At 67.3% G+C, this 57,671-nt stretch carries 44 protein-coding genes, 3 tRNA genes and 1 pseudogene (1 of these 48 running past the window's edge); 13 read left to right on the top strand and 35 right to left on the bottom strand.

Features of this window, described 5'->3' with window-relative positions; genetic code table 11:
* Positions 1 to 140: pseudogene (locus VGU65_RS13810) on the top strand (IS481 family transposase); the annotation flags it as partial.
* Here the strand turns inward: VGU65_RS13810 and VGU65_RS13815 are convergent.
* Entirely contained in the window at positions 137 to 895 is a 759-nt protein-coding gene (locus VGU65_RS13815; RefSeq protein ID WP_327476641.1) for an MBL fold metallo-hydrolase, read from the bottom strand. The pseudogene VGU65_RS13810 and the gene VGU65_RS13815 overlap by 4 nt on opposite strands.
* A complete protein-coding gene (locus tag VGU65_RS13820) occupies positions 892 to 1,620 on the bottom strand; it encodes a 3-deoxy-D-manno-octulosonic acid kinase (RefSeq protein WP_327476643.1) in 729 nt (242 codons plus the stop codon). Before VGU65_RS13820 ends, VGU65_RS13815 begins: the two co-directional genes overlap by 4 nt.
* Positions 1,621 to 1,641: 21 nt before the next feature.
* On the opposite strand from VGU65_RS13820, the gene VGU65_RS13825 reads away from it, so the two are divergent.
* The gene (locus VGU65_RS13825; RefSeq protein WP_414655827.1) at positions 1,642 to 2,712 is read left to right on the top strand and encodes a glycosyltransferase family 9 protein; all 1,071 of its coding nucleotides are present in this window, start codon (positions 1,642 to 1,644) and stop codon (positions 2,710 to 2,712) included.
* A gap of 146 nt (positions 2,713 to 2,858) precedes the next feature.
* Here VGU65_RS13825 and VGU65_RS13830 read toward each other — a convergent pair whose 3' ends face one another.
* The 3 genes from VGU65_RS13830 to hisS form a co-directional block, all read right to left on the bottom strand.
* On the bottom strand, positions 2,859 to 3,263 hold the full coding sequence (locus VGU65_RS13830) for a DUF6165 family protein (protein ID WP_327476645.1): 405 nt from the start codon (positions 3,261 to 3,263) through the stop codon (positions 2,859 to 2,861).
* Between the two features lie 38 nt (positions 3,264 to 3,301).
* Complete coding sequence (locus VGU65_RS13835; protein ID WP_327476647.1) at positions 3,302 to 5,215, bottom strand: HAL/PAL/TAL family ammonia-lyase; 1,914 nt, start codon at positions 5,213 to 5,215, stop codon at positions 3,302 to 3,304.
* A 91-nt stretch (positions 5,216 to 5,306) separates the two neighbouring features.
* Positions 5,307 to 6,683, bottom strand: a complete 1,377-nt coding sequence (hisS, locus tag VGU65_RS13840) for a histidine--tRNA ligase (protein WP_327476649.1) — start codon at positions 6,681 to 6,683, stop codon at positions 5,307 to 5,309.
* 158 nt (positions 6,684 to 6,841) lie between these two features.
* Here hisS and VGU65_RS13845 point away from each other — a divergent pair.
* Positions 6,842 to 6,918, top strand: a tRNA-Pro gene (locus tag VGU65_RS13845).
* A gap of 100 nt (positions 6,919 to 7,018) precedes the next feature.
* Here the strand turns inward: VGU65_RS13845 and VGU65_RS13850 are convergent.
* Entirely contained in the window at positions 7,019 to 7,822 is an 804-nt protein-coding gene (locus VGU65_RS13850) for a ferritin-like domain-containing protein (RefSeq protein WP_327476651.1), read from the bottom strand.
* 84 nt (positions 7,823 to 7,906) lie between these two features.
* Here VGU65_RS13850 and VGU65_RS13855 point away from each other — a divergent pair, with 84 nt between their 5' ends.
* Positions 7,907 to 8,284 carry a VOC family protein gene (locus VGU65_RS13855; RefSeq protein ID WP_327476652.1) on the top strand — a complete coding sequence of 126 codons (378 nt, stop codon included), beginning with the start codon at positions 7,907 to 7,909 and terminating at the stop codon, positions 8,282 to 8,284.
* Between the two features lie 6 nt (positions 8,285 to 8,290).
* Here VGU65_RS13855 and purF read toward each other — a convergent pair whose 3' ends face one another.
* The 7 genes from purF to VGU65_RS13890 form a co-directional block, all read right to left on the bottom strand.
* The gene (gene purF, locus VGU65_RS13860; RefSeq protein WP_327476654.1) at positions 8,291 to 9,766 is read right to left on the bottom strand and encodes an amidophosphoribosyltransferase; all 1,476 of its coding nucleotides are present in this window, start codon (positions 9,764 to 9,766) and stop codon (positions 8,291 to 8,293) included.
* A gap of 32 nt (positions 9,767 to 9,798) precedes the next feature.
* Complete coding sequence (locus tag VGU65_RS13865; RefSeq protein WP_327476656.1) at positions 9,799 to 10,398, bottom strand: CvpA family protein; 600 nt, start codon at positions 10,396 to 10,398, stop codon at positions 9,799 to 9,801.
* Positions 10,399 to 10,420: 22 nt separating this feature from the next.
* Positions 10,421 to 11,395, bottom strand: a complete 975-nt coding sequence (locus VGU65_RS13870) for an SPOR domain-containing protein (protein ID WP_327476658.1) — start codon at positions 11,393 to 11,395, stop codon at positions 10,421 to 10,423.
* A 72-nt stretch (positions 11,396 to 11,467) separates the two neighbouring features.
* Complete coding sequence (gene folC / locus VGU65_RS13875) at positions 11,468 to 12,757, bottom strand: bifunctional tetrahydrofolate synthase/dihydrofolate synthase (RefSeq protein WP_327476660.1); 1,290 nt, start codon at positions 12,755 to 12,757, stop codon at positions 11,468 to 11,470.
* 435 nt (positions 12,758 to 13,192) lie between these two features.
* A complete protein-coding gene (locus tag VGU65_RS13880; protein ID WP_327476662.1) occupies positions 13,193 to 15,508 on the bottom strand; it encodes a heavy metal translocating P-type ATPase in 2,316 nt (771 codons plus the stop codon).
* On the bottom strand, positions 15,505 to 15,930 hold the full coding sequence (locus VGU65_RS13885; protein ID WP_327476664.1) for a heavy metal-responsive transcriptional regulator: 426 nt from the start codon (positions 15,928 to 15,930) through the stop codon (positions 15,505 to 15,507). The genes VGU65_RS13880 and VGU65_RS13885 overlap by 4 nt, the downstream gene beginning before the upstream one ends.
* Positions 15,931 to 16,033: 103 nt before the next feature.
* A complete protein-coding gene (locus VGU65_RS13890; RefSeq protein ID WP_327476666.1) occupies positions 16,034 to 16,591 on the bottom strand; it encodes an NADPH-dependent FMN reductase in 558 nt (185 codons plus the stop codon).
* A gap of 417 nt (positions 16,592 to 17,008) precedes the next feature.
* Between VGU65_RS13890 and VGU65_RS13895 the strand changes: the two genes are divergently transcribed.
* A complete protein-coding gene (locus VGU65_RS13895; RefSeq protein ID WP_327476668.1) occupies positions 17,009 to 18,688 on the top strand; it encodes a GGDEF domain-containing protein in 1,680 nt (559 codons plus the stop codon).
* Positions 18,689 to 18,839: 151 nt separating this feature from the next.
* Here the strand turns inward: VGU65_RS13895 and VGU65_RS13900 are convergent, their stop codons facing one another.
* The 4 genes from VGU65_RS13900 to VGU65_RS13915 all read right to left on the bottom strand — a co-directional run bounded on the left by VGU65_RS13900 (position 18,840) and on the right by VGU65_RS13915 (position 23,520).
* The gene (locus VGU65_RS13900) at positions 18,840 to 21,107 is read right to left on the bottom strand and encodes a thiamine pyrophosphate-dependent enzyme (RefSeq protein ID WP_327476669.1); all 2,268 of its coding nucleotides are present in this window, start codon (positions 21,105 to 21,107) and stop codon (positions 18,840 to 18,842) included.
* A 39-nt stretch (positions 21,108 to 21,146) separates the two neighbouring features.
* The gene (locus VGU65_RS13905; RefSeq protein ID WP_327476671.1) at positions 21,147 to 21,653 is read right to left on the bottom strand and encodes a nucleotidyltransferase family protein; all 507 of its coding nucleotides are present in this window, start codon (positions 21,651 to 21,653) and stop codon (positions 21,147 to 21,149) included.
* A complete protein-coding gene (locus VGU65_RS13910; protein WP_327476673.1) occupies positions 21,650 to 22,192 on the bottom strand; it encodes a GNAT family N-acetyltransferase in 543 nt (180 codons plus the stop codon). The genes VGU65_RS13905 and VGU65_RS13910 overlap by 4 nt, the downstream gene beginning before the upstream one ends.
* A gap of 158 nt (positions 22,193 to 22,350) precedes the next feature.
* Complete coding sequence (locus tag VGU65_RS13915; protein WP_327476675.1) at positions 22,351 to 23,520, bottom strand: acyl-CoA dehydrogenase family protein; 1,170 nt, start codon at positions 23,518 to 23,520, stop codon at positions 22,351 to 22,353.
* A 123-nt stretch (positions 23,521 to 23,643) separates the two neighbouring features.
* Here VGU65_RS13915 and VGU65_RS13920 point away from each other — a divergent pair, with 123 nt between their 5' ends.
* The gene (locus VGU65_RS13920) at positions 23,644 to 24,519 is read left to right on the top strand and encodes a DMT family transporter (protein WP_327476677.1); all 876 of its coding nucleotides are present in this window, start codon (positions 23,644 to 23,646) and stop codon (positions 24,517 to 24,519) included.
* Between the two features lies 1 nt (position 24,520).
* Here the strand turns inward: VGU65_RS13920 and VGU65_RS13925 are convergent, their stop codons facing one another.
* The 6 genes from VGU65_RS13925 to VGU65_RS13950 form a co-directional block, all read right to left on the bottom strand.
* Entirely contained in the window at positions 24,521 to 24,676 is a 156-nt protein-coding gene (locus VGU65_RS13925; protein WP_327476679.1) for a hypothetical protein, read from the bottom strand.
* A gap of 97 nt (positions 24,677 to 24,773) precedes the next feature.
* Positions 24,774 to 25,697: a 5'-nucleotidase gene (locus tag VGU65_RS13930; RefSeq protein ID WP_327476681.1), complete on the bottom strand. Its 924-nt coding sequence runs from the start codon at positions 25,695 to 25,697 to the stop codon at positions 24,774 to 24,776.
* Positions 25,698 to 25,855: 158 nt separating this feature from the next.
* Positions 25,856 to 26,617 (bottom strand): NAD kinase, encoded by a 762-nt coding sequence (locus VGU65_RS13935; RefSeq protein ID WP_327476683.1) that lies wholly within the window; start codon positions 26,615 to 26,617, stop codon positions 25,856 to 25,858.
* A gap of 134 nt (positions 26,618 to 26,751) precedes the next feature.
* Complete coding sequence (locus tag VGU65_RS13940; protein WP_327476685.1) at positions 26,752 to 27,420, bottom strand: hypothetical protein; 669 nt, start codon at positions 27,418 to 27,420, stop codon at positions 26,752 to 26,754.
* Between the two features lie 208 nt (positions 27,421 to 27,628).
* On the bottom strand, positions 27,629 to 27,940 hold the full coding sequence (locus VGU65_RS13945) for a type IV secretory system conjugative DNA transfer family protein (protein WP_327476687.1): 312 nt from the start codon (positions 27,938 to 27,940) through the stop codon (positions 27,629 to 27,631).
* Positions 27,941 to 28,321: 381 nt separating this feature from the next.
* Positions 28,322 to 33,265, bottom strand: a complete 4,944-nt coding sequence (locus tag VGU65_RS13950; RefSeq protein ID WP_327476688.1) for an NAD-glutamate dehydrogenase — start codon at positions 33,263 to 33,265, stop codon at positions 28,322 to 28,324.
* Positions 33,266 to 33,690: 425 nt separating this feature from the next.
* Between VGU65_RS13950 and VGU65_RS13955 the strand changes: the two genes are divergently transcribed.
* Entirely contained in the window at positions 33,691 to 34,875 is a 1,185-nt protein-coding gene (locus VGU65_RS13955) for an efflux RND transporter periplasmic adaptor subunit (RefSeq protein WP_327476689.1), read from the top strand.
* 13 nt (positions 34,876 to 34,888) lie between these two features.
* Positions 34,889 to 38,065 carry a multidrug efflux RND transporter permease subunit gene (locus tag VGU65_RS13960; protein ID WP_327476691.1) on the top strand — a complete coding sequence of 1,059 codons (3,177 nt, stop codon included), beginning with the start codon at positions 34,889 to 34,891 and terminating at the stop codon, positions 38,063 to 38,065.
* A 217-nt stretch (positions 38,066 to 38,282) separates the two neighbouring features.
* On the opposite strand, the gene VGU65_RS13965 is transcribed toward VGU65_RS13960, so the two are convergent.
* On the bottom strand, positions 38,283 to 39,443 hold the full coding sequence (locus VGU65_RS13965; RefSeq protein ID WP_327476693.1) for an acyl-CoA dehydrogenase family protein: 1,161 nt from the start codon (positions 39,441 to 39,443) through the stop codon (positions 38,283 to 38,285).
* Between the two features lie 161 nt (positions 39,444 to 39,604).
* Between VGU65_RS13965 and VGU65_RS13970 the strand changes: the two genes are divergently transcribed.
* The 3 genes from VGU65_RS13970 to metH all read left to right on the top strand — a co-directional run bounded on the left by VGU65_RS13970 (position 39,605) and on the right by metH (position 44,462).
* Positions 39,605 to 40,531, top strand: a complete 927-nt coding sequence (locus VGU65_RS13970; RefSeq protein WP_327476695.1) for an ArsR/SmtB family transcription factor — start codon at positions 39,605 to 39,607, stop codon at positions 40,529 to 40,531.
* Positions 40,532 to 40,615: 84 nt separating this feature from the next.
* Complete coding sequence (locus tag VGU65_RS13975; protein WP_327476697.1) at positions 40,616 to 41,692, top strand: homocysteine S-methyltransferase family protein; 1,077 nt, start codon at positions 40,616 to 40,618, stop codon at positions 41,690 to 41,692.
* An 85-nt stretch (positions 41,693 to 41,777) separates the two neighbouring features.
* Positions 41,778 to 44,462 carry a methionine synthase gene (metH, locus tag VGU65_RS13980; protein ID WP_327476699.1) on the top strand — a complete coding sequence of 895 codons (2,685 nt, stop codon included), beginning with the start codon at positions 41,778 to 41,780 and terminating at the stop codon, positions 44,460 to 44,462.
* A gap of 117 nt (positions 44,463 to 44,579) precedes the next feature.
* On the opposite strand, the gene VGU65_RS13985 is transcribed toward metH, so the two are convergent.
* The gene (locus VGU65_RS13985; protein WP_327476701.1) at positions 44,580 to 44,906 is read right to left on the bottom strand and encodes a lipid-A-disaccharide synthase N-terminal domain-containing protein; all 327 of its coding nucleotides are present in this window, start codon (positions 44,904 to 44,906) and stop codon (positions 44,580 to 44,582) included.
* A gap of 105 nt (positions 44,907 to 45,011) precedes the next feature.
* On the opposite strand from VGU65_RS13985, the gene VGU65_RS13990 reads away from it, so the two are divergent.
* Positions 45,012 to 45,086, top strand: a tRNA-Val gene (locus tag VGU65_RS13990).
* Between the two features lie 95 nt (positions 45,087 to 45,181).
* Here VGU65_RS13990 and VGU65_RS13995 read toward each other — a convergent pair.
* From VGU65_RS13995 to VGU65_RS14025, 7 genes are all read right to left on the bottom strand, one after another.
* Positions 45,182 to 45,787 (bottom strand): GspH/FimT family pseudopilin, encoded by a 606-nt coding sequence (locus VGU65_RS13995; protein ID WP_327476703.1) that lies wholly within the window; start codon positions 45,785 to 45,787, stop codon positions 45,182 to 45,184.
* A gap of 7 nt (positions 45,788 to 45,794) precedes the next feature.
* Positions 45,795 to 46,220, bottom strand: coding sequence for a type IV pilin protein (locus tag VGU65_RS14000; RefSeq protein WP_327476705.1), 426 nt, complete (start codon positions 46,218 to 46,220; stop codon positions 45,795 to 45,797).
* Between the two features lie 13 nt (positions 46,221 to 46,233).
* Positions 46,234 to 49,968, bottom strand: coding sequence for a pilus assembly protein (locus tag VGU65_RS14005; protein ID WP_327476707.1), 3,735 nt, complete (start codon positions 49,966 to 49,968; stop codon positions 46,234 to 46,236).
* A 14-nt stretch (positions 49,969 to 49,982) separates the two neighbouring features.
* On the bottom strand, positions 49,983 to 50,660 hold the full coding sequence (locus VGU65_RS14010) for a pilus assembly PilX family protein (RefSeq protein WP_327476709.1): 678 nt from the start codon (positions 50,658 to 50,660) through the stop codon (positions 49,983 to 49,985).
* 56 nt (positions 50,661 to 50,716) lie between these two features.
* Positions 50,717 to 52,033, bottom strand: coding sequence for a PilW family protein (locus VGU65_RS14015; RefSeq protein WP_327476711.1), 1,317 nt, complete (start codon positions 52,031 to 52,033; stop codon positions 50,717 to 50,719).
* Positions 52,030 to 52,560 carry a type IV pilus modification protein PilV gene (gene pilV / locus VGU65_RS14020; protein ID WP_327476713.1) on the bottom strand — a complete coding sequence of 177 codons (531 nt, stop codon included), beginning with the start codon at positions 52,558 to 52,560 and terminating at the stop codon, positions 52,030 to 52,032. The genes VGU65_RS14015 and pilV overlap by 4 nt, the downstream gene beginning before the upstream one ends.
* 127 nt (positions 52,561 to 52,687) lie before the next feature.
* Entirely contained in the window at positions 52,688 to 54,610 is a 1,923-nt protein-coding gene (locus VGU65_RS14025; RefSeq protein WP_327476715.1) for a diguanylate cyclase, read from the bottom strand.
* A gap of 190 nt (positions 54,611 to 54,800) precedes the next feature.
* Between VGU65_RS14025 and VGU65_RS14030 the strand changes: the two genes are divergently transcribed.
* A tRNA-Thr gene (locus tag VGU65_RS14030) sits at positions 54,801 to 54,876 on the top strand.
* A gap of 52 nt (positions 54,877 to 54,928) precedes the next feature.
* Here the strand turns inward: VGU65_RS14030 and ispH are convergent.
* From ispH to ileS, 3 genes are all read right to left on the bottom strand, one after another.
* Positions 54,929 to 55,891 (bottom strand): 4-hydroxy-3-methylbut-2-enyl diphosphate reductase, encoded by a 963-nt coding sequence (gene ispH / locus VGU65_RS14035; RefSeq protein WP_327476717.1) that lies wholly within the window; start codon positions 55,889 to 55,891, stop codon positions 54,929 to 54,931.
* Between the two features lie 13 nt (positions 55,892 to 55,904).
* Positions 55,905 to 56,405, bottom strand: coding sequence for a signal peptidase II (lspA, locus tag VGU65_RS14040; RefSeq protein WP_327476719.1), 501 nt, complete (start codon positions 56,403 to 56,405; stop codon positions 55,905 to 55,907).
* Positions 56,406 to 56,528: 123 nt separating this feature from the next.
* Positions 56,529 to 57,671, bottom strand: partial view of an isoleucine--tRNA ligase gene (ileS, locus tag VGU65_RS14045; protein ID WP_327476720.1) — the 3' end only. The gene runs 1,719 nt beyond the window's last position; 1,143 of the gene's 2,862 nt are visible here — the last part of the coding sequence; its start codon lies off the right edge, out of view; it ends in the stop codon at positions 56,529 to 56,531.

Here is a 57,671-nt window from a genome sequence, read left to right on the forward strand (position 1 = left end):
ACGAGCACTCTGCCCAGCGCGCCGCCCATTGGCTGACCTGGCTACACCAGTACAACTGGCATCGGCCACACGCCAGCCTGGATTACCGGGCCCCAATCACCCGCATCACCATGAACAACCTGGTGGGTTTACACAGCTAGCCGGCGTCCGCTCGCTGTGGCGATGGCGCCAGCAGTTCGATTCGCTCGCCAGCCTCTGCGATGGCGTAGCCACGCGCCCGTAGTTGCTCGCCGTCGGCCGCACTGCCGTAGTGGTACAGCACCAGTTGCCGGCGCAGCGGCTCGTCGTACTCGCGCTCCAGGTCGTCCACGCCACTGTGCGAAGGATTGCCAATCAGCCCGCAATCGTGCAGCACGCGCTCGCCCGCCGCCGCGTAGCGCGCCAGCATCTCCGGCACCGGCCGCGTGTCGCCGGTGAAGACGAAGCTGCCGTGCAGCGCCAGGCCGAACGAGGTGTCGGGGCGATGGTGGCGGGTGGGAAACACGTCGAACCACCGGCCGTCCAGCCAGAAGCCGCGGCTGCACGGTACCAGCCGGAAGGCTTCCCAGTAGTTGACGCCGCCCTCGGCCAGCACACCGGGGTAGTCGGCCACGCGCGCCTGCAGCCACGGCACCAGCGCAGCATGGACGAACACGCGCACGCTGCCGCGCAGCGCCTCGTCGAACCATAGCTGCGTGAACAGCCGCTCCATGCCGCCGACGTGATCCAGGTGCGTGTGGGTGATGTAGATGGCGCGCGGCAGCCCGCCATAGGCGGCGCGATAGCGGTCCAGCGTGTCGGGCCCGCAATCGATCAGCAGCAGGGGCTCGCCATTGCGCTCGAGCACGGCGGCGGACGAACCCAGTTGCACCGCATGGGCGGCGCCCACGCCCAGGAAATGTAGCGACCAGTTCATGCGCCCAGCGTCCGTTCGTAGCCGTAGAGCAGCGGCTCCCAGACCGCCGCCTGGAAACCGGGAATCCGCGTGGCGGCGCCGAGCTTGAGCAGCGAACGGCGCAGCCGCGCCAGGTTGGCCAGCCGCCAGCCTTCGGCCGGCGTGCGCAGTTCGCCGCGGTCGAAGTCGATCAGGTACAGCGCCCCGCCGCTCACCAGCACGTTGTGCGCGTTGAGGTCGGCATGCCAGATGCCCGCGCGGTGGAAGCGCGCGACCAGCGCGCCGGTCTCCCGGGCGAGATCCGCATCCAGCCGGTCGGCGGCCAGGCATTGCGCCAGGGTCTGGGCGTCTTCGATGCGGCGGGTGATCAGGTCGGCCGTGTAGAAGAGCCCATGGCGCACGTAGCGTGCCGCGATGGGTCGCGGCGCGGGCAGGCCCAGCGCCGCGGCATGCGCGAGCAGGCGAAACTCGGCGAAGCTGCGTGTACGGTCGGCGCCGGCCCAGAGATAGCGATCGCGGTTGAACCGGGCGACCAGGCCGCCGCGGTGGTAATGGCGCAGAACGCCGACGCCCGCTGGCGTATCGATCACCGCCACCCCTCCACGCCCGCCGCCGAGCACGTGCACGGCGCCGCCTTGTTGCCAATACGCCGGATCGAACCAGCGCGCATCGGCCGCAGGCGCGAGCGAGGCGTCGCAAACCACCGCGCCGCCGGCTTCCGCGTGGATCTGCTCCTGCATCATCATGGGCGGCCGAAGGAGAGGTTCATGTCCCGCGATTCTAGCCCAAGCTCCCTGCCCGCCCCCGCTGCACTGTGCCTGCTGCGCACCTCGGCGATCGGCGACGTCACGCACGTGGTGCCGCTGGTGCGCACGCTGCAGCAGGCCTGGCCGCAGACGGCGCTGACCTGGATCGTGGGCAAGCTGGAGCGCAAGCTGGTTGGCGACATCGGGGGCGTGCAGTTCGTGACGTTCGACAAGGCCGCAGGTTGGCGCGGCATGCGCGAAGTACACGCGGCGCTGCGCGGGCACCGCTTCGACGCCTTGCTGCAGATGCAGGTGGCGCTGCGTTCGAATCTCCTGAGCCTGGGCGTTCGGGCGCACCGACGTATCGGTTACGACCACGCCCGGTCGAAGGACCTGCACGGGCTGGTCATCAACGAGCGCATTCCCGCTCGCAGCGGCGAGCACGTGCTGGACGCGCTCGGCAGCTTTTGCGAACCGCTGGGCCTGAAGCAGACGCAGGTGCGCTGGGATATCCCGGTGCCCGAGGAGGCGCACGCCTGGGCCGAACAGCAACTGCCGGGCGACACGCCCACCCTGCTGGTCAGCCCTACGTCGAGCCATGCCCTGCGCAACTGGCGACCGGAACGCTACGCGGCGGTGATCGACCACGTGCTGTCGCGCGGCTGGCGAGTGGCCTTGGTCGGCGGCCCTTCTCGCGGCGAGCGGGCGATGGCCGACGCGGTGCTGGGCGCCTGCAGACGCCGGCCGCTGGACATCACCGGCAAGGACACGCTCAAGCGGATGCTCGCCATGTGCACTCGCGCGCAGTTGCTGCTGACGCCGGACTCCGGGCCGATGCACATGGCCAACGCGATGGGCACCAAGGTGTTGGGACTGCACGCGGCGAGCAATCCGAACCGCTCCGGGCCCTACTCCGACCGCAGGTGGTGCGTCGACAAATACGACGAGGCGGCGCTGCGTTTTCTGGGCAAGCCGGCGAGCGAGCTGGCGTGGGGGACGAAGATCGAGCGGCAGGGCGTGATGGACCTGATCGGCGTCGACGACGTGGTCGAGCGATTCGAGGCGTTTGCCTCGTCGCGCGCACTTGCCTGACCTCACCCTCTCCCGGCGGGAGCGAGATTCGGGATTGAAGGCTGAGGCAAGCCTTTCGACTTCGCCCTGCGGGCTACGCCGGGGCGGACGGTTCCGGTAATCGTTCGCCCAGCGCGTAGGCTCGCAACGCAAAAGCCGAAGGGGACTTACGCGCCCGGCGGCCGATAATCCTGGTACGACTTTTCCTCGACCAGCTGCGAGCCCAGCTTGAGGTTGATCTCGCGCTTGACCGCCGCGCGCTCGTCGTTGCGGAAGTACACCGAACGGGCCAGCTCGACGAATTCGCCGTCGAAGGCCTGCGCCTTCTCCTTCAGGCGGATGCGGTCCTCGATGTCCCACAGCGCCTCGTTGACGGCCAGCAGGCGCGCGCGCTCACTGCCGATGTCGGTTTGCGAGGCGGCGTCGCTGGCCCAGGTCGCATTGAGCAGGTCCAGCTCGTTGCGCACGTTGGCGAGCTTGGCCGGGTCGCTGATCTGGCGCGCCTTGATCTCCAGGATGGTGATCTTGTCGATCAGCTCGCCGTAGGAAACCGGGACTTGGATGAGGCTCATGGAAACTCCGGGGAATCGGGGGTGATCGGCGGCGTCCGCTATGAACGGGCCGCGGCGGCGAAGGCGCGTTGGTGCTGCAGTTCGCAGACGGTACGTACGTCGCCGTCCATCGCGCGGTCGCGGTGCATGAAGGCGATGCGCTCGCGCAGCAGCGCGTGCGCGGCCTGCACCGCGGTGCCGGCGTGGAACTCCTCGCTCTGCGCCAGCGCGGCCATCAGCTGGCGTACTTCCTGTTCGAACTGGGCATACTGCGGGTGGCCTTCGCGCGGCGCGTTGCCGATCTTCTCGGCCAGCGCGCGCCAGTCTCCGCGCGCGGCCAGCCGGCGCGCGGCATTGAGCATCTCGCGGCGATAATCCAGCGCCTGTGCCGCGGTGTAGAGCTCCAGCGCCAGCACGTGACCCAGGTCCTCCATCATCTCCAGCACGTGGCGCGCCTCGTTGGCGCCCATCGATACGTGGTCCTCGGCGTTCGCGCTGGTCGGGATCGAATACACGCTGGCCGGATGCGCGCGCGTGGCCAGGTCGTTGACCAGCGCGGCGGCGGTGTACTGCACGATCATGAAGCCCGAATCGGTGCCGTCCTCGTTGCCGGTGAGGAAGGCCGGCAGGCCGTCGTTGGTGGCCGGATCCACCAGCTTGTTGAGGCGTCGCTCGGAGATCGAGGCCAGCACCGGGATCGCGGCCTTGACGTAGCTCATCGCCAGCGCCAGCGGCATGCCGTGGAAGTGGCCGGCGGAGATCACCTGTTCCTCGATGAACTGCGCGCCCTCGGCGTCGGGGAAGATCAGCGGGTTGTCCGTCACCGAGTTGAGTTCGATGTCGATCACGCGGCAGGCCTGTGCCCAGGCGTCGCGCACCGCGCCGTGCACCTGTGGCATGCAGCGCAGGCAGTAGGCGTCTTGCGGCTGGTGCTTCTTGCCGCCCTTGAACGGCAGGAAGCGGTCGTAGAAGGCCTCGCGGCCGTGGCGCTGGTTGGCCGGGACCCAGTCCCAGCCGATGTCGAAGGACAGCGCCTGGTCTTCGGGGCGATCCCAGGCTTCGGCGTTCCACGGCTTGAAGCGCGGCACCAGGTGATAGGGAATGTCCAGCAGCGTGGAGCCGGACAGCAACTCGCGCACGTGCGCGGCGGTGTCGACCTGGCCCGGATGCGGGCGCAGCGCGTGCACTTCGGGCCGCAGCGCGCCGCTGCGGCCGGCAAAGGCGTCCAGCGTCGTCGCCGCGGCGAGGTCGGCCACGCCGAGCAGGTATTCCAGCTCGTCCAGTGCCAGCGCCGCGGTGGCGAGCATCTGCGCCGTGCCGTTGTTGAGCGCCAGGCCTTCCTTGAAGGAGAGGCGGATCGGCTCCAGCACCGCGCGCTTCAGGGCCTCGGCGCCCGGCAGGCGCTCGCCCTCGTAGAAGGCCTCGCCGCCGCCCAGCAGTACGATCGCAAGGTGCGAAAGTGGGGCGAGGTCGCCGCTGGCGCCCACCGAACCCTTCTCCGGCACCACCGGCACCACGCCGCGGTTGAGCATCGCGGTGAGCGCCTCGAGCGTGGCCACGCGGATGCCCGAGTGCCCCCGCATCAGCGTGTTGATGCGGATCGCCAGCATGGCCCGCACCACTTCCGGCGCGAACGGTTTGCCCACGCAGACCGCGTGGGTGACGATCAGGTTGTGCTGCAGCTCTTCCATCAGGCTGACGCCTTCCCGGGCCGGGTGGCGCGGGTCGGCCTGGTCCATCACCAGCTCGTCGCGCATGCGATGGCCGCCCAACAGCTTGTCGGCGTTGCTGCCGAAGCCGGTGGTGACGCCGTAGGTCGGTTCACCACAGCTGACCTTGTCGGCCAGAAAATCGGCCGCGTGCTGCACGCGCTCGAGCTGTTTGGGATCCAGCGCCACTGTCGCACCATGGCGCGCCACGGCGACCAGTTGCGCGCGCGTTAGGCTGCGGCCGTCCAGAATGATCGTTTCCATCGGTGCTCCGATTTGTTGTTTCTCGCTAGGCGCAAAGTAGATTCCCGCTTTCTCGGGAATGACGTCCGGCGGGAGCGTGGGCTACGTTGCCCTACTGCCCCATCGCCGCCGCTTGCTCCAGTTCCACGCGCAGCGCCTTGGCCAGCTCGCCGCGCGCCACCTCGAACTGGTCGCCACGGCGAAGGTCCTTGACCGTGACTACGCCCTTGGCCGCCTCGTCCTCGCCCAGCACCAGTGCGAAGCGGATGCCGGCGCGGTCGGCGTACTTGAACTGCTTGGCGAGCTTGCCCGTTTCCAGCACCACTTCGGTGGCGATGCCGGCCGCGCGCAGTTCGCTGGCGATCGCCAGGTACGCCGGCAACTGCGCCGGATCCATCTGGGTCACCAGCACGTCCACCGTGCTGCGTACGCTACCGAGCAGGCCGGCCTCGCGCAGTTGCCAGAACAGGCGGGTCAGGCCGATGGAGATGCCTACGCCGGGGAGTTTGGACTTGGTGTACTGGCTGGCGAGGTTCTCGTAGCGGCCGCCCGAGCAGATCGAGCCGATTTGCGGGTGGTCGTTGAGCGTGGTCTCGTAGACGGTGCCGGTGTAGTAGTCCAGGCCGCGGGCGATCGAGAGGTTCAGCGCGAAATGCGTTTCGGGCACGCCGAAATCGCGGATCAGGCCGAGCACTTCCTTCAGTTCCGCCCTGCCCTGCTCCAAGGCCTCCGGACCGTTGCCCAACGCGTCGAGCCTTGCGAACGCGTCGGCCAGCGAGGACGAACGCACCTGTACGAAATCCAGGATCTTGCCCACGGCCTCGGGGGAAAGACCGAAGCCTTCGCCGGTCAGCGTGTCGCGCACGTAATCGGCGCCGCGCTTGTCCAGCTTGTCCACCTCGCGCAGCACCAGCATCTGCTGCTCGGGGTCGGCCACGCCGAGGCTCTCGAAGTAGCCGCGCATCAGCTTGCGGTTGTTGAGCTGGATGGTGAAGGCGCCGATGTCCATCTCGCGGAACACGCTATAGATCACCGCGGGCAGCTCGGCGTCGTAGCGCGTGCTCAGGCTGTCCTTGCCGATCACGTCGATGTCGCACTGATAGAACTCGCGGAAGCGACCGCGTTGGGCACGCTCGCCACGGTACACGCGCTGCATCTGGTAGCGGCGGAACGGGAAGCTCAGGTCGTGCTCGTGCTCGGCCACGTAGCGGGCGAGCGGCACGGTGAGGTCGAAGCGCAGCGCCAGTTCCGGCGTGCCTTCCTTGGCCAGTGCACCGGTGGACTGTACGAAGTACACCTGCCGCTCGGTCTCGCCGCCGGTCTTGGTCAGCAGCACGTCGGAGAACTCGATCACCGGCGTTTCCACCGGCAGGAAGCCGAAGCGCTCGAAGTTGCGTCGGATGGTGTCGAGCATGCGCTGGAACGCGATCTGGTCCAGCGGCAGCAGCTCGAGCACGCCGGGCATGGTGCGGGCCGGTGTAAGCGCCATGGAATCCTCTGCTTGCGGGTAACGGACGCGCGACCAAGCCGCGCAACGGCAGCCGTCTAGGTTAGCAGATGGCCGTGCGCCACCCGGCGCGTGCTCGGGGAAAATTTGGCCGGGGATGTTGCCAAGCTTTCGCCGGCTCACTAAGATACGCGGCTCCACGGGGTGTAGCTCAGCCTGGTAGAGCGCTACGTTCGGGACGTAGAAGTCGCATGTTCGAATCATGTCACCCCGACCAAGGTTCGAGAAAAGGCCACCGCTAGCGGTGGCCTTTTTCTTTGCTCCTTCGGCGAAGCGGCGCCCTGCGCGGCAACAGGCCCGCTGGCCGTGCCCTACCTTCAGACGGCCAGCGCGGCGAGCTGGTCCATTTCCTCCGCGTCGAAGCCCGCAGCCAGCCGTGCGGAACGGTTGAAAGGCCCACGCACGCTGCCGCCCATGTACTCGCGCAGCAGCTGCACGAACGTCGCACGCGGCTCTACCCCGTCGCGCTCACAGCACCATCGGAACCAGCGCGTGCCGGCCGCCACGTGGGCAACCTCCTCGCGCAGGATCACTTGCAGGATGTCGATAGTGCGCCCGTCGCCCACGCCTTGCAGGCGTTCGATCATGCCGGGCGTGACGTCCAGGCCGCGAGCTTCCAGAACGCGCGGCACCAGCGCCATGCGGGCGAGATCGCTGTGGGACGTCTTCTGGGCCATCTCCCACAATCCGTTGTGGGCGTCGAAGTCGCCATAGGCGTGGCCGAACTCGGCCAAGCGCGCATCGAGCATGGCGAAATGGCGTGCCTCGTCGTGGGCGCAACTGGCCCAGTCGCGGTAGTAGTCGGCAGGGAGGCCGCGGAAGCGGTAGACCGCGTCCCAGGCCAGGTTGATCGCGTTGAATTCGATATGCGCGATGGCATGGACGAGCGCGGCGCGACCTTCGGGCGTGCCCAGGCCGCGCTGCGGCACCTGGCGCGCCTCGACCAGGCGCGGGCGTGGCGGGCGGCCAGGCGCTCCGATCGCCTCCGGTGGCGGCCCCAGCGGGCCCGGGCGCAGTTCGCCCGCCTGCAGGGCACGCCATGTGTCACCGGTCAGGCGGAGCTTTTCTTGCGGATCGCTGGCTTCGATGCAGCGCCGGGCAGCTTGGTGCAGGTCGTTCATGCGGCAAGTTTACGTCGCGGCTTGCGTTGCCTGGGCCAGCACCGCGGTTGCATAGTGGCGTCCCGCCGTTGCCTTGGAACCGACGTGCCCAACCTCCATGCGATCGAGATCAAGGCGTTCGTCCCGGCACGGGACTACGAGGTATCGCGGCGCTTCTACGCCGACATGGGTTTCCAGGAGCGATCGGAATTCGACGGCGTGGCCTACTTCGCCCTGGACGAATGCAGCTTCCTGCTGCAGCGCTTCTACGACCAGGCACATGCCGACAACTTCATGATGCACCTGCTGGTGGACGACGCCGACGCCTGGCACAGGCGCCTGGTCGAGCAGGACCTCATCGCCCGCTATCGCGAGCACAACGTGCGCATGACCGCACCGGCGGACCGTCCGTGGCGCATGCGCGACTTCCACCTGATCGATCCGTCGGGCGTGTTGTGGCACATCGGCCACAACCTCGGCTGACGGGATTCAGGCGCTGCGGCGCGCCGCCTTGGCGTCGTCCGAACGCAGCATCTCGATCTGCTGCAGGTAGTCGCGGTCCAGGCCGGTGACGTACTCGCCGGAGAAGCAGGAGGTATCGAACTGCTTCAGCTCCTCGTTGCCATCCTTCACCGCCCAGACGAGATCGGCCAGGTCCTGGTAGATCAGCCAGTCGGCGCCGAGCAACTGCTCGACTTCCTTCTCGCTCTTGCCGGCGGCGACCAGCTCGCTGGCCGAGGGCATGTCGATGCCGTACACGTTGGGATAGCGCACCGGCGGCGCGGCGGAGGCGAAATAGACCTTTTTCGCCCCTGCGTCGCGGGCCATCTGGATGATCTGCTTGGACGTCGTGCCGCGCACGATCGAGTCGTCGACCAGCAGCACGGTCTTGTTGCGGAACTCCAGGTCGATCGCGTTCAACTTGCGGCGCACCGACTTCACGCGGTCGCCCTGCCCCGGCATGATGAAGGTACGCCCGACGTAGCGGTTCTTGACGAAGCCCTCGCGGAACGGCACGCCCAGCACGTTGGCCAGCGAGCTGGCGGCGGTGCGCGCGGTGTCAGGGATCGGGATCACCGCGTCGATGCCGTGGTCCGGGCACTCGCGCATGATCTTTTGCGCCAGCTTCTCGCCCATGCGCAGGCGCGCCTTGTAGACCGAGACGTCCTCGATCATCGAGTCGGGCCGCGCCAGGTACACGTACTCGAAGATGCATGGCGCGTGCACCGCGCCCTCGGCGCAGCGGCGCGCATGCAGCTGGCCGTCGACGGTGATGTACACCGCCTCGCCCGGCGCCACGTCGCGCACGCGCTTGAAGCCCAACACGTCGAAGGCGACCGATTCGGACGCCACCGCGTACTCGCGCCCCGCCGGGGTCACGCGCTCGCCCAGCACCAGCGGACGGATGCCGTGCGGGTCGCGGAATGCCACCAGGCCGTAGCCCTGGATCAGCGCCAGGCACGCGTAGCCGCCACGCGCGCGCGCATGCACGCCGGCGACCGCCTTGAATATCTGGTCGGGCGTCAGCGCCATGCGGTCCTGGATCTGCAGCTCGTGCGCCAGCACGTTGAGCAGCACCTCGGAGTCCGAATCGGTGTTGATGTGGCGACGGTCGTCCTGGTACATCTCGCGGCGCAGCGCCTCGGTGTTGACCAGGTTGCCGTTGTGCGCGAAGGCGATGCCGTAGGGCGAGTTGACGTAGAACGGCTGCGCCTCGTCGGCGTTGTCGGAGCCCGCGGTCGGATAACGGCAATGGCCGATGCCGATGTGCCCGCGCAGCCGGCTCATCGCGCCCTGGCTGAAGACGTCGCGCACCAGGCCGTTGCCCTTGTGCAGGCGCAGGTGCGCGCCCTCGACGGTGACGATGCCGGCAGCGTCCTGGCCGCGGTGCTGCAGCACCGTAAGTCCGTCATAAAGCGCCGATGCCACTTCGGTGGTACCGACGATGCCGATGATTCCGCACATGTTTGATGCCTGCGTTTCGAGATGAACTTGGGTCAGGTAAGCGTGGCCTGCGCGGCCGAAAGCACAGACTGCGCCGGCGCAGGTGAACCGCCCGGAAGGATCGGCAGCGCCGGCAAGCCCGACGGCAGCCTGGGCAGCCCGGCCGGCGGATGCAGGTAGCGGCGCACGTTCGCCGGTACCCGCTCGCCCAGCCAGCCGGCGGCGACCTGGAATTGCGGCAGCAGCGTCGATTCCTGCCAGGCGCGCTCGCGCGGCAGCGCGGTAAAGCCGGCCAGGAACACCACCAGCGTCACCAGCAGCACGCCGCGCGCGAAGCCGAACAGCATGCCCAGCAGCCGGTCCAGGCCGCCCAGGCCGGTGCTCCATAGCAGCCGCCGTACGATGAACCGCAGCAGCGCCCCAAGCATCAGCACCGCCACGAAGCACAGCCCATAGCCGAGCAGGATGCGTCCCGCCGGCAAGGAAATGCTGTGCTCGAACTGCGCGGCGACCAGCGGCCCGAACACCCATGCCACCCAGAACGCGGCGATCCATGCCGCCAGCGAAAGCACCTCCGACATCAGCCCGCGCCATAGCCCGACCAGCACGGACAAGGCCAGCGCGACGAGGATGGCGTAGTCGATCCAGTTCATCGCTGCCCCTTGCGAGCGCGCCTTACGGCACGCTCACCACATTGCCGGCCAGGCCCAGCCGCGCCTTGATCTGGTCACGCACGCGCTCGGCATCGGCGCGCTGGGTCTGCGGCCCGGCACGCACGCGCCACAGCTGGCGACCGCCGGAGGTGACCGTGTCGACGAAGCCGTCGAAGCCCGCCGCACGCAACTTGTCGCGCAGCGCGCCGGCGTCGGCCTGGCTGCCCATTGCCGCCACCTGCACCGCGAAACCGCCTGCGCGCGCGGGGACGGCGGCGGTGGCGGGCGCCGCGGCGGCCACATCACCATGCTGGTCGCTGGCGCCGCTTTCAAGGTGCACCGGCGCGCCGGGAATGCTCTGGCCGATCTTCAGTCGCGCGGCCTCGGCGGCGGTGCGCGTCTGGAACGGGCCGGCGGTGACCAGGGTCAGCGCCCTGCCGCCCTGGCTGACCGGGCGGCCGGCCACCGGATAACCCAGCTCGCGCACCTTCTGCATCAGGCGCTGCGCGCCGGCGCTGGAATAGGCGCTCAAATTGAGCGTGTAGCTGCCGCGCGCGGCGGTCCCGGCGGTGTCCTCGGAGGAGCTGGCGGGCACCGGCTGGGCGGCCGGCTGCGGTGCGGGCGGCGCGACCTTGGCCGGGATCACGGGAGCCGCCGGCGATGTGGCCGCGTTCGGCTCCATTTCCACGTCGCGCGGACGGCGCGAGGCGATGTCGACGGTAGCCACACGGTCCGACGGCGCCGCCGCGGCCGACTGGGTGCCCGCCGGGATCACGGGCGCGGTGCCGGCAGGGCTGACGGCACTGGCGGCGCTGGCGGGCGCGTCGGGGTTGAGGCTCATCGTGCGCGTCTGCAGGTCGCGGTCCGGCGCCGGAGGAATGGCGAGGCTCACGGCCTGGTCACCGGCGGTGGTGGGCGGCGTGCTGGAAAAGAACATCGGCACGAACAGCACCATCAACGCGATCAGGACGAAGGCACCCAGCAGGCGTGTTTTCAAGACTGAAGCTCCAGGGCCGTACGACACTTAAGTAGCGGGATTATACCTGCCCGTGCCGGCGGCACGGTCCGCTCAGGCTGCCGGTTCAGCCAACACCGCGCTGGCGACGAAGAAGGAGCCGAACGCCAGGATGCATTCCCCGGGCTGCGCCCGCGTCCGCGCCGCGGCGAGCGCAGCGGGCACGTCCGCGTGCGCATCGGATACGGCCTGGGGCAAGGCCTGCCGCAACGCCTGGGCCAGTGCGCCGACCGGCAGCCCGCGTGGGGAAGCGCCATCCAGGCCGGCCAGGTGCCAGTGGTCGACCTGGGGTCCGAGCGCGACCAGCACGCCGGCCACGTCCTTGTCCGCCAGTGCGCCGTAGACCGCATGCACGCGCGGGAAATCACGGGCCTGGAGCCAGTCGGCCAGGGCCCGGGCCGCCTGCGGGTTGTGCCCCACGTCCACGACCAGCAGTGGATCGCCGCCGAGCGATTGCAGGCGCGCAGGCACCCGCACGGCGCGCAGGCCATCGGCGGCCGCCTGGCTCAGCGCCATCGGGGCAATGCGGCCACCGGTGCCCAGCGCGTGCAGCACGGCCACCGCAGTCGCCGCATTGGCGTACTGCACTGGCGCGGCGAGCGCCGGGTCGGGCAGATCGAACGAAGTACCGTCCCGATGCTGCCAACGCCAGCCCTGCCCCTGCCGCTGCGCGCTGAAATCCCGCCCCGCCCGCTGCACCTGCGCACCACTGGCGGCCAGCGCGTCGAGCAGGCCGGTCGGCGGGTCCAGTTCACCGACGATGGCCGGCCGGCCGCGCCGCGCGATGCCCGCCTTCTCGCGGCCGATGCTGTCGCGGTCGTTGCCCAGCCAATCCATGTGGTCCAGGTCGATGGTGGTGATCGCCACCGCATCGGCATCGACGATGTTGACCGCGTCCAAGCGGCCGCCGAGGCCGACTTCGAGCACGGCCACATCCAGCCCCGCGCGCGCGAAAAGATCCAGCGCCGCCAGCGTGCCGTACTCGAAATAGGTCAGCGGCACCGCATCGGCGCCCGTGCCGCGGGCCACCTCGATGCGCTCGAACGCGCCGGTCAACGCGTCGTCGGTCGCATCGCGGCCGTCGATGCGCACGCGCTCGTTGTAGCGCAGCAGGTGCGGCGAGGTGTAGCAGCCCACGCGCCGGCCGGCCGCATGCAGCATCGCTTCCAACAGGGCGACGGTCGAACCCTTGCCGTTGGTTCCGCCCACGGTCACCACGCAGGGTGCCGGCGCGGGTGCGCCCATCCGCCGCCAGACCGTGCGCACGCGTTCGAGCCCGAGCTCGATGCTGTGCGGGTTGACGTGTTCCTGGTAGGCCAGCCATTCGGCGAGCGTGCGGGGCATTGGGGTTCCCTTGGGGCGCGGGCGCGCGCAGCTTAAGGCATCGAGGTCGAGGGCGCTGCGCTTGAGCTTCCTCGGGCTTCTTGGCGTGGCCTCTGCGCGACTTGGCTCGCCTGCGGCGGGCTTCCGATCGCCTGTCGGCGCTCGGGGGTTGAGGCAAGAGAGGTATGCCGCAGGCTTGGGAGTGTCGGCCCTAGCGTTCCCGTTGAATGGATGCCGCAGGGGCGCACAACTGAGTTAGAGGCGAGCGGACTGAGACTACCTTTCAAGAAGCATCGTAGGGTGCACTTCAGCCCATCCAAGCAAACGTGGGTCGACGTACCTGAGTGCAACTACAACGGACCACGCACGACGGGTAACCTTCACTTGCCTCAGCTCCCGAGCGTCCGCGGTAAAGCGGCTGAAGCATCGGGCATATCCCCCGCAGACAAGGAAGGATCACAGGCGCGCGCCACGCAACCGCAAGGCATTGGTCACCACCGACACGGACGACAAGCTCATCGCCAGCGCCGCGATCATCGGCGAGAGCACCACCCCGAACAGCGGATACAGCACGCCGGCCGCCAAAGGCACGCCCACGGTGTTGTAGACGAAAGCGAAGAACAGGTTCTGGTGGATGTTGCGCACGGTCGCCTGCGAAAGCGCGCGGGCGCGGGCGATGGCGGACAGCTCGCCCTTGACCAGGGTGACCTGGGCGCTTTCCATCGCCACGTCGGTGCCGCTGCCCATGGCGATGCCCACGTCCGCGCCGGCGAGCGCCGGGGCGTCGTTGATGCCGTCACCGGCCATCGCCACCCGGTGGCCTTCGCGCCGAAGGCGCTCGACCACGGCAGCCTTGTCCGCCGGCGAGACCTCGGCATGCACCTCATCGATGCCAAGCTCTCGTGCGACCGCCTGCGCCGTGGTGGCGTGGTCGCCGCTGAGCATGACGATGCGCAGGCCCTCGCGGCGCAGGGTATCCAGCGCGGCGGGCGTATCGGGCTTGATGCGGTCGGCCACGGCGAGCAGGCCCGCCAGCCGGCCATCGATCGCCAGGAACACCACGGTGGCGCCGCCGGTGCGCAGCCGTTCGGCCTGCGCTGCGGCGGCCAGGTCCAATGCGACGTGGAGCTCATCCAGCAGGCGCGCATTGCCAAGCGCGACCTCGGCACCCTCGATGCGCCCGCACACGCCGCGGCCGGTGAGCGAACGGAAGCCGGCCGCGGACGGCACGCGACTGCCCGCGGCCTGCTCCCCGGCGACGATCGCGCGCGCCAGCGGATGCTCGCTGGCCTGCTCCAGCGCGGCCGCCATGGCCAGCAGCCGCTCCTGCGGCTGATCGCCCAGGGCGACCACCTCGCGCAGCGCGGGGCGGCCTTCGGTCAGCGTGCCGGTCTTGTCCACCACCAGCGTGTCCACGCCATGCAACGCCTCGATCGCGGCGGCATCGCGGAACAGCACGCCCGCCTGCGCGCCGCGCCCGCTGGCGACCATGATCGAGATCGGCGTGGCCAGGCCCAGCGCGCAGGGACAGGCGATGATCAGCACCGACACCGCCGCCACCAGCGCGTGCGCCAGCGCCGGCTCCGGCCCGAACGCCGCCCATGCGGCAAAGGCGAGCACCGCGGTGGCGACCACGGCGGGCACGAACCACGCAGCCACGCGATCGGCCACGCGCTGCAGCGGCGCACGGCTGCGCTGCGCCTGCGCCACCAGCGCGACGATCTGCGCCAGCAGGGTGTCGCCGCCTACCTTCTGCGCGCGCAACAGCAACGTGCCGTCCTGGTTGACCGTGCCGGCAGTGAGGCGGTCGCCCGCCGCCTTGGCCACCGGCATCGGCTCGCCGGTGAGCATGGACTCGTCCAGGTGGCTCTCGCCCGCGGTCGCCACCCCGTCGACCGGCACTTTTTCACCCGGGCGCACGCGCAGCAGGTCACCGACCTGCACCTGTTCCAGCGGCACGTCGCGCTCGCCGTCGTGCTCCACGCGGTGGGCCATCTTCGGCGCCAGTCCAAGCAAGGCCTTGAGCGCCTCGCCGGTACGCCGCCGCGCGCGCAGCTCCAGGACGTCACCCAGCTTGACCAGCGTGACGATCACTGCCGCCGACTCGAAGTACACGCCCACGCGGCCGTGCGTACGCAAGCCGACCGGGAACAGGCCCGGCAGCAGCAGCGCCACCACGCTGTAGCCCCAGGCCACGCCGGTGCCGAGCGCGATCAAGGTGTACATGTTGGGCGACCAGGGCCTGAGCGAACGCCAGCCGCGCCGGAAGAATGGCGCCCCGCCCCACAGCACCACCACGCTGGCCAGCAGCGCCTCGATGCCACCGAGCAGACCGATCCAGCGCGCCGGCCAGGGGTGACCGGCCAGGTGCGGCCCCATGGCCAGCACCACCACCGGCAGGGTCAGCACGGCCAGCCAGGCGAAGCGGCGCCACAGCGCGTGCAGTTCACCGCGATCGTCCGCTTCAGCGCTCGGCGCCAGCGGCTCCAGCGCCATGCCGCACTTGGGGCAATCGCCCGGACCGACCTGGCGCACTTCCGGGTGCATCGGGCAGGTATAGATGGCTCCGGCATCGACCGGCGGCGCCTGGTGCCCGCCCAGGAAGCGCTCCGGAATGGCGACGAAACGCTCGCGGCAACGCGCGCTGCAGAAATACCAGGTCTTCCCGGCATGTCCGGCACGGTGCTTGGTCGCAAGGGGATCGACGCTCATGCCGCAGACCGGATCCTTCACCGCCGCATGCACTGGGTGGGCCTGGCAGCAGCTGCTCATGGCCGGTCCTCCCCATCGAGCGCGCGCAGGATCGGGCACTGCTCGGGCTTGCCGTGGCCCGGACAGGCCTCGATCAATTGCGCCAGCCCGGCACGCACGCGCTGGAGCTCCTCGATGCGCGCCTCGATCTCGGCCAGGCGCTGCTGCGCGCGCCGCTTGACCGCCTTGACGCCGCGCTGCCGATCGGCCGAAAGCGCCAGCAGTTCGCGGATCTCCTCCAGCGTGAAGCCCAGGTTCTTGGCGCGCCGGATGAAGCGCAGCTGTGCCACCGTACCTTCGCCGTAGCTGCGATAGCCCGAAGGGCGACGCATCGGCTCGGGCAGGAGTCCTTGGCGTTCGTAGTAGCGGATGGTGTCGATGGCCACGCCGGCGCGCTTGGCGACGGCACCGATGGTTAGCGGGGCGGTGGTTTGCGGGTTCATGGCGCAAGCCTAGACCTTTGATCCAGGTCCAGAGTCAAGCGCCAAGATCATCGCACCCGGCCCGCCGCGGCCGGAACGGATAGGTGTTGCGGGTCCGCGGGCTCTATCGCCGGAGGATGCGGTGCACCCACTCCACGTAGCGATCGACGAAACCCTGCAGGAACTTGCGCGTGCTGTCGACGGTGATTTCCCCGTTGGCGTCGATCGGACCGTCGTCCTTGAATTGCACGAAGACCTCCGGCTGGCCCAGCAGCGGCACGTCCAGGTAGGCCAGCGTATTGCGCAGGTGCTGCTGCGCCAGCGCGCTGCCGGTGGCGCCGATGGATGCGCCGATGACCGCGCCCGGCTTGCCCGCGAAGGCGTTGGTCCCGTAGGGGCGCGAGGCGATGTCGATCGCGTTCTTGAGCACGCCGGGCACCGAGCGGTTGTACTCCGGGGTAGCGAACAGCAGCGCGTCGGCCGCCTTGATCTGCGCCTTGAGCTGCTGGCACCGCGGCGGGTAGTCGGCGTCGAAGTCCTGGTCGTAGAGCGGCAAGTCGTCGATGCGCACCTGTTCGAAGGCCAGATCCTGCGGAGCCAGCTTTTCCACGGCACGGGCCAGGCGGCGGTTGTAGGAATCCTTGCGCAGGCTGCCGACCAGTACGGCTACTTTGATGCTCATGGGCTTCTCCGCTGATGGCCCGCAGGCGGGCATCGTGGGTGGCGAAGGGCGCGCCGTGACTGCTCGGTTGGGTCCATAGCTTCCCCACAGGGTCAGACACGGCCGCTATTCGGCGAGCATGCCGCTCGTGCTGCCAAGGAGCCGTGAGCGCTGGGGCGACCGGGTTTCCCCATTGGCACAGACCCTGCTAGACCACCCCTGGTTTGCCCCGCACAAAACCAGGCGGGCAGGCTGACGGTTCGGGTTAGGATCGTTAAAAGCCCGGGTATGCCGCTGTGCAACAGTCGGCTGGCCTGGCCGGGAAGTCGAATGCGGCCGACGGGAGTCGAGCAAGGCCGCCAGCGGGGTCGAGGGGGAATGCGAAGGCTTGCCGCAGCAAGGGTGTGGAACCAGTGCAGGCTCCCGGTTGCCGGGTGCGTGCTCGGTCTGCTGTGGCTGTGGCTCGGCGTGGTGCGGGCCGCGGTGCCGCTCGATGGCGGCTGGCGCGAGGTCCGCGAGGGAGACACTCCCGCCGCGGTGATCGAGCAGTTCCGCCAGGGCCAGTTGGCCGCGTTCGACCCGTCATTGCTGCACGGCTTCCCGCGCGCGGGAATGGGCACCTGGGTGGTGCTGCGCCCGCAACCGCCCTGGGTGGACGAGGAGCGGGTACTGACGATCTACCCGCCCGCGCTCGGGCGCATCACGATCTACGACCAGAAAGGGCCAGTCGCCAACCTCTCGCTGGACGAGTCCGGCGGCCCGCCGCTGGGCCACGGCCGGTTCGCCTACCGCTACCCGGCGAGCGTTCCGGCCGCCACCCTGATCCTGATCAGGCTCGAGCCGACCGAGGGGCTCGCCCCGCCGCTTAGCTTCCATCTGGAATCGCTGAGCTCCTTCCTCGCGCACGACGCGAACTGGCTGACGCTTTTCAGCGCCTGCTTCGCGGTCATGCTGACGATGGCGCTGATGGCGCTGTGCTTCGCGCTGATGCTCCACGACAACACCTTTTCCTGGTACGCCGGCTACATCTTCTGCTACGCGCTGATCCAGAGCGTGCAGACCGGGTTCCTGTTCCATCCGCTGGAATTGGGCTGGCTGGCGCCCTCGGCCGGCCTGCTTGAGTCCGCGGCGATCGCGCTGTCGGTGGCGTTCGCCGCGCTGTTCATGGCGCGCTTCTGCGAGCTGCAGCGCTTCGCGCCACTGCTGCGCGCGCCGGTACTGGCGCTGGCCATCGGCATGCCGATGCTGGTGCTCATGCGCAGCAGCTCGATCGGCCTGCTGGTGGACGTGGCGCAGGCATTGGTCGATCCGCTGCTGATTCTCGGCGCGATGCTGATGCTGCTCACCGCCATCGTGGCGGCCGCGCACGGTTCGCGGCATGCCTGGTTCTTCCTGGTCGGCTGGACGCCGCTGCTGGCGCTCACCGCCTTGTCCACCGCTCAGTTGAGCGGAGCCCTGCCCGGCATGGGCTGGATCAGCGACGCCAGCGTGGTCGCCGGCGCATTCGAGGCGATCGTGCTGTCGATCGGCCTGGGCGACCGCGCGCTGACCATGCGCCGCGACCGCGACATGGTGCGTGCGCTGGCCGACAACGACTCGCTCACCGGCGTGCTCAACCGACGCGCGTGGAACGAGGCGGCCGAGGCGATGCTGGCCGACAGCGCCGGGCGGCCGCTCGCGCTGCTGTTCCTGGACCTGGATCGCTTCAAGCTGCTCAACGACCAGCAGGGCCACCGCGCCGGCGACCGTGCGCTGATCGAGGTGGCCGAAGCGCTGCGCGCCGAACTGCGGCCGTCCGACCTGCTCGGCCGCTACGGCGGCGAGGAGTTCATCGCCATGCTCGACGGCGTGGTGCAGGAGCAGGCGATGCAGGTGGCCACCCGCCTGTGCCGGCGCGTGCACCGCCTGGAGATCCCGGTCAACCCGGAGTTCATGCTGAGCGTGAGCATCGGCGTGGCCATGCGCACCTTCAGTGACACCCTGGAGGCGCTGATCGAGCGCGCCGACCAGGCGATGTACCAGGCCAAGGTGAACGGCCGCAACCAGGCGCGCATGTACGACCGGCCGCGCGGCCTGGAGAACCAGCCTTGGCCGCAGGTGAGCGAAGTGGACGACTGAGCGTCGCCCTCGGGCCTTCGGACCCTACAGGGCAAAGCCCAAAGCTGAGGACCCGCAATCCTCGCCAGCGAGCCTTCCCCCCCGCCCGTGGGAAAGGCTCCGACAAACGCTGGATGAGGACTCGCCCCGAGCCAACCTCCCCGTCAGCGCATCAACCCGCGAGCTTGCGCGCCGCTGCCACCACGTCCGCCTCGCCCGGCAACACCAGGAACGCCGCGCCTGCCAACGGGGTGAACGTATCTGCGCCGACCACCCGCTCCAGCGGCGTGGCTCCCAGGCCCGCCTCGACGATGGCGGTGATCACGCCCTCGCCCACGCCGGCGCTCTTGCGGCCCTCGTCCAGTACCAGGATGCGCTTGGCGCTCTTCGCCTGCGCCGCGATGAAGGCGTCATTGAGTGGCGCCAGCCAGCGCAGGTCGATCACGCGGACTTTCCATTTCAGCTCGGCCTCGATGGTGCGCGCTGCGCGCAGCGCCATCGGCACGCCGTTGCCGAAGGTGAACACCACCAGATCGTTTGCCCCATCGCCGTAGACCCTGCCCTCGCCCAGCGCCATTGCCTCACCCGGTGGGGGATAGGCGAACTGCCACTGGCCGTCGCCGGCTTCGTACAGATCCTTGGTCATGTACAGCGCGATCGGCTCGAGGAAGGCGCACACGCGCCCGTCGACCTTGGCCAGCGCGGTCAGCGTGCGCAGCATCGTCGCGGCATCGTCGCCGCGGCTTGGGCAGCCGACGACGAGGCCCGGAATGTCGCGCAGCGCCGCGATCGAGTTGTCGTTGTGGAAGTGGCCGCCGAAGCCGCGCTGGTAGCCCAGCGAGGCCACGCGCATCACTAGCGGGTTGCGGTACTGGTCGTTGGAGAAGAACTGCAGGCTGGCCGCCTCGCCGCGGATCTGGTCGCCGGCGTTGTGGAAGTAGGCCAGGTACTGGATCTCCGGGATCGGCAGGAGCCCCATGTTGGCGTAGCCCTGGGCCAGGCCCAGAATCACCGTCTCGTCCAGCAGCGTGTTGAACACGCGGGTGTTCTTGAACGCCTTGTGCAGGCCCTTGGTGACCGTGTAGACGCCGCCCTTCTGCGCCACGTCCTCGCCGAACAGCAGCGACTCGGGGTACTTGGCCATGATGTCGTGCAGCGCCTGGCCGATCTGGATGGCCAGATGGCGCGGCGGCTGGTTCTCGGGCAGCTTCTCCTCGCTGCCGAAGGCCTTGACGCGCGCGTCGGTGTAGTCGGCGCGCTCGGCCTCGGCCTTCACCTTGGCCGGCGTGTAGGGCGCGAGCGGCGCCATCACGTCCTCCAGGCGCTCGAGCTTGGGCCGGCGGTCGGCCTCCTCGGCAGCGGCGAAGCAGCGCTTGCGGGTGGCTTCGTACAGCTCCAGCAGCGCGTCCTTCGAATACAGGCCCGACTCCAGCGCGATCGCGGCCGAGCGCAGCAGCGGATCGGTGGCCTCCACCGCGCAAAGCTCCTCGATGCTGCGCCATTCGATCTCGAAGTCCGTACCGGCGTGGCCCATCACGCGGGTGGTTTTCAAATGCAGGAAGGTCGGCCGGCGCGTGCTGCGGCAATGCTCCACTGCGCGCTGTACCTGCGCGTAGCCTTCGGCGAGGTCCAGGCCGTCGGCGAAGAAATAGTCGAGGTTGGAGCGCGACTGGAAATTGCTGGCCACCCAGCCGGTCGGCGTCTTCACCGAAATGCCGATGCCGTTGTCCTCGCACACGAACAGCACCGGCGCGGGCAGCTTCTGGTAAGCCGTCCACGCCGCCGCATTGAACGCGGTCTGCGCGGTGGCGTGGTTGCTCGATGCATCGCCGAAGGAGCAGATCGCGATGGAATCCTCCGGCACCGGCAGCGTGTGGCCGATGCGACGCGCGTGGTCGATGGCGACGGCGGTGCCCAGCGCCTTGGGCAGGTGCGAGGCGATGGTCGAGGTCTGCGGCAGCACCCACAGCGGCTTGGAGCCCCATACCTTGTGGCGGCCGCCGGAGGCCGGGTCGTCCTTGCTGGCGGCGAAGGACAGCGCCGAATCCATCACCGGGTCCATCCCAGGCAGCTTGCGGAAGCGCTCGGCCATGAAGCCGCCGGAGCGGTAGTGCAGGAAGGCCGGATCGGTGTGGCGGGTGAGCCGCGCCACCATCGCGTTGCCTTCGTGGCCGGACGAACCGATCGTGTAGAACACCTTGTTCTGCACGCGCAGCACGCGCGCCATCAGGTCCAGGTGGCGGCTGATCAGCTGCGACTCCAGCAGTTCGCGGAAGCCGCGCGCGTCCAGCGCGCTGCCCGGCAGTACCGGCGCATCATCGCGCGGCGCCGCGCGCACCTTGCCCTGCCAAAGCTTCACGAACTCGGTGAAGTTCTGGTCGACGATCTCGGCGCGGTTGAAGCCTTTGTGGCGGGCGGTGATGGGAAGCGCAGTGGTCATGATGGACTCGTACCGGTACGGGGGCGGCCGAAGCGGCCGTCAGGAAGAGGAAACGATGGGCAGCACGGACGCCGGCTGGCGCAGCCGCCGCAGGGCGGCGGCGCGAACGCGGTCCTTGTCGCGGCCGAAGGATTCGAAGATGCGGATCTGCTCGTCCAGCGAAGGCACCGGCACCGCCAGGCCTTCCAGGCCGACCAGCACCAGACGCCCTGGCGTCACCGCCTGCCAGCCCTCGCCCGCGTCGTGCTCCAGCCCGCCCATCACTTCCACCGGCATGCCGGGGAAGCGGAAGCGGGCGAAAAGCGAGCGGAAACGGCCGCCGTCGGCGGGGGCGTAGCAGGGGTCGCGGCGATCGGCCCAGCGCGAGGCCAGCACCTCGGCATCGGCGCGCGACACCAGCACGTCGACGTCCGCCACGCCCACTTCGGCGCCGAGCAGCCGCGCGGCGGCGCTGCCGACCAGGCACCACGGCTCGGCACAATGCACGTGCAGTTCCGGCACCGCTTCGGCGAGCGCGACGAACAGCGCGGGCGGGATATGGCTCATGCGCGGCGACGCATCCAGGCCTCGCGGCTCTGGCCCCACACCTCGACGACGAGCTCCTGGAACGGCTCGGGCAGTCGGCCCGGCCCCTGCAGGCTCGAGCCCAGCCGCCGGGCGACCTGCTGCGAGGCGAGGTTGTCCGGCGCGATGGTGTGGATCACCTCGGTCCAGCCAAGATGCTCGAACGTCCAGTCGATGGCCGCGGCCGCGCCCTCGGTGGCGTAGCCCTTGCCCCAGGCCTCGCGCAGCAGGCCCCAGCCCACCTCGGTACCGGGCCAGCCTTCCGGGCACCAAGGGCCGAGCCGGCCGATCCAGCGTCCGCTGGCCTTCTCGATCACCGAGAACATGCCGTAGCCTTGGATCGCCCATGCCCCGGCCATGGAGAGAAACCCGCGCCAGGCCACCGGGCGCGGCTGCGGCCCGCCAATGTGGCGCGAGTTGTCCTCATCGCCCATCAGCGTGGCCCAACCCTCGAAATCTGCCGGCCCGGTCGGGCGCAGGATCAGGCGGTCGGTTTCGATGCGGATATCCGGAACGTGCAAGGCCTCATCTCCCGAAAGCTTTGCTGGCGACACAAGCCCAACTTCCTTGCCGTCATTCCCGCGAAAGCGGGAATCCATGTTGACGTTGCATCCTGAGCCTGAGGTGGATTACCGCTTGGCGAGAATGACGTTCCAGGACGGGATCGCCGGCCCCGGGATCAGAATGCGTTGATGCCGGTGAGCTCGCGACCGACCACCAGCTGGTGCACCGTCTCGGTGCCCTCGTAGGTGATCACCGATTCCAGGTTCAGCGCATGGCGGATCGCCGAATGCTCGGTGGTGATGCCGGCGCCGCCCAGGATGTCGCGGCAGTCGCGCGCGATGTCCAGCGCCATGCGCACGTTGTTCCACTTGGCCAGCGAGACCTGGGTCGGCTGCATGGCGCCGGCGTCCTTCAGGCGCCCCAGCTGCAGCGAGAGCAGCTGCGCCGTGGTGATGCGCCGGGCCATGTCGGCGAGCTTGAGCTGGATCGCCTGGTTCGAGGCGAGCGGGCGGCCGAACAGGATGCGCTCGGCGGTGTAGTCGAGCACTTCCTTCAGGCAGGCCTGCGCGGCGCCGATCGGGCCCCAGGTGATGCCGTAGCGGGCCTGGGTCAGGCAGCCCAGCGGGCCCTTGAGACCCTTCACGCTGGGCAGGCGGTTGGCGTCGGGAACGCGCACGTTGTCGAAGAACAGCGCGGAGGTGACCGAGGCGCGCAGGCTCATCTTCTTGTGCACTTCCTGCGCGGCGAAGCCCTTCGAATCGGTCGGCACGATGAAGCCCTGGATGCCGTCCTCGGTCTGCGCCCAGACGATCGCGATGTGGGCGATGTTGCCGTTGGTGATCCACATCTTGGCGCCGTTGATGAGCCAGTCGCCACCGTCCTTCCTGGCATTGGTCTTCATGTTGGCCGGGTTCGAACCGCCGTGCGGCTCGGTCAGGCCGAAGCAGCCGATCACCTCGCCCGCCGCCATCCCGGGCAGGTAGTGCATCTTCTGCTCTTCGCTGCCGTAGGCGTAGATCGGGTACATGCACAGCGAACTCTGCACCGAGGCGAAGCTGCGCAGGCCCGAGTCGCCGCGCTCCAGCTCCTGGCAGATCAGGCCGTAGCTCACGCCGTTCATACCCGCGCAGCCGTACTTTTCTGGGATCGTCGCACCCAGCAGACCCAGGCTGGCGATCTCGGGGATCAGTTCCTTGGGAAAGCGGCCCTGGTCGAAGCAGTCGCCGATGATCGGCAGGACCTTCTCGTCGACGAAGCGGCCGACAGTGTCCTGCACCATGCGCTCCTCGTCTGTAAGCAGCGAGCGGATGTCGTACAGGTCGAGCGGGTCGAGGCGGGCGGCCATGCTTCGCTTCCAGTGGTTGGGACAAGCCCGGCATTCTAGCGCCGCCAGCGGGTGTGGTCATGCCATTGGGGTGCCGGTCGGGCCGCATTTGCGCCAACCTGTGCGTCGTTGTCGGGAGAACGCATGTTCAAGGGTGTATTGCTCGGTTTCGCCTGCTACGCGGCCTACGCGGTCAGCGACGCCTTCGTCAAGTCGCTGCGCGGCTCGCTGCCCGTCTTCGAGGCGGTGTTCTTCGGCGCGTTGCTGGGCCTGGTCGCCATCCCCTTCATCCGCAAGCCGGGCGACCGCTGGCACGAGGTGTTCATCGCCAACCGGCCTTCGCTCTGGTGGATCCGCGCGGTCACCGGTGCGGCCAGCAACCTGTCCGCCGTGGTCGCTTTCACGCACCTGCCGATGGCCGAGACCTTCGCGCTGATCTTCCTGATGCCAATCTTCGTGACCGTGCTGTCGGTGATCTTTCTCAAGGAACACGTGGGCTGGCGGCGCTGGTCGGCGGTGTTCGCCGGCTTCGTCGGCGTGCTGGTGGTGCTGCGGCCGGGCTTTCGCCACCTGGGACTGGGCCACTTCGCCGCCATCGCCTGCGGCATGGCCGGCGCGGTCTCGGTGGTGGCGCTGCGCATGGCCGGTGCCCACGAGAAGCGCATCAGCCTGTACGGCGCCGGCGTGGTCGGCCCGCTGGCGGCCGGGGGGCTGCTGATGCTGCCCTCGTTCGTCTGGCCGACCTTGCACCAGTGGTGGCTGCTGGCCGGCTATGGCCTGCTTGCGGCGCTGGCCGGCGTGCTGCTGATGCTCGCCACCCAGGCTGCGCCTGCCAACCGCGTGGCGCCCACCCAGTACAGCCAGATGCTGTGGGCGATCGGCTTCGGCTACTGGTTGTTCGGGGACCGCCTGGACTGGCCGATGCTCGTCGGCATCGCGCTGATCCTCGGCGCCGGCCTGTTCACGCTGGTGCGCGAGGACCAGGTGAGCGGCTGGTGGCGGCGCATGAAGCTGGTCTGAGCTAGCGCAACGACGGTTGGAACAGCCCGAGCAGGAACCAGCCCGCGTGCAGCAGCCAGGGCAGCAGTACGTACAGCTTGATCTGCTCCTCGTTCCAGAAGAAGCCGGCGTGGATCCAGTCCAGGTGTACCGCCGGCGCGCCAGCCTTCCAGCCCATGCGGTGACGCCCAACCGCAGGACCCACAGGGCCAGCAGTGAGTCCGCGGCGAACAGCATGATCCAGCTGCCCATGCTCATCCCGTGCCCGGGCTCCCTCAGCGGTTGCTCACCCCATGCGGCACATGCCCGGTGGCGACGTGCTTGCGCGCCGATTCGACGTTGGCGGGCGAGTCGTCGAAGAAGATGTCGGCGCCGAAGGCATCCAGGAACGGGCCCTTGTCGCGGCCGCCAAGGAACAGTGCCTCGTCGATGCGCACGCCCCAGCGGCGCAAGGTGAGGATCACGCGCTTGTGCGCCGGGGCGGAGCGGGCGGTGACCAGCGCGGTGCGGATAGGCGAGTCTTCCGCCGGAAAGGCGGTCTGCAGGCGGTGCAACGCCGTGAGGAAGCCACGGAACGGACCTACCGACAGGGGCTCGGCGGCATGCTCGGTCTCGCGGCGATGAAAGGCTTCCAGGCCCTCCTCGCGCGACACCCGCTCGCCCTCGTCGCCGAAGATCACCGCATCGCCATCGAAGGCGATGCGCAGCTGCTCGCTGGCGCGGGGCGGCGCCGTGCTGGGAAGGATGGTGGCGGCGGCGACATCGGCGGCGAGCGCCCGACCCACATCCTCGGCGTTGGCCGAGAGGAACAGGTCGGCCTTGAACGGCGCGATGTAGTCCGAGGTAGGCGCGCCGCTGGTGAAGGCGGCGCGGCTGATCTCGAGTCCGTGGTGCTGGATGGCGTTGAAGATGCGCAGGCCGGTATCCCCGGAATTGCGCGACAGCAGGATCACTTCCACCGGCGGCACGTCGCCCGCGAGCTTGTTGAGGCCCAGCAGCTTCTGCACCAGCGGAAAGGCGACGCCGGGCGGGAGGATGTCGTCTTCGTGCTCGATCTGGAAGCGGCGGTAGGCGTCCAGCCCGTCGCGCTCGAACAAGGCGTGGCTGTCGCCCAGATCGAACAGCGCGCGCGAGGAGATGGCGACCACCAGGCGGTTGTCGGTGCTGGCGCCGGGGTCGTGGGCATCGGGTGCGATCATGCGTTCCAATCTAGCAAAGGCGAATGGCCGCTGGGGGACGAGGCGCCCGTTCGCCCCCTGGACACCTTCCCTAAGAGGCATGGGAAGCAAGGGTCACGGGAGGCTCAGGTTCGAGTACCGCGCGACGGTAGCAGGAGGTGCCCTGCTCGGGGACCGCCTTATTCCGCCGCGAACTGCTCGTCCAGGATGCGCTGTTCCAGGTTGTGTTCCGGATCGAACAGCAGCTTCACGCCGCGTTCCTGCGCCTGGCAGATGGTCACCGTGCGCACGTCGCGCACCTCAAGGAAATCGGCGGTGGCGCTTACCGGTCGCTTGCCGGGGTCGAGCACGCGCAGCGTCACCAGCGTTCGATGGGGCAGGATCGCACCCCGCCAGCGGCGTGGGCGGAACGGGCTGATCGGCGTCAGCGCCAGTACGTTGGCGTCCAGCGGGAGAATCGGGCCGTGCGCCGAGAGGTTGTACGCAGTGGAGCCGGCGGGCGTGGCCACCATGATGCCGTCGCAGACCAGCGCCGGGATCTTCACCGCCTCGTTGAGGCTCACTTCCAGGTGCGCCGCCTGGTTGGTCTGGCGCAGCAGCGACACCTCGTTGAAGGCCAGGGCCTGCTGTTCGTTGCCGTGCACATCGGTGGTGCGCATCTGCAATGGATAAAGCACGGCCGCGTGGGCGCGCTCGACACGCCCCGGGAGGTCGTCGAGCTGGTGCTTGTTCATCAGGAAGCCTACGCGTCCCAATTTCATGCCGTACACCGGCAGCTCCAGTGCACGATGGACATGCAGCGTGCGCAACATGAATCCGTCGCCACCCAGCGCCACGATCACCTCCGCGTCCAGCGGCGGCACGTCACCGTAGCGCTCGACCAGTTTGCGGCGGGCCTGCTGGGCGATGCCAGTCTCGCTGGCGACGAAGGCAAAGCGCATGGGCGTCCGGTGTGGCCGAAATGTCATGAGCTTAACGCAGCGGCCGGCACGGCGACGCAAGCGAGCCGCGGCGTAAAGCCATGCACCAGCCAGACGGGGCGGCCGCCATACAAGGAAACGGAAAACTTCCGCCGTCATCCCCCCGAGAGCGGGATCTGCCCGCCGGATCGATGAACCCGGGAACCACCCTGAAGTTCGAGTTCCTCCGCTGGAACCCATGCCTGGAAACAAACGATCGACGTTTGCAGGCAGCCCGCGGGGTTGGCTAAATCCGGATCGCGGCCCCACGTCATGACCGAATCCATCAAGGCGTCATTGTCGGACTCGGTTATCTTGCCCGGCTGGCACTTCATTTCGCTCGCCGCATAGGGCGCCTCGATGTTCTGGATGAGCACCCCTCCGGCCTGCGCTCCGGTTCCGGAGATCGAATAGACGACGTATTTATAGACGCCATCGGCGAACGAGTAAGCCATTCCGCCGGTCGACCTGCCATACACCAGGTGCGAGCTGAAAAAGGCATTCCTGGCGTCCGCGTTTCCATTCGGATAGAGGTATTCCGACGCCCCCGGACGTCCAAACGCGTAGTAAAAGCGGACGCTCTCCTGGCCCGATTCAGATGCGGCGCAGATCGATACAATCTTTCCTCCGCTCAACGGGCACGAGAAAACGATCTGGTCGGCTTTTTCGCACATCGTCCCGCCGGCTTCCGGCACGGACTCGGCTCTCGCCGAGGGCGAAATCACGGGCACGCACATGGATGAAAGGCCGAGCACAAACGCACCAATGATCGGTTGAGCTTTCATCTTTTCTCCCCCTCTCTCGGATCATCGCCGGACCCGGGAAGCGACGCTGTTCGCGGAAAACACTGAACAGGTTGGAAATGGGCTGCCTGGCTCCGCCTCGCCACAAGCCGCATCAGCGTGGTCGGCATCCCGTTGCTTTTCATCCGCGCACGTTCTCGGACTCATCCGGAGGCGGCGCCGCAATCGCTGCAAGTTCCACTGGCGGCAATTATCCTTTTCCTGAAGAACGCGCTCTTGAAGTACCGGTTCTTCCGACAGCGGATCGGCGTGCAACCCTCGTAGAAGATGATCTCCCCGTGGATGGGCAGAGCCTGAGTTCCTGCGGCAGCATCAGCGGGCGGCGTTCTTCGGCGTACGTGTAGGAGGTCGTGCCCTTGCTCACGGTACGGTTGCGCCGGCGCACGGTGGTGTCGCCGAGCATCTTGGAGCAGTTGTCCGCATCCTGTTGCTCGCGCGGGCTGAACACGATGCTGGCGGCATGGTTGGTGACGTAGGTCTGCGCCGCATCGGCGCCGGGCAAGCCTGATCCTGCCCACGCAGGGCACACCACCTGCGGCAGGTCGAGCGCCCGCAGGTACTGCCAATATAGGTAGCCGGTCCCAGCGGGATCGCGAGCTCCAGCAGCCACAGCGTCAGGAAGCCCGCCAGGTAGACGCCCACGACCAGCGGTCACGCCTGGTATGCCGACCGCAAGCGCCATGGCTCTGCCGCTCATGCCTGCCCCGTCCCTAGGAGAGGGCGCAGTCTAGCTCCGCGGCTTCCGGCTTTTGGGCGCCAGCTCGGAAGATCGGAAAAGCCTTACAGCCCGCCGCGCCAAGACGTGATGGCCCGCACTTGTGCGGCAGCACACCGCGACGGCACGGACCGGCCCCCGCCGTAACGGGGAACCGGTCCCGCGGCCTTATTGCACCGGCACCTGCGCCAGCTGGGCCAGGCGCCGCACCGCCACCGAGGCAATCGGATAGTCGGCGTTCTGGGTCAGGATCTCCGCCAGCATGCTGCGGGTGTACTTGAGCGTGGCATCGTCGCGATCAAGCCAGGCCTGCACCGGCGAGACGTCCTTGCGGCCACCAGCCAGGGCCAGCACCTGCTGGGCCAGTGCTCGATGCTGGTGGTTGAGTTCGTCCAGCAGCGAGCCACGCGCCTGCGCGTGCCAGTGACCTTCCACCGGCAGCGCCTCGATCTGGCCGCGCAGCCACTCGAGGTCGAGCCGTTCGCCCAGTTCGTAGAACACGCGGGCGACGGTGGCGATCGGCTGGCCGCTCTGTTGGGCGACTTCGCACATGTCCAGGACCGCGCGCAGCACCGAAATGCGGGCCAGCCGCACGGCCAGCTCCGCCGGCACGCCCAGGCCTTCCCACTTCTCGCAGCTGAGCTCGAAGTCGGCTTTGCCCGTTTGCGTGAGCGCGTCAGGCAGCGCTTTGCGCAGCGCGGTGACACCGTCCTGGTAGCGCTCCACGTTGGCGGCGATGTCCAATGTGCCGCCCGGGCGGTTGAGCAGCCAGCGGGTCATGTGACGCAGCTGCGACCAGATCTGCATGATCGCGTCGATCTGCGTGTCCTCCGCGACCTTGCTGTCCAGCGCCTCGATCTGCGCCCACAGCTCGCGGGCATCCAGGATCTCGCGCGCGGCGGTGTAGGCCTTGGCGATCGCCGCCGGGCCCTGACCCGTGTCCTCCTGCATGCGCATCATGAAGGTGGCGCCCATGCGGTTGATCGTGGAGTTGGTCACCGCGGTGGCGATGATCTCGCGCTTGAGGCGATGGCGCTGCATGTTGGCCGCGTACTTGCCGTGCAGCGGCTCTGGGAAGTAGCGCACCAGCTCCTTGGACAGGTACGGATCTTCCGGCACGTCCGACTCGAGCAGCTGCTGGAACAGCTTGATCTTGTCGTAGGACAAGAGCACCGCCAGCTCCGGCCGGGTCAGGCCCTGGTGGCGGGTCTTGCGCTCGGTCAGCTCCGCGTCGGAGGGCAGGTTCTCGACCTGGCGGTCGAGCAGGCCCTCGGCCTCCAGCTCGCGGATGAAGTGCGCCATCGAGCCCAGCCGCTTGACCGACTGGTGCTCCATCAGGGTGATCGCCTGGTTCTGGCGGTAGTTGTCCCACAGCACCAGTTGCGCGACCTCGTCGGTCATCGCGGCCAGCTGCTTGTTGCGGCCTTCCTCGGTCAGCTCGCCGCGGCGTACCGCGTCGTTGAGCAGGATCTTGATGTTGACCTCGTGGTCGGAGGTGTCCACGCCGGCCGAGTTGTCGATGAAGTCGGTGTTGAGCAGCACGCCATGCTGGGCGGCCTCGATGCGGCCCTTCTGGGTGAAGCCCAGGTTGCCGCCCTCGCCCACCACCTTGCAGCGCAGGTCGGCGCCGTTGATGCGCAAGGCGTTGTTGGCGCGGTCGCCGACATCGGCGTTGGTCTCGTGCGATGACTTCACGTAGGTGCCGATGCCGCCGTTCCACAGCAGGTCGACCGGCGCCTTGAGGATCGCGCTCATCAGTTCCGAGGGCGTCAGGTGGGTTGCCTCACCCTTGATGCCCAGCGCCTCGCGCACCTGCGGGGATACCGGAATCGACTTCAGGCTGCGGGCGTAGATGCCGCCGCCTTCGGAGATCAGCGACCTGTCGTAATCGTCCCAGCTCGAACGCGGCAGCTTGAACATGCGCTGGCGCTCGGCGAAGGATTTCGCCGCGTCCGGGTTGGGGTCCAGGAAGATGTGGCGGTGGTCGAACGCTGCCAGCAGGCGGATGTGTTCGGACAGCAGCATGCCGTTGCCGAACACGTCGCCGGACATATCGCCGATGCCCACGCAGCTGAAGTCCTGGGTCTGCGAGTCGCGGCCGAGCGCGCGGAAGTGGCGCTTGACCGATTCCCAGGCGCCCTTGGCGGTGATGCCCATGCCCTTGTGGTCATAGCCGTTCGAGCCGCCGGAGGCGAACGCGTCGCCCAGCCAGAAGTTGTGCTCGATCGAGATCGCATTGGCGATGTCGGAGAACGTCGCCGTGCCCTTGTCGGCCGCGACCACCAGGTACGGGTCGTCCAGGTCGTGGCGTACCACCTCGTGCGGCGGCACCACCTTGCCCTCGACCAGGTTGTCGGTGATGTCGAGCAGGCCGTTGATGAACATCTTGTAGCAGGCGATGCCCTCGGCCAGCTGCGCGTCGCGGTCGCCGGCGCCACCCGTCGGCATGGGCGGGCGCTTGACGAAAAAGCCACCCTTGGAACCGACCGGCACGATCACGGTGTTCTTGACCATCTGCGCCTTGACCAGGCCGAGCACTTCCGTGCGGAAGTCCTCGCGACGATCGGACCAGCGCAGGCCGCCGCGCGCCACTGCGCCGAAGCGCAGGTGGATGCCTTCCACGCGCGCGGCCGACACGAAGATCTCGCGGAAGGGCACCGGCTTGGGCAGGTCGGGCACTTTGTGCGAGTCGAACTTGTAGCTGATGTAGGGACGGTACGCGCCGTCCCACTGCTGGAAGAAGCTGGTGCGCAGGGTGGCGCGGATCACGCCCAGGAAGCTGCGCAGGATGCGGTCGTCGTCCAGGCTGGCGACGTTTTCCAGCAGCAGGCCGATGGCCTCCTCGATGGTCGACACCTGCTCCGCGCGCGAGCGCGAGAGCATCGACACCAGGCCATCGACCAGCCCCGGCTGCGCGGCCTGCACGTTGCCCGGGATCAGCAAGCGCATCTCGGCATCGAGCAGCTCCCTGGCGGTCTTGAGTTCGCCGGCGGAAAGGCTCTCGCGGCGCGGGTCGAACTTGGCGTTGAACAATTCCACGAACAGCCCGGCGATGGCCGGATAGCGGTTGAGCGCATCCTCCATGTAGGCCTGCGAGAACGACACGCCGGTCTGTAGCAGGTACTTGCAGTAGCCGCGCAGCATGGCGACCTGGCGCCAGTTGAGCTTGGCGCCGAGCACCAGCCGGTTGAAGCCGTCGTTCTCGGCATTGCCGCGCCAGATCTGCTCGAAGGCGTCCTCGAACAGCGTGCCGACCTGCTCCACGGTGAAGGTGAGGTGGCCGACCGGCTGCACCTCGAAATCCTGGATGAACAGCGGCGTGCCGCCGGTGTCGACGTCGTAGACGTGCTCGGTGAGCACGCGCAACCCCAGGTTTTCCAGCTGCGGCAGCACTTCGGACAGGGCAATGTCGCTGCCGGAGCGGTAGACCTTGAAACGCAGCTCGTCCGGCCGCTGCGGCGGATGGTAGAAGGACATGCGCACGGCATCGTCGCCCTCCAGCAGCGACAGCTCGTGGACGTCTTCGGCGGCCACCTCCGGGCTCACCTCGTCGGCGTAGCCGACCGGCAACGCCTTGGCATAGCGGTTGGCCAGAACCACACCCTCGTGGTCGCCGCGCGCGCGCACCAGCGCGTCGCGCACGTCGTCGTGCCAGTTGCGCACGATCGAGGCCACGGACTGCTCCAGTGCCGCCGTGTCGTATGCCGTGCGATCGCCGATCTTCGGGCGCACCACCACGTGCAGGCGCGCCAGCGCGGCCTCGCCCATCAGCACGGCCGAATCGACATGCTCGCCGTGCAGGGCATCGCGCAGCAGATGCTCGATGCGCTCGCGCACGGTGGTGTTGAAGCGCTCGCGCGGCACGTAGACCAGACAGGTATAGAAGCGGCCATAACGGTCGCGGCGCACGAACAGGCGCGTGCGCGCGCGCTGGCGCAGCTCGAGGATGCCGCTGGCGATGGAGAACAATTCCTCCTCGCTGCTCTGGAACAGCTCGTCGCGCGGCAGGGTCTCGAGGATGTGCCGCAGCGACTTGCCCGAATACGAATCGCGCTTCAGGCCGGAGCGGCACATGACCGCTTCGACCCGCTGGCGCACCAGCGGCACGTCCTGCGGACGGACCATGTAGGCATTGGAAGTGAACAGACCTAGAAAGCGCTGCTCGGCCACCGGCCTGCCAGCCGCGTCGAACTTGAGCACGCCCACGTAATCCATGTAGCCAGGGCGGTGCACGTGCGAGCGCGCGTTGGTCTTGGTCAGGATGATCGCATCGGTGGCGCCGGAGTGCGGCAACTCCGAGGCGACCAGGCTTCGCAGCGAGCGCGGCGCTACCGAGCGCTCGCTGCCGCGCAGGATGCCCAGGCCGGAGCTGTCGATGGCGCGCAACACGTCCTCGCCGTCGGCCTCGGTCACCTCGTACTCGCGGTAGCCTAGGAAGGTGAAGTTGTCATCGGCGAGCCAGCGCAGGAAATCGGCGGCTTCCCCAACCGAACGCTCGTCCATCGGCAGCTTGCGCTGCGGCAGCTCGGCGGCCACTGACAATGCCTTGTCGCGCATGGCCGACCAGTCGCCCACCGCGGCACGCACGTCTTCCAGCGCCGCTTCCACACGCGCCTGGAGCGCAGTCTGAGCGGCCTCGTCGGCGACGCGGTCGACTTCGAAATGCATCACCGACTCGGCCACGCCGGCCTCGTTGCCCAGGCGCTGGAGCTGGCCCTTGGCGTCGCGGCTGGCCTTGATCACCGGATGGATCACCGCGTGGATCTGCAGTTGTTCCGACACGATCATGCTGACCGTGTCGACCAGGAAGGGCATGTCGTCCGTGACCACTTCGACCACGCTACGGCCCGCGTGGCCGCGCCCGGGGTTGAGCACGCGCACCTTGGCACGGCCAGGCTCGCGCTGCTGGAGGAAATCGAGCAGGCCGGCAACGAGCGAGGCCCATTCCGCCGGCGTGTGCAGGTCCACGTCGCTGTGCGCCATCCGCGCGAAGAAGGCACCGATAAAAAATTGCGCCTCATCAAGGCGCTGGGTCGGAAAGCCGCTGTTCTTCAGTTCCTCGAAAACAGCCGGGGGAACCGCACTGTCGCTGGTCGCGCGAATGGCATTCATGGCATCTGCTTGTCAGTGGAAACGAAAGTACCCGCGCCGGGGATGCGCAAAGCCCGAAAAGGATACGCCGGGCGTCAGGGCGATTCCACCGACGGGGCCTGAAGTTGCAAGGACCCGAGCGCATTGCGAGCTTTTCGTCGAGGTTCATGTCGATCGCCGGTGCCGAGCTTCGTCGTGCTCCGGTGGCGACCGATGAGCAATCCCTTGCGACAGGTTTTGATTACGACGCCCGGTAACGCGCAAGTCTTGGCTTGCACGGTTCGCAAAATGTAAACTCGACGGTATAGTTGTGCATTTCCAGCCGGCGATGGCCCCGCCGTCGGCGCGCCGTGTCACGACCATTGGCACTGGTCGGCCACGGCTACGTTCGTATGCTCGCCGGCTTCCCGCCGCGTCCTGACACGCCTCATAAGAATGGAGTTCCCATGAAGTCCACCACAACGCGCACCTTGGCTCTGTGCCTCGGCCTGCTCACCCTGGCCGCTTGCGGCAAGGGCCAGCCGCAGGGGCAGCAGCAGATGCCGCCGCCGCAAGTGGGCGTGATCACCGTCAAGCCGCAGACCGTGCCGCTGACCAAGAACCTGGTCGGCCGTCTATCGGCCTTCCGCAGCGCGGACGTGCGGGCCCGCGTGCCCGGCGTGCTCGTCAAACGCACCTACGAGGAAGGCACCGACGTCAAGCAGGGGCGGTTGCTGTTCCAAATCGACCCGGCACCGCTGAAGGCAACGCTGGGCGCGGCGCAGGGCAACCTCGCACAGGCGCAGGCGAGCTACACCAACGCCAAGATCAATGCTCAGCGCGCCCGCGAGCTGGCACCCAAGGGCTATGTGTCCAAGGCCGACCTGGACAATGCACTGGCCGCCGAACGCAGCGCCGCGGCCGCCATGCAGCAGGCGCGCGCCAACGTGCAGTCGGCGCAGATCAACCTGGGCTATGCCGACGTGCGCTCGCCGATCGACGGCCGCGCCGGCCAGCAGCAGGTCACCGAGGGCGCGCTGGTCGGCCAGGGCGAGGCCACGCTGCTCACCACCGTCGACCAGATCGACCCGCTGTACGTGAACTTCACCATGAGCGTGGCCGAGCTGGAGCAGCTGCGCCAGGCGCAGGGCCAGGGCAACGTGTCACTGGCAGGCAACGCCAACGCCAGCGTGCGGGTGACGCTGCCCAACGGCAGCCCGTACGGCGAAACGGGCACGCTGGACTTCTCCTCCACCACGGTCGACCCGGCCACCGGTGCGGTGAAGCTGCGCGCACGCATTCCCAATCCGCAGCGCACCCTGTTGCCCGGCATGTACGTCACCATCGCCGCCTCGCTGGGCCAACGCCACAACGTGTTCCTGGTACCGCAGCCGGCCGTGCTGCGCGACACGGTGGGCGCCTTCGTCTTCACCGTCGGTGCCGACGGCAAGGTCGCCCGCCGCGACGTGACCACCAGCGCGATGGACGGCAACGACTGGGTCGTCACCGGCGGCCTCAAGGCGGACGAGAAGGTGATCGTCTCGGGCGTGCAGAACGTCAAGGAAGGGGCCCCCGCCAATGCCTCTCCGTGGCAGCCGCCGGCAGCGGCTGGCAAGGCCTCCGCGGCCTCCGCGACCGCGCGCGGCAAGTAACGGAGCCAAGACCATGCCGAGTTTTTTCATCGACCGCCCGATCTTCGCGTGGGTGGTGGCGATCCTCATCTCACTTGGCGGCGTGCTGGCCATCCTCAACCTGGGCGTGGAGTCCTACCCGAACATCGCGCCGCCTGCGGTGACGGTGAACGCCTCCTACCCCGGCGCCAGCGCCGAGACCACCGAGAAAACCGTCACCCAGGTGATCGAGCAGCAGCTGACCGGCATCGATCACCTGCTGTACTTCAGCTCCTCCTCCAGCTCCAGCGGCCGCGCCAGCATCACGCTGACCTTCGAAAGCGGCACCGACCCGGACATCGCGCAGGTGCAGGTGCAGAACAAGGTCGCATTGGCCACGCCGCGCCTGCCCTCGGAAGTGACCCAGCAAGGCGTGGTGGTGGCCAAGGCCAACGCCGGCTTCCTGATGGTCGTAGCGCTGAAGTCCGACAACCCGAACATCGACCGCGACCGGCTGAGCGACATCGTCGGCTCGCAGGTGCTCGACCAGATCTCGCGCGTACCCGGCGTGGGCAGCACCCAGCAGTTCGGATCCGAGTACGCCATGCGCATCTGGCTCAACCCGGACAAGCTGCAGGGCTACAGCCTGTCGGCCACCCAGGTGCTGAACGCGATCAAGGCGCAGAACGTGCAGTTCGCCGCCGGTTCGATCGGCGCAGATCCGGCCCTGCCCGGCCAGGGCTTCACGGCAACGGTATCGACCGAGGGCCGCTTCACCAGCCCCGACCAGTTCGCCGGCATCATCCTGCGCGCCAACCCGGACGGCACTACGGTCAAGCTCGGCGACGTGGCGCGTATCAGCTTCGGCCCAGGCAACTACGGCTTCGACACCACCGTCGACGGCAAGCCGATCGGCGCCTTCGCCATCCAGCTGCTGCCCGGCGCCAACGCGCTCAACGTGGCCACCGCGGTGCGCGGCAAGATGGACGAGCTCGCTCCCAGCTTTCCGCCGGGCGTGAGCTGGTTCAGCCCGTACGACAGCACCTCGTTCGTGAGGATCTCCATCGACGAGGTGGTGCACACGCTGATCGAGGCCATCATCCTGGTCTTCCTCGTGATGTGGCTGTTCCTGCAGAACATCCGCGCCACGATCATCCCGACGCTGGTCATCCCGGTGGCCCTGCTGGGCACGTTCTTAGGGATGCTGGTGCTCGGCTTCACGATCAACCAGCTGACCCTGTTCGGCATGGTGCTGGCCATCGGCATCGTGGTGGACGACGCGATCGTGGTGATCGAGAACGTCGAACGCATCATGACCGAAGAGAACCTCGCGCCGAAGGAAGCCACGCGCAAGGCGATGGGCCAGATCACCGGCGCCGTGGTGGCGATCACCGTGGTGCTGACGGCCGTGTTCGTGCCCTCGGCGCTGCAGCCGGGCGCCTCGGGCATCATCTACAAGCAGTTCGCGTTGACCATCGCGGTGTCGATGGCATTCTCGGCCTTCCTGGCGCTGTCCTTCACGCCGGCGCTGTGCGCGAGCTTCCTGCAGCCGGAACACCACAAGAAGAAGAACGTGGTCTTCCGCAAGTTCAATCAGTTCTTCGACTGGACCACGCGCACCTATACCGGCCACGTCGGGGGTGCCGTGCGGCACGCGCCGCGCTGGATGTTCGTGTTCGTGCTGGTTGCGGTGCTGGCGGGCTTTCTCTACACCCGCCTGCCCGGCAGCTTCCTGCCGGAGGAAGACCAGGGCTACGCGATGTCGGTGATCCAGTTGCCGCCGGGCGCCACCAAGCAGCGCACCGAAGAGGTGATGGGCCAGATGCTGAAGATCCTGAAGAAGGATCCCTCGGTCGATACCGTGCTGCAGGTGGCCGGCTTCAGCTTCATCGGTTCGGGCGAGAACGCGGGCATGGCGTTCATCAAGCTCAAGGATTGGGCCGACCGCAAGGACACCGCGGCTGAGTTCATCCAGCGCGCCAATGGTGAGCTGTTCCAGATCCATGACGCACGCATCTTCGTGGTGAACATCCCTACGGTGCAGGGCCTGGGCCAGTTCGGCGGTTTCGACATGTACCTGCAAGACCGTAGCGGCGCCGGCCGCGACGCGCTGACCCAGGCTCGCAACATGCTGCTGGGCAAGGCCAGCCAGGATTCGCTGCTGACCGGCGTGCGGCCCAATGCGCTGGAGGATTCGCCGCAGCTGCACCTGGACGTGGACCGCGTGCAGGCGCAGTCGATGGGCCTGTCGGTGGGCGACATCTACAACGCGATCGGACTGATGCTGGCGCCCGTTTATGTCAACGACTTCACCTACGGCGGCCGCGTCAAGCGCGTGATCATGCAGGCCGACGCCTCCTACCGCATGAGCCCGGATGCGCTGCAGCACTTCTTCACGCCTAGCAGCACGCAGACCACCAGTGCCGGCACACCCGACATGATCCCGCTGTCGAACGTGGTGCATGCGGACTGGCGGATGGGTTCGCCTTCGCTGACCCGATACAACGGCTACGCCGCGGTGGAGATCGTCGGCTCGCCCGCCCCCGGGCACGCCTCGGGCGAGGCGATGAACGAGATGGAGAAGATCGTCACCAACGATCTGCCCAAGGGCTACGGCTTCGACTGGACCGGCCAGTCCTACCAGGAGATCCTTTCGGGCAACGCCGCCACGCTGCTGATGGTGCTGTCGATCGTGATCGTGTTCCTGGCGCTGGCCGCGCTCTACGAGAGCTGGTCGATTCCTGTGTCGGTGCTGCTGGTGCTGCCGCTGGGCCTGCTCGGCGCGGTGGTGTTCACCCTGCTGCGCGGGCTGCCCAACGACATCTACTTCAAGGTCGGTCTGATCACGGTGATCGGCCTGGCGGCGAAGAACGCGATCCTGATCGTGGAGTTCGCGGTGGAGCAGCAGGCCCATGGCCAGACGCTGCGTGCCGGCGTGATCGAAGCGGCGCGCCTGCGACTGCGGCCGATCCTGATGACCTCGCTGGCATTCATCCTGGGCGTGTTTCCGCTGTTCATTTCATCCGGCGCTGGCGCCAACGCCCGCCATGCGATCGGTACCGGCGTGATCGGCGGCATGCTGTTCGCCACTTTCCTGGGCGTGCTGCTGATCCCGGTCTTCTACGTGGTGGTGCGCCGCCTGCTGGGCGACAAGCTCGACGGCGACGGCCCGGCCAGGCCCGGCCTCGAAGGTCCGCACACCTTCGACTCCGATCCGCGTCGCGGGCACTAGCCGACAACGCTTCCTGTCCCCCGTTACTTATCAAGGATCGGGGTGAAGGGCCGGGGCTCGCCCCGCACCACAAAGCAAAAGCCCGGGCGATGGCCCGGGCTTTTGCTTGTGTCCTTGACAAGGCGTGCAACTGACCTTCGTTCCGGCGAAAGCGGGGATCACGGCCTAATGGCGTGCCCTCCCGCGAACCTCCGCCCCTCCAAAAGCAAGCAGGAGATCAACGCAAACCCGTCTCGTTGCGGGCGATCACGATGCGCTGGATCTCGCTGGTGCCTTCGTAGATCTCGGTGATCTTGGCATCGCGGAAGTAGCGCTCCAGCGGCATCTCCTTGGAGTAGCCCATGCCGCCATGGATCTGCACGGCCTGGTGGCTGATCCACATCGCCGCCTCCGACGCGGTCAGCTTGGCGATCGCCGCCTCGGTGCCGAAGCGCCCGCCGTTCTTCTCCGCCTCGCCCTTGGCCCATGCGGCGCGCAGGGTCAGCAGGGTGGCCGCATCGAGCTTGCACTTCATGTCGGCGATCTTGGCCTGGGTCATCTGGAACGTGCCGATCGGCGAACCGAACGCCTTGCGGTCGCGCGACCACTGCAGCGTGGCCTCGTAGGCCGCGCGGGCGATGCCAACCGCCTGCGATGCGATGCCGATGCGACCGGCGTCCAGCACGCCCATGGCGATGGCGAAGCCCTTGCCCTCCTGCCCGAGCATGTTCTCCTTCGGACAGACGTAGTCGTTGAATTCGATCTCGCAGGTAGCGGATGCGCGAATACCGAGTTTCGGCTCGGTCTTGCCGGCATGGAAGCCCGGGCGCTTGGTGTCGATGATGAACGCCGACACGCCCCTGGCGCCGATGCCCGGCGTGGTGATCGCGAACAGCACGATGTAGCGCGCTACGGGACCTGAGGTGATCCAGCTCTTCTTGCCGTTGATCACCCAGTCGCCGTCGGCGTTCTTCACCGCGCGGGTGTGCATGTTGGAGGCGTCGGAGCCGGACTGCGGCTCGGTCAGCGCATAGGCGCCGATGGCCTCGCCCGAGGCGATCGCGCGCACGTAGGTCTGCTTCTGCTCCTCGGTGCCGTGCTTGAGGATGCCGTTGCAGAACAGCGAATTGTTGACCGACATGATGGTCGAGGTAGCGGCGTCCGCCGCGGCGATCTCGATCATCGCCAGCACGTAGGCGATCGGGTCCATGCCGGCACCGCCGTACTCGGTCGGCACCTCGATGCCCATCAGGCCGAGCTGGCCCATTTCCTGGATGTTCTCGAGCGGGAACTGGCCCTTGGCGTCCAGCTCGGCCGCCACCGGCGCGATGCGCTTTTGCGCGAAATCGCGGGCGATGGACTGGATCGAGAGCTGGTCTTCGGTAAAACGGAAATCCATGGGCGGCTCCAAGGCTGGGCGAAGCCCGCTAGTTTAGCGGATCGGCATGCGCCCCCGTAGGGCGGAACGGACTCGCGCTCCCGCGCCATGAGCGCCACCCTTGACGACCATGGCATCGCCGCCTAGCCTATCCATCTTCGCATCGCGATAAAAGGATGGAAATGGATCTGGCGACCGCCTCCGGCGTCCTGCGCCTGCTGGCCGATCCGACCCGCGTGCGCCTGCTCGCCTTGCTGGAACACGAGGAACTGACCGTGGCCGAACTGGCGCAGGTGCTGCACCTGGCGCAGCCGCGCGTGTCCACGCACCTGGCCAAGCTCAAGGAGGCCGAGTTGGTGCGCGACCGTCGCGCCGGTGTGTCCGCCTATTACCGCGCCAACAACGAGGGCGATTCGCACCAGCACGCGCTGCTGCACTCGCTACGCGAAAGCATCGACGACGCGCTGCTGCGCGAGGATGCCGCACGACTGCCGGCGGTGCTCGCCAACCGCGCCCGCGAGGAAGGCTGGGCCGACACCGTCGCCGGCGACATGGAGCGCCACTACTCGCCCGGCCGCACCTGGGAAACCCTCGCCCGCTCCCTGCTGCAGTTGCTCGAAACGGGCGACGTACTGGACATCGCCTCGGGCGATGGCGTCACCGCCGAGCTATTGGCGCCCCATGCGCGCTCGATCGTCTGCGTCGACTCCAGCGAACGCGTGGCCGCCGCTGCCGCCCAGCGCCTGAAAGCCTTCGGCAACGTCGAAGTGCGCCAGGGCGACATGCATGCGCTGGACCTGGGCAGGCGCCGCTTCGACCTGGTGCTGATGCTGCACGCGCTGACCTACGCCGAGCACCCTGCCCAGGCCGTGGCCGAGGCCGCGCGCCTGTTGCGCAGCGGCGGCCGGCTGCTGGCGGTGACGCTGGGCAAGCACGCCCACCGCGCGGTCGTCGAGCCGTTCGATCATCGCAATCTCGGCTTCGCCGCGGACGAACTCTCCCGCTTCGCCACCGACGCCGGGTTGACCGTATCCAGTTGCGTCCGCCTGAGCCGCGAGCGCAAGGCGCCGCACTTCGAAGTCATCAGCCTGCTCGCCCGAAAGCCCTGAACCCGAATCCTCTCCCCTGCGGGAGAAAGTGTCCGAAGGGCCGATGGGCAAGCCGCCCCACGCCCGAACCGTTGGAAGAACGACATGACCACCCTGCCCTGGCTCCATCCCGACCGCGTCGCCCAGCTCGAACGGGCACTGCGCGAGCGCATCCTGATCCTCGACGGCGCCATGGGCACCATGCTGCAAGGGCACGCGCTGGACGAAGCAGGCTTTCGCGGCGAGCGCTTCACCCACGGCCACGACAGCCAGCACGACCACGCCCATCCCGGCGGCTGCGACCTCAAGGGCAACAACGACCTGCTAACGCTCACCCGACCGGAGCTGATCGGCGGCGTGCACGAGGCCTATCTCGAGGCCGGCGCCGACCTGGTCGAAACCAATACCTTCAACTCCACCCGCATCAGCCAGGCCGACTACCACCTCCAGCACCTGGCCTACGAGCTGAACCGGGAAGGCGCCCGGCTGGCGCGCCTGGCCTGCGACGCCTACACGGCGAAAACGCCGGACAAGCCGCGATTCGCCATCGGCGTCCTCGGCCCGACCAGCCGCACGGCCTCGCTGTCGCCGGACGTCAACGATCCGGGCTTTCGCAACGTCACCTTCGAGGAACTGGCGGCGAACTACGCCGAGTCGGCCGCCGGCCTGGTCGATGGCGGCGCGGACGTGGTGATGGTGGAGACCATATTCGACACGCTCAACGCGAAGGCCGCCCTGTTCGCGCTGTCCGAGCTGTTCCGCCAGCGCGGCGCGCGCGTGCCGGTGATGATCTCCGGCACCATCACCGATCGTTCCGGCCGCACGCTCTCGGGCCAGACGGCCGAAGCCTTCTACTACTCGGTCAGCCATGCCCGGCCGCTGGCCGTGGGCCTCAACTGTGCGCTCGGCGCGGCCGACCTGCGGCCGCACGTGCAGACCCTGGCCGAGATCGCCGACTGCTACGTCAGCACCCATCCCAACGCGGGCCTGCCCAACGCCTTCGCCGAGTACGACGAGACGCCAGCGCAGATGGCCGCGGTGATCGGCGGGTTCGCCCGCGATGGCCTGCTGAACCTGGTCGGCGGCTGCTGCGGCACGACACCGGCACATATCGCGGCGATCGCTGAAGCGGTGCGTGGCTGTGCGCCTCGTCGGTTGCCTTCGGTCGCGCACGCTGCATGAGCATTCTCATACCCGCACGCCTGAGCCCTCTCCCCCCGGCCCTGCCCGGGGGAGAGGGAGCCTTCATCACCAAGTTTCGTTGCCCATGACCACCATCCGCCATACCCGCCTCGCCGGCCTCGAGCCGCTGGTCATCACCCCGGACCTGTTGTTCGTCAACGTCGGCGAGCGCACCAACGTCACCGGCTCGGCGCAGTTCAAGAAGCTGATCAAGGAAGATCGCTACGAGGAAGCCGTGGAAGTGGCGCGCCAGCAGGTCGCCAACGGCGCGCAGATCATCGACGTCAACATGGACGAAGGCCTGATCGATTCGGAAGCGGCCATGGTGCGCTTCCTCAACCTGATCGCTGCCGAACCGGACATCGCCCGCGTGCCGGTGATGGTCGACTCCTCCAAGTGGAGCGTGATCGAGGCCGGCCTGCGCTGTCTGCAGGGCAAGGGCATCGTCAACTCGATCTCGATGAAGGAAGGCGAGGAAGCGTTTCTTGAGCACGCGCGCAAGGTGCGCCAGTACGGCGCCGCCGCCGTAGTGATGGCCTTCGACGAAGAAGGCCAGGCCGACACCGCCGAGCGCAAGATCGAGATCTGCTCGCGCGCCTACAGGTTGCTTACCGAACAGCTCGACTTTCCGCCCGAAGACATCATCTTCGATCCCAATATCTTCGCCATCGCCACCGGCATCGAGGAGCACAACAACTACGCGGTGGACTTCATCGAGGCCACCCTCGAACTGAAGAAGCGCTTCCCGGCCAGCCATGTCTCCGGCGGTGTCTCCAACGTGTCGTTCTCCTTCCGCGGCAACGACACGGTGCGCGAGGCGATCCATTCGGTGTTCCTCTATCACGCCATCAAGGCGGGCATGGACATGGGCATCGTCAACGCTGGCGCGCTGGCGATCTACGACGACCTCGACCCCACGCTGCGTGAACGCGTGGAGGACGTGGTGCTCAACCGCCGTCCCGATGCCACCGAGCGCCTGCTCGAGATAGCCGACAACTACAAGAAGAAGAAGGGCGAGGCCGTCACCGAGAACCTCGCCTGGCGCGAGAAGCCCGTGCGCGAGAGGCTCAGCCACGCGCTGGTCCACGGCATCGACCAGTTCGTGGTCGAGGACACCGAGGAAGCGCGCCAGCAATGCGCGCGTCCGCTCGATGTCATCGAGGGTCCCCTGATGGACGGCATGAACGTCGTCGGCGATCTGTTCGGCGCCGGCAAGATGTTCCTGCCGCAGGTGGTCAAGTCCGCGCGCGTGATGAAGAAGGCGGTGGCCTACCTGCTGCCCTACATCGAGGCCGAAAAGGCGCGCACCGGCGACGTCGGCAAGAACAACGGCAAGATCGTGATGGCCACGGTCAAGGGCGACGTGCACGACATCGGCAAGAACATCGTCGGGGTGGTGCTCCGCTGCAACAATTTCGAGGTGGTCGATCTGGGCGTGATGGTGCCCGCGCAGAAGATCCTGGAGACCGCCATCGCCGAGCAGGCCGACATGATCGGCCTGTCCGGGCTGATCACGCCCTCGCTGGAGGAAATGGGCCACGTCGCCCGCGAGATGCAGCGCCAGGGGTTCACCGTGCCGCTGCTGATCGGCGGCGCCACCACCTCGCGTGCGCACACCGCGCTCAAGATCGAGCCGCACTACAAGTCGCCCTGCGTATGGGTGAAGGACGCCTCGCGTGCGGTCGGCGTGGCGCAATCGCTGGTCAGCAAGGAGCTGGTCGACGGCTTCATGGCGAAGATCCGCGCCGAGTATGCGGAGATTCGCGAGCGCCACCGACACCGTGGCCCCGGCAAACAGCTGGTGCCGATGGACAAGGCCCGCGCACACCGCTTCACCTGCGACTGGACGAACTACGAGCCACCGCAGCCGGCCAAGCCGGGCCTCACCGTGTTCGACGACTACGACCTGGGGGAACTGCGCCGCTACATCGACTGGACGCCGTTCTTCCAGGCCTGGGAACTGGCCGGCCACTACCCGGCAATCCTCGCCGACGAAGTGGTCGGCCCCCAGGCGAGCGAGCTCTTCGCAGACGCCCAGGCGATGCTGGATCGCATCGTCGCAGAAAAATGGCTTACCGCCCGCGCCGTGATCGGCTTCTGGCCTGCTGCCAACGTAATGGACGATGTCGAAATCCAGGCCGATGGCGGTACGGTTAGGCTCCATCACCTGCGCCAGCAGGCCGACAAGCCCATCGAACGACCCAACCTCTGCCTGGCCGACTTCGTCGCGCCGAAGGAATACGGCAAGCGCGACTGGATCGGTGGCTTCGCCGTCACCGCAGGCCTGGGGATAGAGCCGCATCTGGAACGCTTCCGCGCCGACCACGACGACTATTCGTCGATCATCCTCAAAGCCCTGGCCGATCGCCTTGCCGAAGCTTTCGCCGAGCGCATGCACGAACGCGTGCGCCGCGAGTTCTGGGGCTACGTGCCGAATGAAACCTTGGACAACGAAGCGCTCATCGCGGAGAAGTACCAGGGCATCCGCCCCGCCCCCGGCTACCCTGCCTGCCCCGACCACACCGAGAAGACCACCCTCTTCCGCCTGCTCGATGCCACCGCCAACGCCGGCATCGAACTCACCGAGGGTTTCTCGATGTATCCGGCGGCGGCAGTCTCGGGCTGGTATTTCTCGCACCCGGACAGCCAGTATTTCGTGGTCGGTCGCCTCACCCGCGAACAGGTCGACGATTACGCCAGCCGCAAGGGCTGGAGCCGCGCCGAAGCCGAGCGCTGGCTCGCCTCCAATTTGGACTACGACCCGGACTGAACGACCGGCTGCATATCAAGATGTCGTGCCCGCAAGGCTGGGCGCCGCAGATCGGGAAACCGGCGTGGGCTCCCCGCTTGTGCGGAATATGCCCAGGGAAGGCAAGGTACAGGGCGGTCAGACTTCGTCGCCGGTCGCGCTGTCCCTGCGATGACGCAGGTGCACGATGAGGTTGTAGACCGACACGAACACCGGGAAAAAGTTGGAAAGGATGCCCACCGAATCGTTCTTGCCCACGACGAAGTAGGCCAGCAACAGCGCGCTGCCGAACACCGACAGCCACCAGAACGATAGTGGCATCACCACCCGCTTGTGCTTGCGCGTGTAGTACAGCTGCACGAACCAGCGGCTGGTGAACATGAAGGTGCCGGCAAACCCCACCAGTTTCCATGGCGTGAGCTGGAAACGCTGGATGGATTCGATGATGTGCGGAAAGATGCCCATGGGATTGGCCGTGCCGGGAAGGCGCGCATTCTACTCAACGGCATGTGTCACCGCCGCACCCATTGACCTTCCGCCACCGCCTCCGTATAGTTGCGCGCTCCCGGCGGGCGATTAGCTCAGCGGTAGAGCACTGCCTTCACACGGCAGGTGTCGCAAGTTCGATCCTTGCATCGCCCACCACGCATATAAAAAAAACGGCTTCGGCCGTTTTTTTTGCCTGCGCAGCGCTAAGCATCTGCCCGCTACATGCCTGGCGCCTGCCTCTACGTCCTCAATCAGGGCGAGCAACTGGCGCTATTCCCCAGCGGCGTGCTGCTGACGCTGCCCGAGCCGCCAAGGGAAAGGAGCACACCCGGTATGGCCGCCGTGCTCTGGCCCGTGCTGTCGGTTTCCTTGGCAAGCGAGCACACCGCAAATCGCGTGCTCGTCCGCGCAGCCGTCCCGCTACCCGAGCTCTTGAATTGGCCTTGAGGGCCGAGGCTGACGGCCTTGGCATCCGCGGCCAGGATCGATACACCCGCACGCGCGGTCGTGTACCTCAGCAGGGAGTTGTCGGTCGACGCACTGTCGTACGCCGTGTCGGCCTTGCCCTTGCCAGGCTTGTAGGCATAGATCATCCAGCCCGACTTGTAGGCCGTATTGCTGTCGCAATGGATGCCATCCGTACTTGGGCACACCGACACGATCGTGCCGCGCGTCACAGCCTCGCTGCGGGCATATGACAAGTCAGCCAGCAGAGCATTGCTCGCCGCGCTGACCTGGTTGCGTTTGATCACACCACGGTAACTGGGCACGGCAACGGCCAGCAGTACGGCCAGCACACCGACCGCGACCATCAACTCTACCAGGGTGACACCACGGACGCGCCTGGAAGTGATCATGGCCGCATCACCAGCACTTGCCGTTGGCGTTTTTGGAGGCGTCGGTCGACGGCGGCTTTTTCGTGCCGGTGTTGTCGATCGACAGGTCACCACATGCGTCCTTGGCCTGCGCCTCCATGGCCTTTGCCGTGACGATGAAGCTCTGCCAGTCGCCGCTGGCTCCCTGCGCCGCCGTAGCCTGGTAGTACTGCTTCTCCGAGTTGGCGGTCGCAGTGCCCGCGTAGCCGATGGTCTTCAGATCGCCGTAGGTGTTGTACGTGGAGTAGTAGCGCTCTTGTGCGTTGGCAATACGCAGCAGCAGTTCCTGTCCGTCGGCACGCCGCGCGCGGTACGCGTAGCGTCCATAGGCAGGTACGGCGATGGCAGCAATGATGGCAACGATGGCCACCACGACCATCAGTTCTATGAGGGTAAAGCCACGTTTGCGCGCCATGCAGCCACTCCTCCTAGTCATTGCTCAACTCCCGCCACGAGCGACGGCGCCAGATGGGAGCACCGGCGCTGAACGTGCTCCCGTCCTGCTGCAAGGTCACGCCAGGCAGGTAGATCTGGCCACCACCCACGGCGGATGCCACCGGGAGGAATCCGCCTGTGGGAGGATTCTTGACCAGAGCACCTGCCTGCTTGTAACCGTCCGGCCAGTTTGCGACCGCGCCGAAATTCACTCCGGGTGCTGCGCCGCCCGTGGCCGCGTCTATCACTATCACCGCCCCTCGAGGCGCAGGATCACACGGGTCGTTGTCCTGTGGGATCAGTGTGGTGATGATCGCGCGATTGGTATCGAACAATGCCGTGGCGTCAACGACAACGCGCTCGCCCTTGTTCGCCTGGCTGCTCCCGTTGTTAACGTAGAGGTTGAAATACCAGCCGCGGATGGCAGCGCCCTGGGCGTTTTTGAGCGGCACTGCATTGTTGGTCAGGCCGCGGATGGTGCCCGTTTCGGAAAGCGTTTGCTCGACCAGCGGTGTCGTGCCTTCCACCACCGGCGCCTGGCCAGCCTGTCCGTTGTCACGGATGCCATAGACCGCCTGTTGCTTGGTATTGCTGTCGATCACGTTATCGGTTCCGGCCAGGTACTTGCCGGTGCCGAAGACCACCACCAACCCGCCGCCGATCGGGTCGGGGAACAGCCTGGGCATCACTGTGACGGGCCGATCGCCGGGGTTGGACGAGCGGAAGAACAGTTCCGCCTTCCAGTTGCTTGAGTCGCCTGTGAGGTCAAACCGCCAGATGTTTCCTTGCAGGTCACCCGCAAAGGCTACGTCCTCGATCTGGTCACCCTGATAGTCGCCCATCACTGGCGTGGTCAAACCGTAGCTTTCGACGGTGCCCGCAATCCCGCTGGCCGTGGTCGGCGTCTTGATCTCCTTCAGCAGCGCTCCTGTCTGGGCATCGAGCACGAACAACGAGCTGAACTTGTTGCACACCGGATTGCCGCTGTTTGCCGACTTGGTGCAGTCCACGCTTTCCTCGTTGGGAAAATAGCCGCCGGGCACCAGGACGACCCATTGGCCGCTTGCGAGCCTGCCGATGTTTGGCCGCCCGTAGGTATATCCCAGGTTGGCGCCGCCCGTGCTGGTGTTATTGAACTCCCACAGCACCTTGCTATCCGGCGTGGACTGGCTGGCCGGCGCATCGGTGATGTCCAGCGCGTAGACGCCACGGCCACCGTAGCGCAAGCCACCGACCAGGAGGGTATGCCACTCGCTCTTGCCGTTAAGTCCGAAGAAGACGTCTCGACTCACGGGTGTCCCGTCGACCGAGGGCTGGAAGCTGAAGTTGTTCAACGATGACCAACCTGCAAGCCGGCCGTACACCGAATAGGGCACATAGGCCCACCGCTCGGCACCCGGCGAGGGCGTCACGTCGACCGTGCCCGGATCAGTAGACGCCCTGGTAGCGTCGAAGGCATGCAGCATGCCGTCGTTGGCTCCCACGTAAATCGTCGGCGCACGCTTGGCGTGGTCCTGCTGGAACTTGGCGTAGCCCTTATTCGCTTGCGCGGCCGCTGCCTCCTTGGAGCTGAGAGGCCAGCTGTCGCGATAGCCGCTCGCCGGCTGCGCGACATACAACACCTGTGCGTTCATCACCGCACCGAGCATGTGATTGCGCTGGCGGAAGCTGATGCCCTCCTTCGACTGGTTGCCGCGCAACCATGCCAGCCGGTCGGCGCCTGCCGTGCTGGTTCCGAACGCGGGATCGACCCCATTGATGGCGTTGACCACGGTGGCCCCTGTAAACGCCGCTCCCTTGCCCACTCCTGCGGCGGTGCTCGTAAGGATGACCCGCGAATCGGTGCCCTTGGCGCGTGCGTCCAGCAGATCGCCACCACTCCAAAGCATGCCGCCCACCGTTCCATCGGCTTTCACACCATAGGCAGCCACCGAACCGCTCCAGTCGTTGGTGTCGTATCCGGCTTTGTAGGTCATCGCCGCGGTGCTCAATACAGAGGTACTGAGGCTTCCCGCCACGGAGGTGGTGCTCCGCGCAACGATGCTGCTGATGATTTTGGTCAGGGCGGACACCAGGTCCGCCGGGTTGCTCGCTGCGAAGAACTGGCCACGACTGTTGAGGGCCGCGTGCCACATGTCGTCGATCTTCTTGCCGTCATCGGCGCCCACCACCGGCACCGGCCACGCGGTCGCGCCCTTGCGCAGGCTGGTGTAAGTGGCGTCGTTGTTGGCCAGGGTGCCCGAGGCGCCAAAACCGATCATGTACTGGACCAGATGCGGCCAGGTCGCGGGATCGTTGGTCGGGTTCCAGTAGATTTCCTTGTTGTCGCGCGGGTCGCTGTTCGCGGCCAACGGCTTGCCGAAAAGGCCGGTCGAGGTATCGACGATCGAGGGCGACACCTTGCGGCGGTTCGCCGTTGTGGCAAAGAGACTGGTTCCGGTCACGCCCGCCTGGAGATCCTGCGACCAGTAATAGAACGCAATATCCGCCATCGTCACCACGCTATTGGTCGCTTCGTTCCAGACCGCCTTGCTCTCTGCATCACTGATCGAGAAAGATCGGCCGTCCGGCAGCGTGGTCGACGTCCGGTCGTTGATCGAAAGCGCCGATGGGGTATCGCTGTTCCACATGCCGTCCGTCATCTGGACGTGGAAGTTCTGGCGGCAGATGAGCTCCTTGCCGACGTCACGATCCCAATAGGGGTTGTTGTCGGTCGCCCCCGTCCGGTTGGTGAAATACGTACCCACGCGCATGGCGGCCGAACGGTTGGGCGTACCGCCATTGGCGGTCATGTTGAACAACCAGTTGTAGAAACCGGTGCGCACGTTGCTCGTGGTGCTGTTATCCACGAACTTGTAGATCTTCGTACTGTTGCTCAGCTGGTTGGAGTTGATGTTCTGCCAGGCGACACGGACGTTCTTGTTGAAGGGAGCGAACGCGCGCGATATGGACGTCACGGCCGCCATCGTGCGCGTGCGGTAGTAGGAGTACCAGTTGGCAAAGTTCTGCTGGTCCTGGGAGCTCGTAAGCGAAACCCACACCCAATCGCCACTTTTGTTGGCGTACAGGTTGCCCACGGCCGCCGAGGTCAGCTGGCCATCAGCGCCGACCGGAAGCGTGGACGCGGCTCGTGTGTATTTGTAGTAGCCCGCGCCATTGTTTCCGCAGAAGCTGACGCTGGCCAGGCTGCGCGTATTCGCCGAATTGCCCGACGTCACCACGCCTGCCGGCGAGTTGGGACGGTTTATCTCGATTCCGTTGTCCCATGCCGCTGTGTATGAGGATTGCGGCATGGGGCTGCCGTCCGCCTTCAACGGTGGATCGTACGTATTGTCGGGATTGAAATAGACGCCGTTCATGCTCCATGAACGGGGATCGTTGGTGTCGGTGATGCCGGCAGTGATCACGCCCGCACAGAGAAAGGGCGCTCCGCTACTCGAAAACGTCCGGTTGGCGGCGACGGTCTGGCTCTGGTCGGTGGTGCTGGTGGTCCACCATTTATTGTCAATGTAGGGTCGCTGGTCGGGTGAGTGATGCCAATTCATCGAGCCGGAGTCGTCAAAGGTCAGCACCAGGTTCGGCGCCACGGTGGTCGTGGCTTCCGGTGGCTTGGCAGATAGATCCACAGTTCCTGCCATGGCCGTGGCCGAGAAACCGACGCAGAGGCCGAGCACTAGACTGCCCAGGCCGGTGGCCAGGCGCTCACGAGTACCGGTTGCGCTACGCATGTCGATCGCCTCTCTCAGTTGTTGACAGGCGCGGCGTAGGTGCTTTCCAGCACACGCACGGTATTGGGGTTACCACCCTGGGCACGCGCCGTGACCCGCCAGAGCCAAAGTGAAGTCGAGGGTGTCGAGCTGCTGCCGTAGGCGGCCGTCACGCCACCCTCGATCTGATTGCCGACGCCCGGAGGCGTTTCCTGCCCAAGGCGCTCGATAACGAAGCGGGGATTGTTCGTCAGCGCTGCGAGCTTCTGTTGCGCAGCACTCAAGGTGCTCCCGTTCATCGGCGCCATATAACTGAATCCGTTGGCATCGCCCTGATATTCGGCTCCAGCCCACGAGTCGTTGGCTGCAGGCCAACCAGCATCACTGCGAAAGCGCACAACATCGGGATTGGGGCTATCGGCGTTGAAGACGTAACAGGTGGTCAATTGAGTACCGGGACAGTCGAGGTGCAGGCCGCGGGCTGGCAGGCTCCACAGCAGCCACTCCCCTCCACGGAGGGCGGCCTCGGCCCCCATTTGTGCCTGCTGGTTGTTCCGCAGACCGCCCACCATGCGCTCCTGCAGCAACGAGCGACCCGAAGCGCTGATCGCCAGGACGGTCAGCAGCAGAAGAAAGATCAGCGCCATCACCAGCACGACGCCCTGCTGGCGACGGGGGACACGCAACAGCGCTCGGACAGGCTGGGCGGGCATGGATGGCTCCGTTCGACAATGGCGGCACCGGAGGCTTACGCCCGCGGCGCCCGAAATCAGGGGTTGTAGTTGCGCAGCGAAACGAGGGCGTTGAACTCGCGACGGATCGTGCCAGCCGCAAAACCCTGGTCATTCGGCTTGATCGCATGGCCGGCATCCGTGAGGGGTAGCGGCGCGGTATTGCCGTCAGCCGTGTACAGGTAGCTCGTATCGGTGCTGGTCAGTGTCGGCAACTGCGCCTGGCCACTCATCAGCAGGCGCACATCGATGCTTTTGACCGCACGCCACAGGCACCCCGCCGGGTTGACGGACACACTGCCGTCCGCAGCCAGCACAGAAGTGGGGCAGCCGATCGCATTGCCCATCCTGTTGTCCACTTGGGAGGCGGTGAGGAATTGGGTGTTGCCGTTGTTGTCCTCCACGCCATAGAGGAAATCCAGGCGCTCCACTCCACGCACCAGTTCCTGGGTTTGCCCGTTTTGCCGGCGCATGAGCGCCCCTGTGGTCTGGCCATCGCCGTTGTCGACTACCTGCAGGAAATAGCTCACCGTCAGAAGATCCGTATTGAAGTCGAACAGCTTGAGCGCCGATTGGGGTTGCTGGCTGGTCGGTGTGGTGTCGGCGAAATTGGCGGCGATACGCGGGGTAAGCAGTCCGCCGCCGCTCACATCGACGGCGAAGACCTGCGCATTGGAGCAGTCGGCCAGCATGGCCAGGTCATTTGCACCGAACTCGCTGATCGCAGGCTCACCGGACGCCGGCTTGATCGCCACACTGGTAACAGCACCCTTGCTGTCGGCCATGACGCTGGTGTTGCCTGCCCCAATGGCCCAGCCGCGCGAGCTGTCGAGATAGCGCATGGTCACCACCGATGCGCCGACCACGCGCGCCCCTACCGCCTTTCCCATGGCTGGCGCCACCGAGGAAGGAAGATCGGGTGTGCAGGTGCTCTTGCCACATCCGTATCCACGCATGGAGAGGAATGCGGGAAGGTAGTAGGGCGCCGTCGGTTGTGCGGGATAGCCGTTGGCGCCCCATTGCGTCGTCACGTCGCTCAATGCACCGAGCAGATTGACTGCATAGATCTTGGGGGCCCGCAGCCCATCCATGTAAAGGCCACTGCCACCGCTGCTGGCCACGCCACCGGTGTTGCTGCAGTAGAGCCCGTTGGCGTGGCGCAAATCCTGGGTGATGCGGGTGATCGCAAACCGCCCATCCTCCTGTAGTTGCGCCAACTGGTTCTGCGCACGATTGCTGCTGGAGGTGGAAAGGAACACGGTGACGATCCCGGCGGCGACCAGCAGGCCGAGCACCATCGCCACCATGAGCTCGATCAGCGTGACGCCGCGCGCCGTGAACGAACGCACCATCATGGCTGGAACTCCCAGGCATAGGTCTGGGCGGCGGTGTCGCGGTTGGCGGTGTCGCCAGCCTTGCGCTCGTTCCAGGTAATGGTCAGCGCGCAATGCCCACCGTAGGGAGGGCGGCGGTTGATCTGGTCGGCAGAAACCGTATAGCTGAGGGTGTTGGCCTCCTGGCAACTGATCGCGGCACCGGCGTTGGGCAGCAGGGTGGTCAGCATGCTGCTCCAGAGCTGCCGGTCGCGCTGCGCCAGCAGCAGCGGCGAACAGGCGCTGGTCTGGCAATCGATATTGCCTGTGACCGGATATGCGCCGTTGTAGCTTCCGTTCCACACGCCCACGGGATTGGCGCGCATGCGATCGGCCATTGCGCCGGCCAGAAAGGTCACCTGGGTACGCTGGTAGGCGGTGTGGTTGGAGCGCGTCGCCATCACCAGCAGACCCGCCATGCCGATCATGCCCACGCTGAAGATCAGCACGGCCACCAATACCTCGATCAGCGAGACGCCGCGCTGGTAGCACGGTGCGTAACGGTTCATTCGGCCCCCTCCCGGATCACGCCGCCGCCAGCATAGGCAGTGCGGCGCGGCCTGCCAGACGTGGGCAGACGAAAGGTGGCTTTTCCCCGACTAGCGGTAGCGGAGCCTCAGCCGGCCGTGGCGCGCGTCACACTACGCTGGCCCGTGCCGCCAGGGTTTCGACTCGGTTGCGGCCGGCGTCCTTGGCTCGATACATCGCCGTGTCGGCACGGCGGATCAACTCGGGCAGGTCATCGGACTCGTGGTCGGCTTCGGCCGCGCCAACGCTGGCGGTGACCTCGAGGCCCGGAGCGAGATTGCCCAGTGGCAGCGATTCGAGCTTGCGCCGCAGTCGCTCGGCAATCTGCAGGGCCACGTCCAGCGAGGTGTCCGGCAGCACGATCAGGAACTCCTCGCCGCCCATCCGGCCCAGCAGGTCGAAGCGCCGCAGCACCTGCCTGCAGGCCTGCGCGATGCGCACCAGCACCTGGTCGCCCACCGCGTGGCCGAAGGCATCGTTCACCGACTTGAAGTGGTCCACGTCCAGTACCAGCACGCACAGCGACTCGCCCTGCGCGCGGGCATCGCCCAGCGCGCGCCTCGCCAACTCCTCGATGTGGCGGCGGTTGGCGATGCCGGTGAGCGGATCGGTCATCGCCAGCCTGTGCAGCTTGCGCGAGCGGCGAAACTGGCGGGCCGCGAGCCACAGCAGCATGAGGATCAGCACTCCGCCCAGCACCAGCGCCACCCGCTGCCAGCGGCGCACGTGCTCCAGCGACTGCAGTTGCTGTTCCTTCAGTGCGCGGTCGGCGGCCAGGCGGCGGCTTTCCTGGTCGCGCTGGGCGGTCTGGAACTGGTAGTTCATCAGTGTGGCATTGTCCGAATGCGCCTTGCGGTCGAGCGCCTCGCGTACCTTCACCAGGCGGCGCAGATCCGTCACTTCCGGCTCCAGACGGTTCAGCGCCTGGTAGCTGCGCGCACGCGCATCGAGCAGTTCGGCCAGGTAACGCAGGTTGCCGCTCTGCTGGAGCAGCGTCTCGGCCTGGGCGTACTCGGCGATCGCCTGGTCGTGCAGGCCCAGGCCCGCATGGGCCTTGGCGGTCTGCAGCAAGACCATGTCGCGGTTGGAACGGTCGCCCGTGCGCGCGAACCCGGGCTGCGCCAGGGCCAGCTCCTCCAGCGCCTGGGCATAGCGCCCCTGCTGGTTGTCCACCTGCGCCAGCCCCAGGTGGATGCCGGCTTCCTGAGAACGGTTCTCGACCGCCCTGGCGAGCGCCAGGGCCTTGTGCAGATGGCTTTCGGCGGACGCCTGCTCGCCCACGTCGCTATCGAGGAAACCCAGTTGCATGTGGGCGGCGAGCTGCTGCGCCCGGTCGTGGCGCTGCTCGCCCAGGGCCAACAGCTTGTCCAGGTAGTCGCGCGCCTGCGCTGATTCGCCCAGCCGCCGGTAGGCCACCGCGATGTTGAACAGGTTCTGCTCGCTTTCGATTGGCGCGCCGCTGGTCTCGTAGAACTTCTGCGCCTCCAGGAAATCCACCAGCGCCAGGGCGTGCTCGCCCAGCAGGGACTGCACGCTGCCGCGCCAGGTCAGGCCGTCGGCGACCAGGCGCGTGTTCTCGTGGCGCCGGGCCAGTGCGATGCCGGCGTCGTAGTCGACCAGCGCATCGCGCGACGTGGTAAGCGACTCCTGGTTGGAGCCGCGACAGAAATGGAAGTTGACCTCGGCTTCCACGTAGCCGATCCGCCTGGCGTCGGCCAAGCCCTGGTCGGCATAGGCGATGCCTTCGGCGGGCGAAGCGTCCATGCCCAGGATGCAGAACAGGTAGCGGTAGCGCAGCTCGCGGCGCGCGTCGCCCGGAGGCACCAGGCCTTTCACCTGCTGGAGCACCTTGAGCATGTCCGCCTGGTTGTCAGGCGCGATCTCGCCACGCTCCAGCTGGCCGGCAAGCTGATCGAACGCCTCCGCCTTGCCCGGAGGCACGGTCGCGAACGCGCGTCCCAGCAGGACGCACAACAACAACATCGACACGAATCGCAGCGTCAGCGTTGCTCGAGGCGTCGGTATGGGCAAGATCAGGAATCCGGTGGGCGCCCTTCCCTGGCGAGCTCTGGCAGCGTGCGTTCCCTTAGCGGCCGGAGACCTCGAAACTGTAGCGGGCGGCGCCCCTGTCGATCCCTGCGCCAACCGCTCCGGCCTCAAGCTTGCCACGCCGGGCGCGCTTGCGTGCGCCGCGCCCGATCCGTAGAATTTCCGCCTCTTTGCCGGAATAGCTCAGTTGGTAGAGCGGCGCATTCGTAATGCGTAGGTCGTAGGTTCGAATCCTATTTCCGGCACCAGTCGCAACGAAAAAGGCCCGCTCGCGCGGGCCTTTTTCGTTGCTGATGGGGATCAGAGGCTGGCGGGAACGTTGCCGCCGTCCAGGCGCAGCTCGCGAGGCAGCGCGAAGGTGATGGTTTCGGCCTCGCCCTCCAGTTCGCGCACCGGGCCCGCGCCCCAGGACTGCAGCCTGGCGATGACATCGCGCACGAGCTTGTCCGGGGCTGAGGCGCCCGCGGTGAGGCCGATGCGGGACACGCCATCGAGCCAGCTGCGCTCGATGTGCTCCGCGCCGTCGATGAGATACGCGCGCACGCCCTGTTTTTCGGCCAGCTCGCGCAGGCGGTTGGAGTTGGAGCTGTTGACCGAGCCCACCACCAGCACCAGATCGACCGCCTCGGCCAACCGGCGCACGGCGTCCTGGCGGTTCTGCGTGGCGTAGCAGATGTCGTCCTTGCGCGGCCCCTCGATATCGGGAAAGCGCTCGCGCAGCGCGGCGATGATCGCCTTGGTGTCGTCCACCGAAAGCGTTGTCTGGGTGACGTAGGACAACTGGTGCGCGAAACGCGGAGCCAGCCCGGCGACGTCCTCGACCGATTCCACCAGCAGGATCTCGCCGCTGTTGGCGCCGTTCCACTGGCCCATGGTGCCCTCGACCTCGGGGTGGCCGGCATGGCCGATCAGCACCACGCTGCGCCCGATCCGTCCGAGCCGTGCCACCTCCATGTGCACCTTGGTGACCAGCGGACAGGTGGCGTCGAATACCTTGAGCCCGCGCCCGGCCGCTTCCTCGCGCACCGCCTGCGATACGCCGTGCGCGCTGAAGATCACCGTGGCGCCGTCGGGCACCTCGTGCAGTTCCTCGACGAAGATGGCGCCGTCGGCACGCAGCTTCTCCACCACGTAGCGGTTGTGCACCACCTCGTGGCGCACGTAGATCGGCGCGCCATAGGACTCCAGCGCGCGCTCGACGATGGCGATGGCACGGTCGACGCCGGCGCAGAAGCCGCGGGGATTGGCAAGGAGGATATCCATGGACATCCCGCGATTATCGCACGTCGCCCGCGCCCTTCCCGCTCCTCATGCCGAACAGGATCAGGAGCACCGCGCCCACCGTGATGCCGCAGTCAGCCACGTTGAAGACCGGATAGCTCCATTGGCGGTAGTAGACCTGGATGAAGTCGGTCACCTGGGCTGCGTGCAGGCGATCGACCAGATTGCCCAGCGCGCCGCCGACGACGAACGCCAACGGCAATGCGGTACGCCAGTCGCGCCGCGGGGTCCGCGCCAGCCATACCACCAGGGCGCCGCTGATCAGCAGCGCCAGCGCGACGAAGAACCAGCGCTGCCAGCCATTGCTTTCGGCCAGGAAGCTGAACGCCGCGCCGGTGTTGAAGGCCAGCGTCCAGTTGAGGAAACCCGGGATCACCGGATGCGGCATGCCCGCCGGCTGCAAGGCGTGCAACGCCCAGAACTTGCTCAGCTGGTCCAGGGCGATCACCAGCAGGGAGAGCAGCAGCCAGGGCAAGGCGTTGGGTTTGGGATGCATGGATCTCTCGCTTTGTTCCCTCTCCCGCCGGAAGAGGATGCCCGACAGGGCGGGTGAGGGTTCGGGGGGCGAGTGGCGCCGAGGCTCCCGCCCGACCCTCACCCCCGATCCCTCGGCTCATAGTCAGAACCAGCAGCGCGTCTCGCCCTGCCCCGCCACGTTCTCCACGCAGCGGCCGCACAGCTCCGGATGGTCCGGATGGCTGCCCACGTCGGGACGGCGGTGCCAGCAGCGCACGCACTTGGCCCAGTCGATCGCCGCCGCGGAAACCCAGGCCTCGCCACTGGCCAGATCCACCTTGGCGGCATCGTCCGGGCGCGGCACCAGCCCCCCCAGCGAGACATCGGAGGTGATGAAGAAGAAGCGCAGTTCCTCCTGCGCCGGCGCGTAACGCTCCACCAGTGCGGGATCGGTGTGGATCGCCAGGCTGGCTTCGAGCGACGCACCGATCCGCTCGGCCTTGCGCATGCCCTCGAGCACGCGTGCGCCGGCCTCGCGGATCGCCAGCAGGTCGGCCCACCAGCGGCGCTGCTCGGGCGAGCCCTGCGTGGCGGCCAAGCCGTCGTACCAGGTCTCGAACAGCACGCTTTCGCCGTGCTCGCCGGGGAGCTGCTGCCAGATCTCCTCGGCGGTGAAGGCCAGGATCGGCGCCAGCCAGCGCACCAGCGCCTGCGCGATGCGGAACATCGCGCTCTGCGCGCTGCGCCGCCCGTGGCTGTCGGTCGGCATCGTGTAGAGCCGGTCCTTGGTGATGTCCAGGTACAACGCGCCCATCTCGTTGGTGCAGAAGTTCTGCACGCGCGAGGCCACGTCGGGGAAGTCGTAGCGCTCGTAGGCTGCGATCACCGCCTGCTGCACGTCGTAGGCCTGCTGCACGGCCCACTGGTCCAGTGGCAGGGTCTGCTCCACCGGCAGCAGGTGCCTGGCCGGATCGAAGCCGTCCAGGTTGCCGAGCAGAAAGCGCGCGGTGTTTCGGATGCGCCGATAGCTGTCGGAGACGCGCTTCAGGATCTCGTCGGAGACGGTCATCTCGTTGCGATAGTCGGCCGAGGCCACCCACAGGCGCAGCACGTCGGCGCCGAGCGTGTCCATCACCTTCTGCGGCGCGACCACGTTGCCGATCGACTTTGACATCTTGCGGCCCGACGCATCGACGGTGAAGCCATGCGTTAGCACTTCGTCATACGGCGCGCGGCCGTGGATCGCCGAGGAGGTCAGCAGCGAGGACTGGAACCAACCGCGATGCTGGTCCGAGCCTTCCAGGTA

Source organism: Frateuria sp. (genome assembly GCF_035943815.1).
In the GTDB taxonomy this organism is placed as follows: domain Bacteria; phylum Pseudomonadota; class Gammaproteobacteria; order Xanthomonadales; family Rhodanobacteraceae; genus Frateuria_A.

Excerpts from the sequence above, each read along its gene's own strand:
- VGU65_RS13815 (WP_327476641.1), bottom strand. The coding sequence starts at position 895 with ATGAACTGGTCGCTACATTTCCTGGGCGTGGGCGCCGCCCATGCGGTG.
- VGU65_RS13820 (WP_327476643.1), bottom strand. The coding sequence starts at position 1,620 with ATGATGATGCAGGAGCAGATCCACGCGGAAGCCGGCGGCGCGGTGGTT.
- VGU65_RS13825 (WP_414655827.1), top strand. The coding sequence starts at position 1,642 with ATGTCCCGCGATTCTAGCCCAAGCTCCCTGCCCGCCCCCGCTGCACTG.
- VGU65_RS13830 (WP_327476645.1), bottom strand. The coding sequence starts at position 3,263 with ATGAGCCTCATCCAAGTCCCGGTTTCCTACGGCGAGCTGATCGACAAG.
- VGU65_RS13835 (WP_327476647.1), bottom strand. The coding sequence starts at position 5,215 with ATGGAAACGATCATTCTGGACGGCCGCAGCCTAACGCGCGCGCAACTG.
- hisS (WP_327476649.1), bottom strand. The coding sequence starts at position 6,683 with ATGGCGCTTACACCGGCCCGCACCATGCCCGGCGTGCTCGAGCTGCTG.
- VGU65_RS13850 (WP_327476651.1), bottom strand. The coding sequence starts at position 7,822 with ATGAACGACCTGCACCAAGCTGCCCGGCGCTGCATCGAAGCCAGCGAT.
- purF (WP_327476654.1), bottom strand. The coding sequence starts at position 9,766 with ATGTGCGGAATCATCGGCATCGTCGGTACCACCGAAGTGGCATCGGCG.
- VGU65_RS13865 (WP_327476656.1), bottom strand. The coding sequence starts at position 10,398 with ATGAACTGGATCGACTACGCCATCCTCGTCGCGCTGGCCTTGTCCGTG.
- folC (WP_327476660.1), bottom strand. The coding sequence starts at position 12,757 with ATGCCCCGCACGCTCGCCGAATGGCTGGCCTACCAGGAACACGTCAAC.
- VGU65_RS13880 (WP_327476662.1), bottom strand. The coding sequence starts at position 15,508 with ATGAGCAGCTGCTGCCAGGCCCACCCAGTGCATGCGGCGGTGAAGGAT.
- VGU65_RS13885 (WP_327476664.1), bottom strand. The coding sequence starts at position 15,930 with ATGAACCCGCAAACCACCGCCCCGCTAACCATCGGTGCCGTCGCCAAG.
- VGU65_RS13890 (WP_327476666.1), bottom strand. The coding sequence starts at position 16,591 with ATGAGCATCAAAGTAGCCGTACTGGTCGGCAGCCTGCGCAAGGATTCC.
- VGU65_RS13900 (WP_327476669.1), bottom strand. The coding sequence starts at position 21,107 with ATGACCACTGCGCTTCCCATCACCGCCCGCCACAAAGGCTTCAACCGC.
- VGU65_RS13905 (WP_327476671.1), bottom strand. The coding sequence starts at position 21,653 with ATGAGCCATATCCCGCCCGCGCTGTTCGTCGCGCTCGCCGAAGCGGTG.
- VGU65_RS13915 (WP_327476675.1), bottom strand. The coding sequence starts at position 23,520 with ATGGCCGCCCGCCTCGACCCGCTCGACCTGTACGACATCCGCTCGCTG.
- VGU65_RS13920 (WP_327476677.1), top strand. The coding sequence starts at position 23,644 with ATGTTCAAGGGTGTATTGCTCGGTTTCGCCTGCTACGCGGCCTACGCG.
- VGU65_RS13925 (WP_327476679.1), bottom strand. The coding sequence starts at position 24,676 with ATGGGCTGGAAGGCTGGCGCGCCGGCGGTACACCTGGACTGGATCCAC.
- VGU65_RS13930 (WP_327476681.1), bottom strand. The coding sequence starts at position 25,697 with ATGATCGCACCCGATGCCCACGACCCCGGCGCCAGCACCGACAACCGC.
- VGU65_RS13935 (WP_327476683.1), bottom strand. The coding sequence starts at position 26,617 with ATGCGCTTTGCCTTCGTCGCCAGCGAGACTGGCATCGCCCAGCAGGCC.
- VGU65_RS13940 (WP_327476685.1), bottom strand. The coding sequence starts at position 27,420 with ATGAAAGCTCAACCGATCATTGGTGCGTTTGTGCTCGGCCTTTCATCC.
- VGU65_RS13950 (WP_327476688.1), bottom strand. The coding sequence starts at position 33,265 with ATGAATGCCATTCGCGCGACCAGCGACAGTGCGGTTCCCCCGGCTGTT.
- VGU65_RS13955 (WP_327476689.1), top strand. The coding sequence starts at position 33,691 with ATGAAGTCCACCACAACGCGCACCTTGGCTCTGTGCCTCGGCCTGCTC.
- VGU65_RS13960 (WP_327476691.1), top strand. The coding sequence starts at position 34,889 with ATGCCGAGTTTTTTCATCGACCGCCCGATCTTCGCGTGGGTGGTGGCG.
- VGU65_RS13965 (WP_327476693.1), bottom strand. The coding sequence starts at position 39,443 with ATGGATTTCCGTTTTACCGAAGACCAGCTCTCGATCCAGTCCATCGCC.
- VGU65_RS13970 (WP_327476695.1), top strand. The coding sequence starts at position 39,605 with ATGGATCTGGCGACCGCCTCCGGCGTCCTGCGCCTGCTGGCCGATCCG.
- VGU65_RS13975 (WP_327476697.1), top strand. The coding sequence starts at position 40,616 with ATGACCACCCTGCCCTGGCTCCATCCCGACCGCGTCGCCCAGCTCGAA.
- metH (WP_327476699.1), top strand. The coding sequence starts at position 41,778 with ATGACCACCATCCGCCATACCCGCCTCGCCGGCCTCGAGCCGCTGGTC.
- VGU65_RS13985 (WP_327476701.1), bottom strand. The coding sequence starts at position 44,906 with ATGGGCATCTTTCCGCACATCATCGAATCCATCCAGCGTTTCCAGCTC.
- VGU65_RS13995 (WP_327476703.1), bottom strand. The coding sequence starts at position 45,787 with ATGATCACTTCCAGGCGCGTCCGTGGTGTCACCCTGGTAGAGTTGATG.
- VGU65_RS14000 (WP_327476705.1), bottom strand. The coding sequence starts at position 46,220 with ATGGCGCGCAAACGTGGCTTTACCCTCATAGAACTGATGGTCGTGGTG.
- VGU65_RS14005 (WP_327476707.1), bottom strand. The coding sequence starts at position 49,968 with ATGCGTAGCGCAACCGGTACTCGTGAGCGCCTGGCCACCGGCCTGGGC.
- VGU65_RS14010 (WP_327476709.1), bottom strand. The coding sequence starts at position 50,660 with ATGCCCGCCCAGCCTGTCCGAGCGCTGTTGCGTGTCCCCCGTCGCCAG.
- VGU65_RS14015 (WP_327476711.1), bottom strand. The coding sequence starts at position 52,033 with ATGATGGTGCGTTCGTTCACGGCGCGCGGCGTCACGCTGATCGAGCTC.
- pilV (WP_327476713.1), bottom strand. The coding sequence starts at position 52,560 with ATGAACCGTTACGCACCGTGCTACCAGCGCGGCGTCTCGCTGATCGAG.
- ispH (WP_327476717.1), bottom strand. The coding sequence starts at position 55,891 with ATGGATATCCTCCTTGCCAATCCCCGCGGCTTCTGCGCCGGCGTCGAC.
- lspA (WP_327476719.1), bottom strand. The coding sequence starts at position 56,405 with ATGCATCCCAAACCCAACGCCTTGCCCTGGCTGCTGCTCTCCCTGCTG.